At 34.0% G+C, this 57,671-nt stretch carries 38 protein-coding genes, 1 tRNA gene and 2 rRNA genes (1 of these 41 running past the window's edge); 18 read left to right on the top strand and 23 right to left on the bottom strand.

What is annotated here, in order from left to right; translation table 11 throughout:
* The 7 genes from GSY47_RS06130 to GSY47_RS06100 all read left to right on the top strand — a co-directional run.
* Window positions 1-1,774, top strand: partial view of a DNA polymerase III subunit alpha gene (locus GSY47_RS06130; RefSeq protein ID WP_219071179.1) — the 3' portion only. It extends 1,280 nt beyond the left edge of the window; only the last 1,774 of its 3,054 coding nucleotides appear in the window; the start codon falls outside the window, past its left edge; its stop codon occupies window positions 1,772-1,774.
* 292 nt (window positions 1,775-2,066) lie between these two features.
* A complete protein-coding gene (locus GSY47_RS06125; RefSeq protein WP_219071178.1) occupies window positions 2,067-2,693 on the top strand; it encodes an SOS response-associated peptidase in 627 nt (208 codons plus the stop codon).
* 9 nt (window positions 2,694-2,702) lie between these two features.
* Complete coding sequence (locus tag GSY47_RS06120; RefSeq protein WP_219071177.1) at window positions 2,703-3,128, top strand: hypothetical protein; 426 nt, start codon at window positions 2,703-2,705, stop codon at window positions 3,126-3,128.
* Between the two features lie 634 nt (window positions 3,129-3,762).
* Entirely contained in the window at window positions 3,763-5,142 is a 1,380-nt protein-coding gene (locus GSY47_RS06115; RefSeq protein ID WP_219071176.1) for a hypothetical protein, read from the top strand.
* A 205-nt stretch (window positions 5,143-5,347) separates the two neighbouring features.
* Complete coding sequence (locus GSY47_RS06110) at window positions 5,348-7,639, top strand: Piwi domain-containing protein (RefSeq protein ID WP_219071175.1); 2,292 nt, start codon at window positions 5,348-5,350, stop codon at window positions 7,637-7,639.
* On the top strand, window positions 7,627-8,514 hold the full coding sequence (locus GSY47_RS06105; protein WP_219071174.1) for a hypothetical protein: 888 nt from the start codon (window positions 7,627-7,629) through the stop codon (window positions 8,512-8,514). Before GSY47_RS06110 ends, GSY47_RS06105 begins: the two co-directional genes overlap by 13 nt.
* A 126-nt stretch (window positions 8,515-8,640) precedes the next feature.
* Window positions 8,641-9,495, top strand: coding sequence for a tetratricopeptide repeat protein (locus GSY47_RS06100; RefSeq protein WP_219071173.1), 855 nt, complete (start codon window positions 8,641-8,643; stop codon window positions 9,493-9,495).
* Between the two features lie 591 nt (window positions 9,496-10,086).
* Here the strand turns inward: GSY47_RS06100 and GSY47_RS06095 are convergent.
* Window positions 10,087-10,452, bottom strand: coding sequence for a hypothetical protein (locus GSY47_RS06095; protein WP_219071172.1), 366 nt, complete (start codon window positions 10,450-10,452; stop codon window positions 10,087-10,089).
* Between the two features lie 562 nt (window positions 10,453-11,014).
* On the bottom strand, window positions 11,015-14,668 hold the full coding sequence (locus GSY47_RS06090; RefSeq protein ID WP_219071171.1) for a hypothetical protein: 3,654 nt from the start codon (window positions 14,666-14,668) through the stop codon (window positions 11,015-11,017).
* 491 nt (window positions 14,669-15,159) lie between these two features.
* Between GSY47_RS06090 and GSY47_RS06085 the strand changes: the two genes are divergently transcribed.
* The 4 genes from GSY47_RS06085 (at window position 15,160) to GSY47_RS06070 (ending at window position 19,111) form a co-directional block, all read left to right on the top strand.
* A complete protein-coding gene (locus GSY47_RS06085) occupies window positions 15,160-16,440 on the top strand; it encodes a nucleotidyltransferase domain-containing protein (protein WP_219071170.1) in 1,281 nt (426 codons plus the stop codon).
* The gene (locus GSY47_RS06080; RefSeq protein WP_219071169.1) at window positions 16,433-16,864 is read left to right on the top strand and encodes a hypothetical protein; all 432 of its coding nucleotides are present in this window, start codon (window positions 16,433-16,435) and stop codon (window positions 16,862-16,864) included. Before GSY47_RS06085 ends, GSY47_RS06080 begins: the two co-directional genes overlap by 8 nt.
* A gap of 472 nt (window positions 16,865-17,336) precedes the next feature.
* On the top strand, window positions 17,337-18,362 hold the full coding sequence (locus GSY47_RS06075) for a CBASS cGAMP-activated phospholipase (protein ID WP_219071168.1): 1,026 nt from the start codon (window positions 17,337-17,339) through the stop codon (window positions 18,360-18,362).
* Window positions 18,359-19,111, top strand: a complete 753-nt coding sequence (locus GSY47_RS06070; protein ID WP_219071167.1) for a GGDEF domain-containing protein — start codon at window positions 18,359-18,361, stop codon at window positions 19,109-19,111. Before GSY47_RS06075 ends, GSY47_RS06070 begins: the two co-directional genes overlap by 4 nt.
* A 314-nt stretch (window positions 19,112-19,425) precedes the next feature.
* Here GSY47_RS06070 and GSY47_RS06065 read toward each other — a convergent pair whose 3' ends face one another.
* Genes GSY47_RS06065 through GSY47_RS06015 form a run of 11 tightly spaced genes read right to left on the bottom strand, consistent with a single transcriptional unit; the run spans window position 19,426 to window position 35,995 of the window.
* Window positions 19,426-19,974 carry a LacI family DNA-binding transcriptional regulator gene (locus GSY47_RS06065; protein WP_219071166.1) on the bottom strand — a complete coding sequence of 183 codons (549 nt, stop codon included), beginning with the start codon at window positions 19,972-19,974 and terminating at the stop codon, window positions 19,426-19,428.
* A gap of 48 nt (window positions 19,975-20,022) precedes the next feature.
* Window positions 20,023-21,294 carry a glycoside hydrolase 5 family protein gene (locus GSY47_RS06060; RefSeq protein WP_219071165.1) on the bottom strand — a complete coding sequence of 424 codons (1,272 nt, stop codon included), beginning with the start codon at window positions 21,292-21,294 and terminating at the stop codon, window positions 20,023-20,025.
* Between the two features lie 5 nt (window positions 21,295-21,299).
* The gene (gene bglX, locus GSY47_RS06055; protein ID WP_219071164.1) at window positions 21,300-23,534 is read right to left on the bottom strand and encodes a beta-glucosidase BglX; all 2,235 of its coding nucleotides are present in this window, start codon (window positions 23,532-23,534) and stop codon (window positions 21,300-21,302) included.
* Window positions 23,535-23,550: 16 nt separating this feature from the next.
* Window positions 23,551-25,188 (bottom strand): sodium:solute symporter, encoded by a 1,638-nt coding sequence (locus GSY47_RS06050; RefSeq protein ID WP_219071163.1) that lies wholly within the window; start codon window positions 25,186-25,188, stop codon window positions 23,551-23,553.
* Window positions 25,189-25,190: 2 nt separating this feature from the next.
* Window positions 25,191-26,720, bottom strand: coding sequence for a cellulase family glycosylhydrolase (locus GSY47_RS06045; protein ID WP_219071162.1), 1,530 nt, complete (start codon window positions 26,718-26,720; stop codon window positions 25,191-25,193).
* The gene (locus GSY47_RS06040; protein ID WP_219071161.1) at window positions 26,704-27,735 is read right to left on the bottom strand and encodes a glycoside hydrolase family 130 protein; all 1,032 of its coding nucleotides are present in this window, start codon (window positions 27,733-27,735) and stop codon (window positions 26,704-26,706) included. The genes GSY47_RS06045 and GSY47_RS06040 overlap by 17 nt, the downstream gene beginning before the upstream one ends.
* Before the next feature lie 22 nt (window positions 27,736-27,757).
* Window positions 27,758-28,948, bottom strand: a complete 1,191-nt coding sequence (locus GSY47_RS06035) for a glycoside hydrolase family 26 protein (RefSeq protein ID WP_219071160.1) — start codon at window positions 28,946-28,948, stop codon at window positions 27,758-27,760.
* 17 nt (window positions 28,949-28,965) lie between these two features.
* Entirely contained in the window at window positions 28,966-30,441 is a 1,476-nt protein-coding gene (locus tag GSY47_RS06030; protein WP_219071159.1) for a hypothetical protein, read from the bottom strand.
* A 25-nt stretch (window positions 30,442-30,466) separates the two neighbouring features.
* Complete coding sequence (locus GSY47_RS06025; protein ID WP_246611274.1) at window positions 30,467-31,408, bottom strand: hypothetical protein; 942 nt, start codon at window positions 31,406-31,408, stop codon at window positions 30,467-30,469.
* 17 nt (window positions 31,409-31,425) lie between these two features.
* Window positions 31,426-32,919, bottom strand: a complete 1,494-nt coding sequence (locus GSY47_RS06020; RefSeq protein ID WP_219071157.1) for a RagB/SusD family nutrient uptake outer membrane protein — start codon at window positions 32,917-32,919, stop codon at window positions 31,426-31,428.
* A gap of 13 nt (window positions 32,920-32,932) precedes the next feature.
* Window positions 32,933-35,995 (bottom strand): SusC/RagA family TonB-linked outer membrane protein, encoded by a 3,063-nt coding sequence (locus tag GSY47_RS06015; RefSeq protein ID WP_219071156.1) that lies wholly within the window; start codon window positions 35,993-35,995, stop codon window positions 32,933-32,935.
* Between the two features lie 226 nt (window positions 35,996-36,221).
* Between GSY47_RS06015 and GSY47_RS06010 the strand changes: the two genes are divergently transcribed.
* The 5 genes from GSY47_RS06010 to GSY47_RS05990 all read left to right on the top strand — a co-directional run bounded on the left by GSY47_RS06010 (window position 36,222) and on the right by GSY47_RS05990 (window position 41,532).
* Window positions 36,222-37,115, top strand: a complete 894-nt coding sequence (locus tag GSY47_RS06010; protein ID WP_246611273.1) for an AraC family transcriptional regulator — start codon at window positions 36,222-36,224, stop codon at window positions 37,113-37,115.
* A gap of 563 nt (window positions 37,116-37,678) precedes the next feature.
* Window positions 37,679-37,972: a hypothetical protein gene (locus tag GSY47_RS06005; protein WP_219071155.1), complete on the top strand. Its 294-nt coding sequence runs from the start codon at window positions 37,679-37,681 to the stop codon at window positions 37,970-37,972.
* Window positions 37,973-38,210: 238 nt separating this feature from the next.
* A tRNA-Ser gene (locus tag GSY47_RS06000) sits at window positions 38,211-38,295 on the top strand.
* A 94-nt stretch (window positions 38,296-38,389) separates the two neighbouring features.
* Complete coding sequence (locus GSY47_RS05995) at window positions 38,390-39,685, top strand: DUF262 domain-containing protein (protein WP_219071154.1); 1,296 nt, start codon at window positions 38,390-38,392, stop codon at window positions 39,683-39,685.
* Complete coding sequence (locus GSY47_RS05990; protein ID WP_219071153.1) at window positions 39,685-41,532, top strand: DUF262 domain-containing protein; 1,848 nt, start codon at window positions 39,685-39,687, stop codon at window positions 41,530-41,532. The genes GSY47_RS05995 and GSY47_RS05990 overlap by 1 nt, the downstream gene beginning before the upstream one ends.
* Before the next feature lie 837 nt (window positions 41,533-42,369).
* Here GSY47_RS05990 and GSY47_RS05985 read toward each other — a convergent pair.
* The 8 genes from GSY47_RS05985 to GSY47_RS05950 all read right to left on the bottom strand — a co-directional run bounded on the left by GSY47_RS05985 (window position 42,370) and on the right by GSY47_RS05950 (window position 53,320).
* On the bottom strand, window positions 42,370-45,387 hold the full coding sequence (locus GSY47_RS05985; protein ID WP_219071152.1) for a type I restriction endonuclease subunit R: 3,018 nt from the start codon (window positions 45,385-45,387) through the stop codon (window positions 42,370-42,372).
* A 467-nt stretch (window positions 45,388-45,854) separates the two neighbouring features.
* The gene (locus GSY47_RS05980; protein WP_219071151.1) at window positions 45,855-47,378 is read right to left on the bottom strand and encodes an RNA-binding domain-containing protein; all 1,524 of its coding nucleotides are present in this window, start codon (window positions 47,376-47,378) and stop codon (window positions 45,855-45,857) included.
* A 92-nt stretch (window positions 47,379-47,470) separates the two neighbouring features.
* Window positions 47,471-48,172 carry a class I SAM-dependent methyltransferase gene (locus GSY47_RS05975; protein ID WP_219071150.1) on the bottom strand — a complete coding sequence of 234 codons (702 nt, stop codon included), beginning with the start codon at window positions 48,170-48,172 and terminating at the stop codon, window positions 47,471-47,473.
* The gene (locus GSY47_RS05970; RefSeq protein WP_219071149.1) at window positions 48,172-48,771 is read right to left on the bottom strand and encodes a hypothetical protein; all 600 of its coding nucleotides are present in this window, start codon (window positions 48,769-48,771) and stop codon (window positions 48,172-48,174) included. The genes GSY47_RS05975 and GSY47_RS05970 overlap by 1 nt, the downstream gene beginning before the upstream one ends.
* A gap of 70 nt (window positions 48,772-48,841) precedes the next feature.
* Window positions 48,842-50,179 (bottom strand): restriction endonuclease subunit S, encoded by a 1,338-nt coding sequence (locus GSY47_RS05965; protein WP_219071148.1) that lies wholly within the window; start codon window positions 50,177-50,179, stop codon window positions 48,842-48,844.
* Window positions 50,180-50,182: 3 nt separating this feature from the next.
* Window positions 50,183-51,910 (bottom strand): type I restriction-modification system subunit M, encoded by a 1,728-nt coding sequence (locus tag GSY47_RS05960; RefSeq protein ID WP_219071147.1) that lies wholly within the window; start codon window positions 51,908-51,910, stop codon window positions 50,183-50,185.
* A 668-nt stretch (window positions 51,911-52,578) separates the two neighbouring features.
* Window positions 52,579-52,860: a helix-turn-helix domain-containing protein gene (locus GSY47_RS05955; RefSeq protein WP_219071146.1), complete on the bottom strand. Its 282-nt coding sequence runs from the start codon at window positions 52,858-52,860 to the stop codon at window positions 52,579-52,581.
* A 43-nt stretch (window positions 52,861-52,903) separates the two neighbouring features.
* Complete coding sequence (locus GSY47_RS05950; RefSeq protein WP_219071145.1) at window positions 52,904-53,320, bottom strand: hypothetical protein; 417 nt, start codon at window positions 53,318-53,320, stop codon at window positions 52,904-52,906.
* Window positions 53,321-54,702: 1,382 nt separating this feature from the next.
* On the opposite strand from GSY47_RS05950, the gene GSY47_RS05945 reads away from it, so the two are divergent.
* Entirely contained in the window at window positions 54,703-54,888 is a 186-nt protein-coding gene (locus GSY47_RS05945; RefSeq protein ID WP_179006628.1) for a hypothetical protein, read from the top strand.
* A gap of 261 nt (window positions 54,889-55,149) precedes the next feature.
* Window positions 55,150-55,323: a site-specific integrase gene (locus tag GSY47_RS05940; RefSeq protein ID WP_179006626.1), complete on the top strand. Its 174-nt coding sequence runs from the start codon at window positions 55,150-55,152 to the stop codon at window positions 55,321-55,323.
* A 681-nt stretch (window positions 55,324-56,004) separates the two neighbouring features.
* On the opposite strand, the gene rrf is transcribed toward GSY47_RS05940, so the two are convergent.
* A 5S ribosomal RNA gene (rrf, locus tag GSY47_RS05935) occupies window positions 56,005-56,114 on the bottom strand.
* 142 nt (window positions 56,115-56,256) lie between these two features.
* Window positions 56,257-57,671, bottom strand: a 23S ribosomal RNA gene (locus tag GSY47_RS05930); the annotation flags it as partial.

The raw sequence follows: 57,671 nt of genomic DNA, 5'->3' as shown, positions 1-57,671 counted from the left end.
GGAGAAATATCCCAACATGCGCAGCATGCATTCCTGCGGAATTCTGATCTCGGAAGAACCGCTGACCAATTACACGCCGCTGGAAATGCCGCCGAAAGGATTTCCGATAGTCTTATTTGATATGCATACCGCTGAAGATATCGGTTTTGACAAGTTTGACATCCTCAGCCAGAGAGGCATCGGACATATTGATGATACCGTGAAAATAATTGAACAAAACAGAGGCATTCGGATCAATATCCGCGACACGAGAATCTCAAAAAACGAACAGTCCGCAAACCTGTATCTGGCGGAAGGGAGAACCATCGGATGCTTTTATATCGAGAGCCCTGCGATGCGGGGACTATTGCGCCGTCTGAAATGCGACAATTATAAAACGCTTGTGGCGGCATCATCGATTATACGTCCGGGAGTGGCGCAGTCGGGAATGATGAAAGAGTATATCTTCCGCCATAACAACCCATCAAAATTTGAATATTTGCATCCAGTCTTTGAAAAGGAGCTCGGAGAAACCTACGGTATTATGGTATATCAGGAAGACGTGATCAAAATTGCCCTGCATTACGGCGGGCTCTCGGCCGCAGACGGAGATATCCTAAGGCGCGCCATGTCAGGCAAGGGACGCTCAAAAGCGGCGCTTCAGAAAGTTAAGGACGATTTCTTTATTTCTGCTGCCGCAAAAGGACATCCCGAACAGCTGAGCCAGGAAATCTACCGACAGATCGAATCCTTTGCAGGCTATTCCTTCTGCAAGGCGCATTCCGCTTCCTATGCGGTGGAGAGCTACCAAAGCCTTTATTTGAAGGTCCACTACCCTATTGAATTCATGGTGGCTGTGATCAATAATCAGGGAGGATTCTACCGCACTGAAATCTATGTGCACGAAGCGCGGATGGCCGGCGCTGTTATCCATACTCCCTGCGTGAATAAAAGCGGATATGAAACCGCTCTTTACGGCATCGATATTTATCTGGGCTTTATGCACCTGCACGGCCTGGATTCCAAACTCTCACAGTTCATCGCTACCGAGCGCGAGAGAAACGGCGTTTTTAAATCGCTCGAAGATTTTATAAACAGGGTTCCCATGGGCATCGAAAATGTAAAGACGCTTATATTTATCGGCGCTTTCCGCTTTACGGGAAAAACCAAAAATCAGCTGCTGGTGCAGGTCAGCCTTCTGATGAATAATTTCAAGCCTGAAAACCGCGGGCTTATGCTCATTGAGCAGCCTGCCAAAGAATTTAAGCTGCCTGTACTGGAGCGCTCTATATTTGAGGATGCCTTTGATGAAATAGAGCTTTTGAATTTCCCGGTTTCGTGCACCGTTTTTGATCTACTCAGGACCAGATTCCGAGGGGATGTCATGGTGCGCGATCTTTTGAAATACCATAAGAAAGAGGTGCGTATGCTGGCATACCTGATTTCCACCAAGCAGGTGCCGACCAAAAGGGGCAATATGTATTTCGGGACGTGGATCGATAATGAAGGAGCCTATTTTGATACGGCGCATTTCCCGGACAGTCTGGCAAATAACCCTTTTCAGGGAGGAGGCTGCTACCTGCTTTTGGGAACCGTGGAAATTGACTATCATTTCCCGACGATCACCATTTCCAGAATGGCGAAAATGCCCTTCATTCCTGACCCAAGATATTCGGATTCGGAAAAAAGGTATACCACACAGCACAATATCAAGCAGGATGTCAGCAGCACCCATCGCCAGCCTTATCCGCAGGATCACGAAATTAATCTGCCGCGTCACAGAATGAAATTTTGAATATTTAGCTATGTAATGTCCTAAGAATGAATTAATTTTGATAGAGAAGCAAAAACAGAAAGAGGAAAACAAGCATGCCATATATCAGTTTTCTGCTGTTTATTTTTCTAAGCATTTGTTTTCGCTTTTCATTTTCTTTTATAAGTCTTTCGATACATTTAATGTCTATTGGGTAAGATTCCATAAGATCGTTTATTCAAACTTAAGCCGTATGAAAAAGACAAAAGCCCTTAAAAGGGCAAATTAGTATCAGGATAAGACATTTTTAAAACAGCCTTTAAAACGGAATATTATGTGTTATTATACCCAGCAGAATGCCTCGATAGAAGATCTCAAAAGACGCTTTAATGCGGAACTCCACAATGAGGAAACCTATCTGCAATCGGATTTTATAAACGGGTTCTCCCATCCAAATATCCCTGTGATACTTAATTCCTCACCGCATCTCATCTCAACGGATTATACTTGGGGACTTCTGCCTTCCTGGGCAAAAGACATTGAGTTCAGGAAAAACACCCTTAATGCCCGCATTGAAACCATTGACGAGAAAGCATCATTCAAGAATATAACCCATAACCGCTGCCTGATAATCGCTTCGGCGTACTATGAATGGCACTGGAATGATGAGAAGGGAAAAAGCAAGGACAAGTACCAGATCAACTCGCAGGATGATGAAATCTTCACTTTTGCAGGTTTGTATTCATCCTGGACGGATCCCGTCACAGATGAAATTAAAAACACCTATACAATGGTAACCACAAAAGCCAACAGACTAATGGACTTCATACATAACCACAAGCACAGAATGCCCGTCATGCTCAAAAAGCAGGATGAAACAGCTTGGCTGGACCAGTCTATGGCTATTACCGAATTTGCCTATCCTTACGAAGGGAACTTAATCGCACTTCCGTCAAATTAATATCAGCTTATGAAACAGGAAATCGATTATTTCAACGGAATGAGCACTGAAGATCTGCATCAGAGATTTATGCAGAAGCTATATTCCAAAACAGAATTCATACAATACAATGACCCCGTTGACTTTTTCGATCCGGAGCAGGAATACGGAGATCATATAACACAGTGCATTGCCGAGGAAAGGGATTTTATAAGGGAATTAATTCGCACCGCATCAGCCGAAGCCGGAATAGTATTGACAAACGAGCGTGTGGAAGAATTGGTGCAGCAGAAAAGAGAAGAAATCAACCAGATTTCCGGATTGTCAATCGAAAACTATATTGAAAAGGTTTCAGTTACTTATATTGATCCTGTTCGGGAATGTGAACAAAAATTTCTTTTGCAGAGATGGCTATGCAGATTTTGGAAGTTTATAAAATTACTGTTTACTAAATAAAGTGTGAAACAAAAAATATTTTTTCAATGTACAGCGGCGATTAGAATCACTAAGCCTATATATATTTCATAATATTTAACGTTGCAAAATAAATATTGATTTAATTAGTAAATTAGAATGCTTATGAAATACTGAAGCAATAACTATTGATCCCTGCTTCCTTAACTCCCCTCCGCCCTTTAAAAAAATTGTTTTCAAAAGAAAAAAAAGAAAGCAAGAATCAAGAGGCAGTTAAAGGATGAGGAGTGCTATAAGATCCGAAAGGCGGACGAAAGGAAACTGGAGTACGTTATTCGCATGCAGTAGACGGCTGACGCTATCTTTGCTGCCTTTTTAAGCCGTTTCGAGTAAAAGCAGTAGTAAGAGTTTACCAATTATGGAAAACCGTAAAATCCTAATAGCATTTAGTCCTAAGTTTACCTTACGGATTGACGTAAAAATATATCAGCAATATGCAACATTCAATAGCGTTTCAGTTTTACACTAAAATAATACAGTTTAAGGATGGATCGCTTAGACCCGTATTTCTACTGATTCAAAAAAAAATCACAAATGCTGCTGTTGGAGTCTACTGCACTTTCAAAAAATTTCCTTTGATTTAGTTTCTTTTTAACTAGTAAAATTCAACCCAACTATGATGACGAGAATTCCAATAACAGAACTAATTTTTCCTGAATATGATGACAAAGATGTAATCGCTGCCTTTGACTATTTTATGACATTTATGACACCCGACCAATGGCACAAAAGAAAACAGGCAATTGAAGAATATCTCAGTAATTTCCACTCTGACTCTCCACCTCTTTCAAAACCCGTATCGGACGGACTGTTACTAGTAATTGAAAAAGACAGAATAGGCTGGTATCTTTATCTGGTACACTGCTTAATACATGAACCTCATAAGTATGAGTATTATCAAGGGGCGCGCATTGTGCCTATTTTTAAACGTATCGGAATGGACATTGATTTGCTTCCTTCCCTTGATGGGCTCAGAAAAAAAATCAGCGATCTCATAAAAAAAAGACCAATTGAAGCGGACCAGATCCTGTTTGAATTTCTAGCTGCACTTGCTTGGAAAAGGAATGGCTACCAAGTAGAATTCCTTCCAGAAGAGGCTGATAAAACCCCTGATCTTTTAGTCCGAAAAGAGGACAAATCTTATCAGGTGGAATGCAAGAGACAGCAGAAATCAGGCGGTTATTTTTATGAGGAAACTCTACTGCGTCAAAAAATGGTGCACCACATCATACCATTTGTTTTAGCGCACAACTACCTATTGGAAATTACTTTTCATGTAGAATTAAAAACACTGCCCGAAACTTATCTGATCGATTTGTTCAGACTCGAAAATTCAAAAATAAAAAAAAAAAACTGGAGGCTGTCTAACGAAAAAATTGATATAATCGCATCAACTTTTGATCTGAAAATGATTAATGCGCAGCTTTTAAAATATCACATAAAGTACAATTCACCACAATTATTAGAATTGCTGGCAAAAAAACCTATCGATTATGAAGGTTTTACGGTAGCACTCAATTCGACAGGATATCTTGTAGGAGAAGGTCTGGCGAATAACCGGTATATTCATCAGATTACTAATGGCGCAGGAATTAAATGTACATGTGATTCTCTTCAAGCGTATGTCGGAAAAGCCCGCGATCTTGATGGACTGCTTGCCAAAGCTTTAAGACAGTTGACGCTTCCCTATGAAGCTGTTATTCATATTGGAATGGAAACTTTTGACGGTCCGGCAGTTGAAAGGGAAAGATTAAAAAAAATAGTTAAGACAATTGAAAGCATAAATCCGGAAAAAACCAGATTAAGCTGGCTCTTTACTCATTTTTTTCAGTCTTATTCCAGAAGTAATCAAGAATGGATATTTGATGAGTCTGTTGATGTCGCCTCTTCCTATTTTGTACCAATAACCCCTTTGCCTAAAAATTTTCTTGTCATTCCGGAAGAAGCAGATATCATAAATAACAGCAGGCACTGGGACCGCCCATTGCCACAATAAACTCTTATATGAAACCTATTTATATATTACGGAAAAGATCAAATAAAACTTTGCAAAAACTAAAGCAGTTACAAATAAATTATATAAATTACTGACAAAATTTACTCATCTATATATAACCAAAATTAATCTTAATTTGCGTCAAGCAAAATGGCCGTTTTCCTCACTATTAAGCTGTTAGAAGATTAATAATTAACCACACCTTATGCAGCTAAATTACTTTCCAATAGAATTTGAATTCGAAAAATACCAGCTCAATACCGAACCCTACAGTCATGAGCGTCTTGGCGAATTACGGGCTTTACATAATAATACGCACTCTTTTTTTAGGAACGGCGATCTAATTTACATATCCAATAAAGACGACAATACCGGCACTTCAATTGGTAGTTTAGCTGAACGCAGTATATTTGGCAATTCCCAAATTACAGCATCGCTCATTAAACATTTGTTCTTCCGCACTTTCAAGGAGCGCTTCCAGCAGCATACGCCTGTTGATTTTTATCCGTTCCGTTTTTTCTCTGGACAGCAACGAGACGATATCATTTTTGATTTCCTCCCGGACAATCTGAAGAACCGTATAGGCTATAAAAAACTAATTGAAGTGCAGCTTCGTCTAACGGAAATAGAAAACAAAAAGCAATTTGGATTTTTAATCAACATTAAACGCAATTGGATTTTTGATAAAACCTGTGCAGAGCTGCATTCCGAAAATTATAACTTGATCGGTGCTGAGGTGTTGCACGCGGAAACTTTACCGGGACTTACTAATATCCTGGCACCCAACGAGGACTTCATAGGGGAGATTCTTTCTATAAGTGGAACAAAAGCAAAAATTAATACCAATGAGGGCGAAAAAGAATATGATTTGGGCGAACTTTTTATTCGTAAAACCAAACGTAGCATAGGAAATTATCTTGCATTTGCAATCTCTCAGGAAAAAAGTGATGAAATATTAAGCCTCATAGACAATAAAAGGTCTGATATTTATGATACAAAGAAGCTATATAGTGAAATTAACAGTATAGCAAAAGCGCTTTTTACTGAGAATGGCAACACGGTACTTTTTCAAAACAAGGATGGTTTCTGTTTTACAGTAAAATCGAGTCCATTAACAGTTTACAACAGCATTGAAATCAAGCCACCTACTTTCATTTTTGATCCTGCTGCAACAAAAACAACAAATTCCTTTCCTGATAACGGCCTTAACAATTTCGGCCCTTATGACAGTAACATCTTTGATATCAAATCTCCCAATGTTTTATGCGTATGCAACAAAACAATTAGAGGAAATTTCACGCAATTTCTATCTAACCTAAGGGATGGCTTGCCACAGTCAAGGTATTTCCAAAAAGGGTTACAAAAAAAGTACGACCTGCATAGTGTATCGTTTAATATTAAAGAAATCCAAAGCAATACCTTAGAACAGTACTTGAAAGCAATAACTGACGATGACGATAGCAAACCACATTTAGCCATCATTGAAATACCCGAAAATTTTAAACAATATAGTGATCAGACCAACCCTTACTATCAAATAAAAGCAAAACTTTTAGCTCTTGAGATACCAATTCAATTTATTACGACCAGGATTATCAATAATTACAATGAGTATATCCTTAACTCGATAGCTTTACAAATCTATGCCAAACTGGGAGGAACTCCGTGGGTCCTGCCGACGCAGCGTTCTGTGGATCGCGAACTGGTAATCGGTATCGGTCACAGCTGGCTTAGAAAAAATCAATATACTGGATCTGAATCCAACCGCGTAGTCGGAATTACAACATTTCTTTCCAGTGACGGACAATACCTCCTTGGAGATAAGGTTAAAGACGTATCATATGAAAATTATTTTGATGAACTCTTAAAAAGTCTTAAACAATCCATAAATAGGCTTTCATCTGAACAAGGCTGGAATGACGATGAGACTGTCCGCCTAATATTTCACATTTTCAAGCCAATTAAAAATACAGAATTTGATGTAATTACCCAGCTCATAAAAGACATTTCACAATACAGAATAAAATTTGCTTTTGTGACTATTGGTAATATACATCCGGCCACATTATTTGACATCAATCAGCCAGGAATTGGTTCCTATGGATCAACTGTTAAAAAAGGCGAATACATACCGGTGCGGGGAAGCAACGTTTTCCTTGATTCGGAAACCTGCATTGTTCAAATGTTGGGGGCAAGCGAATTAAAAACGTCTAAACACGGAATGAGCAAACCAATCCAGATTAAAATTCTCACGCCTCAGGGCAACTATAATAATACGGAAATAAATGATATGTTATTCTATGATTTGACCTACATAACACAGCAGATTTTTTCCTTTACTTATTTATCATGGAGAAGTTTTCTGCCTGGTGAAGAACCGGCTACAATGAAATATTCAAATCTGATTTCAAGGCTTTTGGGGAAAATGAGAAACGTTCAGGGCTGGGATCCTGATACACTAAAATATGGATTAAAACGAAAAAAATGGTTTCTATAGACAACAGAATTACCTACAAGGACAGGATAAAAAGCAGTGCAAAACTTGTCGCATTTGACCAATTTTTAAGCGGTACTGCCGTTGATTTGAATCTTAATTCAGAAGTTAGTGATTCCGACAAGCAGTTTGTGAATATGATTGCAGCAATCCAAACAAATAACAAAACCGCTTTTGAGCAGATTTACTCGTTAAAAAACAAGAGTAATCCCAGCAGGGATTCACCAGCTCCCTTTGTAAATGATGATTATTTGATTTTAATTTTAATTATTGGTATCCAAAAATTTGGTTTTAATAATAATTGGATAAAAAATATTCTCTCCATACGCAGCAGAAACATTATAACTATTACGCTTGAAAATATTCTAAATAAAAATTACTCCAGTACAAGCAATCAAATGGAAGTTGTCTTAGTTTATTTAAACCTGTATGATCAATCATTCATTAATAACCAGCTTCTTAACAATACCTTTAAAAGCATAATGCAAAATACGGTATTGTTTGAAAATAGAAATGATTTTCAAATCTTGTCTGCGCTAAGGGCATATGAACTAATTATTGAATTGAAAGAAGGGCCTGAAGGAAGTGAAATGCATCTGCTTAAAAAATTTAATGACAGTTTCATTCGCAGAACAAAAATCTTATCCTGGTTATTACAAGCAAGTCTTTTTTCATTTGCGGTTTATGGGTTACTAAAACTTCCTGTTTATTCTCCTGAATTTGTTAAAAAAATTAATGATTATGGCTATGTATTTACGTTAATAGGAGCATCCGGCATCACTATATTAAGTAATCAATTAAGTTTCATCAAACGTAAATCGCAAGAATTTACAATGAGGATGTTAGGTTATCCCAAAGAAATGCTTAAACAATCCTAATTATTGTAGGTACTTAATGCTAACAGTACTGGAAATATTTAAATTGTACCAGTTTAACAATAGCAGCTCTTCGGTCTTTTAAAGACAAAAAACAAGATAAAAAACAAGATAAAAAAACACATAACTATGAGCAATACATCTGAAAAACCAATAGTAAAGAAACAGTATGGCAATACATGGGAATTTGTATATCCCCTGTCCATTATTGATGAAAGAGTCAGTAATGAATTTTGGGAAGCTGTCGAATTTCTGGATGATAGTGACATGATTGCGGAAAAAATGCTGAAAAAACTGGTTTTAGAGCATCCCTATTATATCGATGCTTATGTTCATCTCAGCATTGCATATCGTAGTCAGGAAAAAACCTTTGAAAGTCTTCTAACTTCTGAGAAGGCATTTAATGTGGGGATCGGATGCCTGCCAAAAGCATTTAACCTGAAAAAGGACCAACTGATATGGCCTATATCTGATAACAGACCTTTTTTAAGGGCATGCCAAAATTGGGGAATTGAGCTACAGTATCATACAAAATATTCCGAAGCTGTTGAAATCTACAGATTAAATCTAGCTTTGAATCCCGAAGATCATCAGGGCATCAGATATCTCCTGCTGGAAACCTTATTTGCGTTAAAAGATTACAAACTGGCTGAAGATCTATTAAATCAATATCCAGACGATTTTACGATAGAATTTAAATTTGGCATAGTTGCAGTACATATCCTGAATGATAATTTGAAACTAGCAGATCAGCATTTAGAGGAAGCTGTCCAGACCAATACTTTCTTTATCGATGAAGTAACCAGAACCAAACATGTAAAGCCGCTTCCTTACAGGATTCCGAGTGAACACAACTTTGATGCCGGCATCCCGACACGGTCAGTTCAGGAAGCATATGAGTATTGGGAGAGAAATAAACAACTTTATAACAATAAGAAGATTATAAGCTATTTCAAAAATGTCCAAAAATCAGATCTTCGATAATGATCCTTTAATAACGTCCGACACATTAACAAATTACCTAAAACCTAACAGCTGATTCCTTTGAATGTAAAACAGAAGATTTATCTCAAATGAACATATTCTTATCTAAAGCAGCTTATCAAGTTTTGAAATGGAATGACAACCTCTCAAAACATTCCCTATAGACTCTGATTACAAAGTTATTACAACAGATTTATGCGATTTTTAATCAAAATGGTTTCTTGATATATAATTCTGCTGACACTCGAAAATTAGTTGTAAATATCGATGTAACACAGAAGTGATATTTAGGTTATCAGCGCAGACAAAACTAAATCAATGAGAATAAAAGAGCAAATCGTCTTATCCATAAAATAAACGATCCTTCTAAGTCTCTCATCCACCTCACTGGCCAAAACCACAATTAAAAAAATCTAAAAAAATCTAAAAAAAAGGTAAAAAAATGAACTAAGAGTAGAATAATTTTATTAAAAAAAGAGATGAGCAATCATCACTCATCTCTAATGTTTTTTTTTCTTCGATTATATATAATTCACTACATTAGAAATTAGAAATCTCATAGAACTTTAAAACACTATCTATTGCGTATATTTATTTGCTAATGCTAACTTTGTGTGACTGCCACTCATCAATATGCAAAAGCAATGCACAATCACCATCATTATTCCACACATTACTATCTAAACCCCAATAGAAAAAATGAGTAGTTGTCCCATCTTTATTTTCTGCACTACTAATTTTCCCTTTTTTTGTGTATAAAACTACCAAATCTCCTTTTTTTACAACTTTGTCCGGAAACCAATAGGGATGACGTACCTTATTAGAAACTTCTCCGGCACTGGTGTAAGTAGTGTCCAGAACCAGGAATTTCCCAATGTCAGTATCAGCCAAAATATCAATTAGAATTCTTTCATCATTGTGACCGTTGTCAATAATTTTTCTAATTTTTGCATTCATAATTTTGTTTTTAATGGTTTAAAAAAAGTTAAAATTTACTTTTTTCAAATATCAATCTTTGGAATGAATCTTTTTTACGGAAAACCATATTATGCTCCAAATAAATCAATTTAAGAAAATTAATCTTTTCTGTACATACATAGACCGGATCAGCTTCCAGTTCTGTACAAGGTCGATTTCCATTACGATTTTCCAGCTGCTTTCTTCATTTGCTTTCATGGCGTTTCAATTTTTAGGATTAATAGCGGCACCTGCACCGAACACAAGAAAGGGGCACAGAAAGAAAGTAATGCAATAAATCAGAACAGATGTCCTGCATTTATGGGGGATTTTTTTGCGACGAACCGAATTCTTAAGCCCGAACTTTGCGCTATAATTAAACTAAATAGGCTTCTTCTGCACTGCAGGGCATCGTCGGAAACTGCAGCGGAAATAGCGAAAGTGCCGAACTAAATGCAGGGCAGAGCGGCTTAAAAACAGCGGCAGTGCAATGGGCCGGATTCTAAAAAAACCTGTGACTAAAAGAGCCGGATTCCATATAAAAAGGAACTAATATTATTTTTTATTCTAATCCGTAATTTTCATCCTTACGTTTTTCTCTTTTAATCTTTTCTTCAAAATCAATTATATTTTCTTTAGCGAATTCTTGAATTTTAACTTGTGGATGATCTAAAAGCTGCTGCAATAAATTTATTCTAGATTCGAATAGAGGAACTACTGATCCTGACCAAAAATAGCTATGAAGCACACTGCTTAGGTTCTGCAAAAAATCATCATTTTCGGCAAATCTATTGAACATTTCCATTGCAAGTGCTGACCAAACTTCTTCAGCTTGATTTTTGACAGAAAATTGTATGAATTGGATAATTTTTTGCGGTGATTCAAATGGATATTGATCCATCCAATCAAGTAATTTGCTTTCCTCATAATTATGATATGCCTTCAATAACTTTTTAAGATTGTACCAACCATAAAAATCATTTCGCTGCATTTCAAGTGCAATAATAGGCCATGAAATATTCCAATAATCCTTTAGAATGATTTCTAAAATTTCTTCTATGCTATTTTCATGTTTTAAGGATAATTCTTTTGTTGTAATTACAACTTCATTAGATAGAAATTTAACTATCGAATCATCTAAACCTTTTTCTTCTAGTTTTCTTAGAAGCTGTACATACTGACGCATTGAAAATGAATTGTATGTTCCTTCTCCTTTTAAAATACCTTCCCTTTGCAGTAATTGTCTAAAAAGGTTTAAAATTTTATCAGTAAGATCCAATCCTTTTCTATAATTAGATTCACATAAATCAATAGCTACCCACCAACCATAAGGTTCGATAATTTTTAACCATTCAATGAAATTTATAATTTCATCTTCGGATAAAGTTTTTAAATCTAAATATTGAAGCGCTATTACATAATGTGGATTTTCCTCTATTATTGGATATAGAATTTCCAAGTCACTAATTTCCAATAGTAAATATCTTGTCAATTTAATACTATGATAATTTACTTTATCATTTTTTAAAAACCTACTAATTATATCTCTTATGAAATCTTGATTTGAAATGCCCGCTAAGTACCCTTCAATAAAACTAATATTCTGTTTTTCAAAAGGAATTTGCTCCAATTTCTGAATTACAATTTCAATTAATTCACTATAATCTGGATTATTAGCAGATATGTTTTTTGCAAAACCAAAAGTTAAACGCTGTTCGTCTTGAAGAAGAACATCTAGGTCATTCATCCAGCTTTTATCCTCTAAATTAGCTAATTCATTAGCTAATTCATTAGCCTTTATTAGCGACCGATTAATAATATTCCCATCCCTGTCTTTATAGGTAGAATAAGGTGCGATTGCTACCATAAATTCTAATTTTTCACGAACGGTATCTTTGGAGTACTTATTTAATAATTCTTGAATTTTATCAAAAATATGTTTAGGCAATTCTCTCCTTTCACTTAAAATATAATCAAATTGCTGACGAAGATTTTTATCAATTTCAGATTTTTTCTCTAACATTTTTTCAACAGCATCCACCATAGCTTTCTGGTTTCCACTAAAGATTTGTGAATTGAGTCTGTTCACTAATACATGATAATTTTCTAATTGAAGTAAATAATTAATTATATCTTGCCAATACTTAAATATTTCCTCACCAGTAGGGTTGTAATCATGCAGCTTTTCTCCAGCTTGTAAGTCAGCGCCTCCCATTCTGGTAAACCCATGTACCATTAAACCTCTATCTAATGCAGCATTAATGATTTCAAAATTACCCTTTTCACTTTGAATTAATTCATTTAAAAGTTCAATTCTATCATCCAAAGTTGCTTCCGTAGCTGGTAAAACACATTGAAACAATTGAATAAATTGAGATTTAGCATTGTTCCCTATGTTCTCATTTTCAGCGACTGCTAATCTATAAAGTAATTTTGCAGCACCATTAAAAGTTTGCTTTCTGAACACTAATCTTTCCAAAGCCCAAACCAGATAACGCCTACCTTCCCTTATTTCCTTAAGTTCTTCATTTGATTTTGTATTTAAAAATGATTCTAAAGCATTTAATATTTTATCAGGTTCCAATTCAGCAAGACCCATTATTATTCTTGCACCTTGATCGGAGTTAACAAATTCATATTTAGTCAATAAACCATCTTCTGCTGATAGGATTTCTATTAAATGATGCGTTCCTTTTAATTTATTTAGCTCAATCAATCTTTTACTGAATTGTTTTGACAAACCAATTTCTGTGATTTTTGTAAAAAACTGTTCTACATCTTCATTTGCCAATTTCTCAAGTCTGTTAAAAGCTAATTCTTCAACAAAAACCTCTAAAACAATAAAGTCTCCAGCAATTTTAACAATACCTATTTCTTCTAACTTACTGATAATAATTTCGAGATCTTGCATTGTGGGAATCCCCGTTTGAGATAATAAAAATTCAGACTGTGGCTGGAAGCTATCATAATATCCTACATGCGTAAAAAGAGAAAGCTCCTCCAGCAAATTTAATACTTCGGGCCCACTTAAATCTGTACCTAAAAGCTGATTCCATTTTTCGTTATAATCAGTTGAAAAACCCTCAGATCCTTCTGGTATTTTTCCAATCATAGCAAGAGCATTCCTTAAATTGCCTTTAGCATTCTCAATAATGAAGTTGGTATTTCTAGGATTCCCATTCTCATTTGATATTTTTTCAATTATTTCATTGGCAAAATCTTGATCAACGAAATGGCTTGCTCCATCACCGTCTTCATCATTACTGATTGTTAATAAACTTATATGCGTATCATAAAAATATTCATTAAAAACTTTTTTATGGATTTTTAAAGGACAATTATCTAGTATGACAATTTTTCGTTGATTGAGCGTTTGCAGATCCAATAATTTATTTTCTATCGATCTATAATCACTTCCATCAATATCATAATATAAAATCTTCTCTAAATTATCAACTTTAGGAAGTGTGCTGTCAATTTCTCTATATAGCTCATATGCTAGTCTTGTTTTACCAGAATTTTTAGGGCCGACAATTCTTTGAGGTCGATCTGTTCTTTCTAAATCAATTCTAAGCTGCTTAATTTTTTCTTTAATATTCAAAGTTGGTAAATAAACTGTTTGATAATCTTTTGGCGACCAATCTTTGTGTAATCTCAATGGCTTCCATTTATCTCTTTGATAGTCACTCTCTGAATGAATTGCTGCATTTATTGCTTCATAAAAATCTTTAGCTAATCTAAGTCTAATAGCTTTTCTGTCTTCATAATTTGATTCATTTAATTTATATGTAATTCCCCAACGAAACCCTTTTAAATCAACAGGCAAATCATGAGGGCTTCCATATGCCTCATTCATTACAGCTAAAGTTCTATAAGTTCCCTTTTTTGCCCAAGCATAGCCCGTTTCTAAAAGAACATTTGGGTTTGGAGAAAGTTTACGATCTCCTTTTGGAATTCTGATAGAAGTAGAGTCTGTATCTTCACCAATTATTTCAGCAGCTAAAAATTCTTTTGCAGACGTATATGTTAAATCGACAATAACCATATCTGATTCATTACTTTTCCTTAACATTTCATCAATTAACAATGGAGTACCAGGAGTTTTTCTAAATCCAAAATCTAGTGATACATTTGTTCCATCTGACTTGAAATTATTAATTGCAATCTCAATTGCAGATTGAATAAATCCTTTTCCGAATTTATCTTCTACATCCATTTGGAACGCAAAGAAAACCTTATAATTCATTTCTAATTATATATATAATTCATTATTAAGACCAACAATGGTTCTCTCGTATCTAACAGAGTCAAATATAAGAATTCATGCAATGTAAAATCATCTTACCAATTTAAATAACGATTTAAATATGGATTTCTAACAAAAAGTGGAGAAAAAAATAGCCTGAATTAATGTAACAACTTTATTGTCAAATTATTAAATAATTTTATAATTCAAAGCCGAAACTTCTTTTTTTTTGCAGCAAATCTCTATGTATTCAAAAATTCGCTTTTAAAATCAGGTATTTTCACTTACTACATTATCATATTTATCAACGATGTTTGTTTTAAAAATTCATTTTTACGGAAAACCTTTTTATTTTTATTTATTATATCTATATTTTTCCATCGATAAATATTTAGAACGGTTGCGTTGAAAAGATGATAATGCACTTTATAGCGAGGTTTAACATTAAAATATTAAAAAAAATGGCTTTAACAACACAACAAAAAACAGAATTAGAAGAAATATTAGATATTCTAGGAGAAAATTTAAGTATTACTGAAGCTCAACATGAAGCGGCAGTAAATAGTTATAAAGCAGTTGGAAATTGGCTGACAAACGCTGATTCAGAATTAGCAAACTATAATCCAGTGGTAAGTCCACAAGGTTCATTCATTATTGGCACAACTATTCAAACAATTGATCCTGATGGAGATATTGATTTAGATGTTGTATGTGAACTTAATGGGAAAAAGCAAAGCTGGACACAAAAAGATGTAAAAGAACTTGTTGGAGAACAACTCAGAAAACATAAAAAATATGAATCTATTCTCGATGAAGAAGGCAGAAGATGTTGGACTCTCAAATATAGAGAAAATGCTAATTTTAATGAGCGCTATCACATGGATATACTTCCAGCAATTAATACTTCAGGACATTCCATAATCAAAGAAAGAGCATATATAAATTTATCCGACCAGAAAATTGAAGAATTAGTTTTAAGTATTACAGATAAAGAAAAAGTTCCAGATTATTATTTATCTACAGACCCATTAAGTTGGTATTTAAGCAACCCATTTGGCTATGCAATATGGTTTATGAAAAGTGCTGAAAATGTCAAAGGTGTTAGAACTAAAACATTCTCATTAAATGAATCTGTAAAACCTACACCAAAATACCAAAAACAGCGATTGCCATTGCAAAGAGTGGTTCAGTTATTAAAAAGGCATCGTGATATTATGTTTAAAGATTATTCGGATGAAGATAAAAAAGAAAAACCAATTTCCTGTATTATAACTACATTAGCAACACATGCTTATAATGGGGAAGATAATATTATAGAGGCATTAATAAATGTTATCAATAATATGGAAAAATTCGTTGATGTTAGGTTAGACGAAAAAACCGGTCAGTATGTCAAATGGATTTCTAATCCTGTAAAAACATCTGAAAACTTTGCCGATAGATGGGCTTTACCACATTCAAAAAGAGAAAGATTTTTTAAAGATTGGATAGAAAAATTAAAATTAGATTTTGGAATTTTTAATGCTCCTTTCAACAGAATTAATTTATCAGAATCATTAAAAAAATCATTTGGTGATGCTCCTGTAACTAAAACATTCTCTGATATAGGTAATAACATGAGAATATTAACTGAAAACGGAAACAATAATGTTGATAGAAATCTTGGACTAGTTGGAACGGCTATAACAGGATTAAAAGAAGTGACTAAAGTTCAGCCACATAAATTCTTTGGTAATGAATAAACCACCAAAGCTAACTATTGCGCAACAGTTTGCAGGTTTAAAAAGAGATTATGGTTTTGGAGAAACCAAAATGAGTACATTCAGTCAAATAGTTTGGGAAGGTAAATTAAAATCTTCTCCATTGGGTGATGAATACTTGGTTAGGGTTACTTACAAAAAAGGAGACAGTCCTAAAATTTATATTTTAGAACCTAAGGAACTTAAACTACCAGAAGGGAAAAATAAATTAGAGCATGTATATGACCATAAAAAACAAAAACTATGTTTGTTTTATCCAAAAGCAAAAGAATGGAATGATACAAAAACCATCACTAGTACAATAATGCCTTGGGCTATAGAGTGGTTGTATCATTATGAACTGTGGCTAATTACTAGTGAGTGGTTAGGAGGTGGAATTCACCCAAGTGGTAATAATTTAAAATAAATCGATTTTATGTTAAAAGAACTTAATAATAAATATAAAGAAACAGATATTACTTTAATGTAAATTGATTGGAGAGTTGAAAGATTTTACAGTGTTTTTTTAAAACTATTTCAACAAATTCATATTCAAAATTTAATTTGGCTTATAAATATGATTTTGAATAAAATTCAAAATATTTATTATTGTGATATTCATTTTAAATCTAAGTGTGAAATATTAAAGTGTGAAATTGAAAAAATCCCTTAAATTAGAGATGAATTAATTCTAAATCAAAAAATTAATTTCTTAAAAGATGGAGATTTAATTTTAACCGATGCTTCTGAAGATTATGTAGGAGTTGGATAATTTAGTGAAGTCAAAATATAAAGTCAAAAAAAATACTTTCCGGGTTACATATCTTTTTAGCAAGAGACATTTCTAGTAGAAAAAGATGTTTAATGAAGCAATTATTAACAGGTAAAACAAGAATAATATGAGTGGTAAAAAATTCAGAGTGCTAAGTTTAGATGGAGGCGGCATTCGAGGTATTTTTCCAGCAGTTATTTTAAGCGAAATCGAAAAGGAGCTTAAATCAAAAGAATTTGAGAATTGGCAAATATATCAGAATGTAGATTTAATTTTTGGCACTTCTACAGGTGGTATTCTAGCATTAGCTTTATCAATTGGGATCCCAGCGGAAGAAATTAAAAATCTTTACTTTAAAAATGCTGAAAAAATATTTGGAAATAAAAAAGGATTCTTTAAATGCATTAACCATTCTTCACATGATAGAGCAAGTCTTAAAAACTTATTAGAAGACGTGTTTAAAAAATATCATCATAGTGCTACTCCAAAACTTAAAGACTGTAAGGTTCCTGTTGGGGTATCAATTTACGATTTAAGTATTGGAAAACCATCTGTTCTAAAAAGCCTTTACCATCATAGGTTTACTCGCGACCCTAATCTTCCATTATTAGATGCTTCCTTATCAACTTCATCTGCACCAACATATTTTGATCCGTATTCGGGTAATATGTATAAAGACGTGAAAGGAGATGTTTTACAATTTAAAAATAAAGTAGATGGTGGAGTTTGGGCTAATAATCCAAGTTTAATAGCTCTGATTGAAGCTCAGAAAGCTTTTAATAAAGAATTACTTGATATTAATTTACTATCTCTTGGTACAGGTGAAAGAATATTTCTAGAACCTAATAAAGAAAATAAGTTTGGAATTTGGTATTGGATAAATAATAAACGTAAAAGAATTATAGAGTTGTTTATGCAAGGTCAATCTCAACAAGTGGAAAATATTTTAAGCTTGTTAAAAAATGGTATTGATAGACAAGAACCGGATAATTTTGCATACTTAAGACTTAATACATTATTTAAAACTGAGGGAGAAAATATTGAAATGGATGAAACTGACGAAAATAGACTTAAAGAACTTGAGACTCGTGCATTAGAGGTTTACAATGAGAATAAATTAGAAATTTATGAACTACTCAACATAGAGTTATGAAACATATTAAAAAATCATTTGAAAAATTTAAATCTGAATTATTATCAAAAGGATTTTATGACATTTTCAAAGCAATTTTAATTTTTTCTGGAGGTTTGTTATCAACATATTTTGCGAGCTTAATTCCTTTGGTGAAGACTTATATAATTTCTGAGGTTAAAACACCATTATATCTGATAATCATTTTATCAATATTCATCTTTAGTTTGTTTTTTTTAATATTTAGATATAAATCAAAACTTGATAATTTAATAAGAGATAATAATATTGATGAATTAACGGGTTTAAAAAATCATAAAGGATTAAAAATTTCATTAGAATCCTTAATTGAAGATTTTAAAGATAATACCAGTATTATCTTAATTGATATTGATAATTTTAAAAGCTATAACACGAAGTATGGTTATGGAGAGGCTGATTTAATACTAAAAAAGTTAGGTGAACTACTTGGCAGTGATAAAAGAGCAACCGATGAAACTTTTCGTTTCTTTCAAAGAGGAGATGAATTTGCTGTAATTGCCAAGGAAACAAATCTTGGTCAAGCTTTACAAGCAGCTGAGCGTAAGAGAAGATTGATCAGTAATAATATTTTTTCAATTGGCGATAATGAACATCGTTTGACCATTTGCTGTGGTGTAACTAGTTTAAAAAAGGAAGATTCAATTGACACTTTAACTGATAGACTATCTAAAGCTTTAAAAGAAGCTAAGAATACAAAAGGCAAAAACAACACTAAATCAATTAGTTAATATGGCTCAATCCTACAAGGAAGTGCAATAATGATATAAAAATCTTCAATAAAGTGGTTAGATAAATGAATGCTTCCCGATACAAATTAGCGTTTGAAATATGTTGAAAACGCTCACTTCAAGTTTTGTGGCAGAATCGTGGCACAAAACTTCTTTTATAAAAACAAAATCAATAAAAGCAACCGCTTCAGTACTTAAGTTCGATTATATTAAACAATTATTGACTTCAACTCTGTCGCGAAAAATTGGTTTATTTATCTAAGAAGTCTTCATAAACTTTACCGCAAAAAACAGCATGATTTTTTATACTATTTTTAGCAATTAACAAGTTTTAATAGTGACTCAATTTGATCATTGGCTATTTTAAATAGGGAGGGGCCGTCAAAAGCTTGTTTAACCAAATCTTTATTTAATAAGACAATTGGTTTGCCGCTTTCTACTAATTCATCAATTTTATATTTAATAGCTGATGAAGGTACAATAACAAATCCATCTACTTGTAATAGACTGTAAAAATCAATTATCTCGAGAGATCTGGTTGCTTCATTTCCAATACTGCAAAAAATAACTTTATAGCCTTTTTGATAAGCTATATCTTCAAAAAATTTTACGAGTTTAGAAAATGAAACATCCGAAATATCTTCTACCATGAAAACCAAGATATTCGTTTTGCCACTACGCAAGCTTTGTGCAATTCGATTTGGTTTGTAGTTGATTGAATTCGCATAGTCTAAAACTCTCTTTGTCATTTCTTTTGAAATGTGTCTTTCCGCTGCCTTTCCATTTAAAACAAATGATACAGTGGTAACTGATACTTTCAATTCCTCTGCTATATCTTTTAACGAACTATTTTTCCTCTTCATTAACACATTAATTTATAATTGAAAGATTGATAATCAATGTTAGCGAATTCACTTATTTAACTTTGAAGCATAACTTCTTATAATCTCTTGTGTAGATTTATCATTCTCATACACAGAATACCATCCTTGATATTCATGAGGAGGGTCGCCAATCAAATCGTCACCGATTTTCCAGATGCTCATTGGATTGCTTGGTCTTCCCTCGCCTCCCCAAGCCCAGAAATTCACTCCCGAAACTTGTGCTATTGTTTGGCTTAAGCCGTATATTTTATTAAAAACGAAAGCGTAATATTCATCTCTGATTTGAACTGATGAAGCCGCGTCGTAACTATTTTCATCCCTAGAAATTCCGAATTCTTCCAGTACAATTGGTTTATTTAATTTCTGCGCAATTTTCGCATGTTCTTCAATATAATTATTGGCTTTTTCTAAAGCTGTAGAATAGGTTTCTTTTGCTTTTATCGGATCAAACCAACCCCAATTCTGCACCCAAAGGTGAAATGTACAATAATCAATGTACTCGCTCTGATGGTCTTTCTCAAAATTAGTTCCGTTTGAGGGCGATGGCGTATTCCCTTCTGATCCTATTGAAACCAAATGATTTGAATCTAGTTTCTTGATTAACTTAGCAGTTTCATGAATCCATTTTTGATAATCTTTAATGTTATTACTTCCCTCTGGTTCATTGGCTAACTGCCAAGCCATAATCGTTGTATCTTTCTTGTACGGAATTTTAGTAATTGAATTAACACGATTGATAACTTTCTTAATATGATTTCCAAACCATTTCTGAGCAGTTTTGTCACTGTAAAAACGAGCAGAATACTGCTGATACTTTCTCCAGTCACCATTTTCAGCAGGAGGTGGATACGGAATTGTTTCGTCTTTATTAGCCCACGAAACATACTGCGCAAAACCTCCAGACCAAGGCCAGAAATTATTCAAGCAAACAACCGCTGTCATTTCTCTTTTATTCATTTCGGATATTAAAAAATCAAGTCCTGTCCAAAGTTCATCATTATAAATCTCCGGTTCTTTTTGCATGGTGGGTTGTACGGACCAAGGTGTATCTAAACTTCCTTCTGAGCTTGCCATGATTCTAAGATTTTTGACTCCTAGATGATTTAATCGGTCCAATTCTCTAAGCAATCTATCTTTGTCAACGGCAGCTAAATTCATTCCGTACCAAAAATTGGTTCCCACAAAATGATACGGTTTTCCATCCTTTATTAGTTTTCCATTTTCTACTTTTACAAAACTTTGTGCGTTAGATAGAAGCTGAATAAATAATAAAACTAAAATGTATATTTTCTTTTTCATATTTTTTACTGTACTTCAAATGATACTTTTTCGCCCTTTACACTACTGGCTCCTATCCATAAATCAAATTTTCCGGACTCTACTTTTTTCTCCATATCGATTCCGTAAAAAGATAAATCTGCTATTGGGAGTTTAAACTTTACCTGTTTTTCTTCATTAGGTTTTAAGTCAATCTTTTGAAAATTTTTCAGTTCTTTTACAGGAAGCGCAATTGAAGCGGCAAGATCTCTAACATACAATTGAACGATTTCAGAACCTTCGTATTTTCCTGTATTTTTTAAAGTGAATGAAATCTCTAATACCTCATCCTTCTTCAAAACAGTTTTAGAAAGTAGTATTTTGCCAGATTCAAAAGTGGTATACGATAATCCGAAACCAAAGGGAAACAACGGATTATTTCCGCTATCTAGATAATAGGATTTATTCCCAAGTGAAGTCTGCGAAGCTTCAAGCGGAATGTCATTTAAACTCGATTCACTTCCATTTGCAGGACGTCCCGTATTCAAGTGATTGTAATACATTGGAATTTGTCCGACATTTTTAGGAAAAGTCACCGGCAGTTTTCCTGATGGATTGGCTTTTCCAAACAAAATATTGGCGATAGCAGAACCTCCCATTGTTCCAGGATGCCAAGCGTATAAAACTGCGTTTGACTGCTCGACTTCTTTTTGAATTGTTAACGGTCTTCCCGCTAAAACTATGGTTACTATCGGCGTTTTACTTTTTGCAAGCATTTCTAAAAGTTCAGACTGAACGCCTTGCAAATTTAAATCGGAAAGACTGTGTGCCTCTCCAGAAAGAATCGCTTCTTCTCCCAAAAACAATAAAACAACATCTGCTTCTTTGGCTAATTTTCGCGCTTTTGCAAAATCGGTAGAATCTATATCTCTTGAATATTTTAAAATTGGTTCATAAATAATCTTGCTGTCTTTTCCATATTGTTCCTTTAAAGCTTTAATCGGAGTCATAGTATGATTTTTTTCTCCATCAAAAACCCAAGTTCCCATTTGTTCGTGTGGCGCATCCGCTAGCGGACCAAAAACAGCTATTGTTTTAGGCTTTTGAAGAGGTAGAACGGCATCTTTATTTTTTAATAAAACGATAGATTCTTCAGCTATTTTTTCTGCCAATTTTAGATGCTCTTCATTATAAAAAACCTCTTTTAGATTTCCTTTTACATAAGGATTTTCAAAAAGTCCTAATTTGAATTTTACTCTTAAAATATTGCGAACTTCATCGTTAATCGTTTCTATACTAATTTTCTTTTCCTGCAATAAAGATTCAATATAAGACACGTAAGTTCCGCTGACCATTTCCATATCAACTCCTGCGTTAATAGCCTTTTGAGCAGCTTCTTTATTATCAGAACAAAAACCATGATCGACCATTTCAGTAATTGAAGCCCAATCTGACACTAAAAATCCTTTAAATTTCCATTCTTTTCGAAGAATCTGCTTCAATAAAAATTCATTTCCTGAAGAAGGAATTCCATCATTAGCATTAAAAGCGGTCATAATGGTGGCCAAATCTGCCTTTTTCACTGCATTTTCAAACGGAACTAAATACGTATTTCTAAATTGTCTTTCGGTAATATTGGTCGTATTGTAATCGCGTCCGCCTTCTGCAGCACCGTATCCAGCAAAATGTTTGGCGCAGGCGGCAATCGAAGTTGGGTTTGATAAATCTTTTCCTTGAAATCCTTTAATCATAGCAACACCAATTACAGAAGTTAAATACGGATCTTCACCACAACTTTCTGCAATTCTTCCCCAGCGTGGATCTCGGGCAATATCAATCATTGGAGCAAATGTCCAGCGAATTCCAGTTTCTGAAGCTTCTATTGCCGCAACTCGAGCCGCTTTTTCTACTAAGTCAGGATTAAAACTTGCCGCCTGTCCTAACGGAATAGGAAAAATGGTTTTGAAACCATGAATTACATCACGTCCAAAAATTAAAGGAATTCCCAATCTGGTTTGTTCAACAGCAATTTTCTGGGCTTTATTGGCAATTTCAGGATTAGTAATACTCAAAACCGATCCAGCCATGCCTTGCTGAATTACTTTATAATTGGTTTCCATATCATCGGCAGACAATTGGTTCATTTGTCCGATTTTCTCCTTTAAAGTCATTTTCTTCAAAAGAACGTCAATCTTTTTTTCGATTTGGGCATCAGAAACTTGAGCGCTTGTTTCTAATCCAGATACGATTAGAAACAGCGCTAAAAATAGCAGTCTTTTCATTATGTAATTTATTTCATTAGAAAAACAAAGCGTACATTCCGAAACAAGCCAGCACTAAAAGCAACGCCTGAACACGGAAGTTTTTATACCAAACCACATTTTTTAAAGCTGCAGTTTCTTCTATCCAAATCGCTTTTGTCCACGTATTTGCTTTCACTTTTTCTTCTGACGGAGATGCTGTAGCCAAACTCACTGCAACATTTACGATAATACTCAAAACCAAAATAATTGGAGCTAGTAATAGAAAGTGAAGTCCTATAGGTATTCCAAAAAGATATTTTGCAGACATAATGATCATGGCAATAAATAGTCCCGACATTAAACCACTGAACGCTCCGATGGCATTGGAACGTTTCCAGAATAATCCCAAGAAAAAAGTTGCCACAACCGGAGGTGCTAGGTAAGACATAATTTCTTGGTAGTAAGCAATTAGCGAATCGAATTTACCAATATAAGGCGCCCATAAAATGGCAATTATTAAAGTGATAACGGCTGTAATTTTTCCCACTTTTACCTTTTTTTCACTAGATGCATTTTTATCAAATTTGCTGTAAAAATCCATTGTAAATAAAGTTGAAACCGAATTTAAAGTAGCGCTCAAGGCGGATGTCAAAGCCGAAATCATAGCCGACAAAATAATTCCGATCAAACCTACTGGAAGCACTTTATTAATTAATCTCGGATAAACCTGGTCGGTATTAATGCCGTATTTTGATTTTAATTCGCTTCCGCTGATTATTTCATGAGGTAGATTTTCAACTCCAAAAAGATTAATTCCGCGTGCAATTACACCAGGGAAAATAAAGATAAAAAGGGTAAACAGATATAAAAATCCAACCAATAAAACACCTTTACGTCCGTGATCTATTGATTTTGCAGATAAAACCCTTTGCACCATAACCTGATTATTTCCCCAGAAATAAAACCCAAGAATCGGAATTCCGATCCACATTCCCAACCAAGGTACGGTTGGATCATCCATCGATCTCGTCAATTTTAACCAGACACCATCTTGAAACTGTGTATAAAAAGCGTCCCAGCCACCAATACTGTCCATGGCAAAAAAGGCCAATAAAGTAGATCCAATTATTAATATAAAAGCCTGAATCACTTCGGTATTAATAACAGACGATAAGCCGCCAATTATGGTGTAACTTCCGGCTACAACTGCCATTCCGATAATAATGAGCATCATATCTGCACCTGGGAAAATCATATTGATAATTAAAGCTCCTGCGTACAAAGTTGCTGAGGCATCTAAAAAGATATTTCCAACAATGGTAATAAATGAAAAATACGTTCGTGATCTTACATCAAATCTTCTTTCTAAAAATTCAGGCATTGTAAAAATTCCCGATTTGATGTAAAAAGGAAGAAAAAATATCGCAAAGAAAACCATTACCAAAATCGAAATCCAATTGTAATTGAAAACGGCAATTCCGTTAATAAATCCTTCTCCTGAATTCCCCATTAAAGTGGAACTTGAAATACTGGCCGCAAAAAGTGATAAACCAACCATTGGCCATTTTAAATCTCTTCCTGCCAGAAAATAAGCATCAGAATCGCTTGATTTACTGTTTTTTAATCCCCACCAAACAATAAAGATGATGTATAATACGAGAACAACTAAGTCTATTATATTTAAATTTATCATAATTAAGGCTGGTATGAAGTATAAAGAATTACGCTTTTTGCGGGAATAGCAACTTGAATGGCGTTGTTTTTCAAACTATTTTTTTCCAACGGAACTGGAAATCCTTTTTCATCGACTGGACGCTTATTTTCGCTGTACAAATATTTATTCAAACCAGACTTTAGTTTTAGTTTTTTGGTATCAATTGTAAAATTGGCTTCTGCATCACTATTGTTGGCAATAGCAATCGTAATATCTCCGTTTTTAGTTACTCCTGTAACTGAACGAACTTTTTCCAGATTTAGATTGTCGATTTTTACAATTTTCATATCACTGGTCAGATAACGTGTCATAATAGACCAAGTGTAAAACCACGGACGCAGATCTTCATCTGTTTTATCACCTGTCAATTCTTTACCTAAACTATTAAACATTCCCCAGCGCTTCAATTGATATTTATCTCCTTTGTCGTCTTTTGTATGCATTGCATCGTCCAGATCCCAAGCAATTACAGCATCAAAACCACTGTTAATAGATTGAATTAAAGCATCGGCCATATCTACTCCGTAATCATAATCGTAAACCGACAGCTGACTGTCGACACTGGTAAATTTATCCCCTAAATGCTTTTTGGACGAAGGTTCTCCTTTAAGTCCTAATTCTCCTAAAATAAATGGCTTTTTATGAACCGAATCAGTAAAACGTACCAATTCGCTGAAAGTTTTTTGAAATTCCCCAGAGCGAATACTTTCTTTTGAAGGATAATCGTGAACATCGTAAGCAGCCACTAAATCTGGAATCTGTAAAGCCGTTTGTCTCGCCCAATCTAAACCTTCGTATTTCGATTTTGGATTATTGAATGAAGTGGCATCTGGCCCTATGATCGAAATATATTTATCCAGTCCTTCTTTTTTAATGGTTTTATGCAGCAGTTCGATTCCTTCTTTCCACTGCTGAAAATCTCCATCTGTTGTTGCCCAATCTCCGTTAGGTTCATTTACCAAATTGTAAAATTTAATACAGCTGTATTTTTTTACTTTAAGTAAATGATTCAAATTTTTGACAATTAAATCAATCCATTTTGGGTCATTGGCACCTGTAAAACTGTTTTGAAGATTCAAATGTGTATCATGAACTTTATAAGGCTGTCCCCATTCTCCTAAAATTACAATAATTTTATTCTTTTCGCAGTAATCCAAAAGTTTGTACAAAGCTTTCATTTGATCGCTTTCGAAATCAATTATGGGTTTTCCGTTAGTGTCAAAACCTTTCAAATACCTCCAATTAGCCTGATCCATTACTCGGGCAATTTTAGGTTTAATGAATGAAACGCGATCAAACACCAATTGCCATTTTTCGTCTGTCATTAATTTTCCCCATTCTGAATCTTCAGTATCAGCATGCGGATAGGCCGAAAACTCGATACCGCTTCCAATAAACTCATTCGAAATAACTTCATTTGGATTAATAGAAACAATCGGAATTGAATTTTGGCTCTGTGCGGAAAAACCGAGTAATACGCACCAAAGCGCAATGCTATTTTGAATTTTCATTTTGGGAATCTTTTAAGGTTTTTAGTAAGTCATTGATGTCGCAGGTCGCTAAACCAACGTATTTGTCTGCTGCGCCGTAATAAACATATAAAATATTATCGACAATCATATTACCTGTAGGAAAAACACAGCCTTTATAAAACCCTTCAATTTCGTAATCGTGTTCGGGTTCCATAATCCAGTCTTCTAAACGTGCCGTAACTTTTGTCGGGTCTTCTAAATCTAATAAAGCAACGCCCACTCTGTAATAGCCATTTCCGCCATTTTCTACACCATGATAGATTAATAACCAACCGTCATCTGTACGCAAAGGCGGTGTGCTTCCGCCGATTTTTTCTTCCCAAGTTCCATTTCTACCACTTAAAAGCAGTGTGCTTTTTTCTTCCCAAACCATCAAATCATCCGAATAACGAATCCAGATTGCTGGATAATCACAGCCATATTCTGGTCCGATCCATTGTTTTGGACGGTGCAACATTGCATATTTTCCGTTGATTTTTTCTGGAAATAAAATCACGTCACGATCATCAAGATTTGAGGTCGTGATTCGGCCTAATCTTCTGAAACTCTTAAAATCGGTTGTAACAGCCAATCCAGAATTAGCAATATTTTGCTTGTAGACTGCTGGTGCATCTGGTCCTGTTACAGGAAGATTGATTACATCGTGTGGAAATGTCCAATAACGTCCCGGAGGAAATGGTCTGTAAGCATACGTTACGTAATATTCATTTCCGAATTTAATAATTCTGGGATCCTCAACTCCTCCCATATCGGGTCCGTTGCTGCTTGGTCCAAAAACAGGTTCGTCTGATTCTCTTTTAAAATTAATACCATCTGTACTCGTTGCCAAACCTACTCGGATTAAATGGTCTTCATCGTCTCCTGCCGCTCTGTAAAGCATATAAAAAGTTCCGTTCTCATACCATACGCCTGGATTACAAACCACAAGATTTTCCCAATAATTATTAGGGTTTGGACTTAAAACTGGATTTTGGGTGCACTTAATTAATTTCATTTTGATTATTGTATTTTGGTTTTTATTTTACTGTTATGTTTTCTGCCATGACGTACATATTTGGCAGTTTTTTGCTGAAGATCATATTTGGACTTGCATAAAGCAATTTGAAATTGGCTGCCGAACTATGTCCTTCAAAAGGTGCATAAAAATGAGTTCCTTCATGCAATGGATCGTATTTATTACGCCACATCACGACCATACTGACTTTTTTCCCCGTAAGCGGAACCGAAATTTCGTTTGTCCAATAGGTATCGTAAGGCACTCCGTTTTTTACAATTCCTTCTACTCCGGTTTCAGTAACACCGCACGGTTTTAATTTTTGCTGAGAAAGCGATGCAAGATTTCGAAGATTGGTGCTGAAAGCCGAAGTATTGGTTCCGTGATAACTATCCCAGCCAATAAAGTCTACATAATTGTCTCCAGGCCATCTAAATAAAAAACTGTCGACAGTTCCCTGACTGTCCAATTGAGGTGAAATCGCATATATAAAACTGTGAACCTGCTTTTTATTTTTCAGATAATCAACAGTATATTTCCAAAGATTTATAAACTCCTCTTGCGTTGTTGCACTCGAACCCCACCAAGACCAAGTTTGCGTGTGTTCGTGAAATGGACGAAAAATAATCGGGATTACTTTTCCGTTACTGTCTTTTAAATTATTAGCAAAAACCGCCAGTTTATCCAACCAAGAATTGAATTTAATATGTGTCGCACTTCCTTCTGTCAAAATTTCTTTTGCTACCGTGTTTTTTGAATTATCCCAACTGTCGCCACCTGTCAACGGATTATTCAAATGACAACAAGCTGTAATCACTTCTCCGCGTTCTCGTGCTTCTTTTATCACTCGTGCTCGGTCATTATTAAGAGTTGCTATGGTACTTCTGTCATCCATAATTTCAGCAAAATCGACACTAAAAACGCCTGGATAATCGCCACAAACCTCTTTAATGTCCGATCTTCCTGCTTGGGTCATCCAGTTTCTTCCATATAAAAGATCGTCGTGATGCCCGAACATGGTTCCTTTTTCCTGAATTCTCCATAAGTTGGAATACAGTGCTTTAGTTTCAGCAGTTGCATTTGGATCCGACAATTGAAGCGTTACGGGAGTTGTAACTTCTGGTTCTTTTTCGTCTGAATCTTTTTTGTCATCAGAAGAACATCCTACAAGTGATAAGCTTATAGCAACAAGAATGGTATATAATGATTTCATCTTTTTCTTTTTTAAGGTTAATAATCGAAATTGGTTAACACCAAAAGTCCTTCGGCAGGAATGGTTTCAGATGTATTTTTCTTTAAGTCCAATTTTAGATTGTTTTCATTTGGAAGAATAATATGATCGCCTTCAAGCTTTAATTTACCTTTGGCATAAACAAACTTTTTAACTTGATTTAAAACAGGAAGATCTTTAGAAGTCAGGTTTATTTTTAAATCTTGAGAAGAAACATTTACAATGGCAATCATATTTTTACCTTCTTTAGAAACTGAAATCGCTTTTAGGTTTTGATTTCCATCAACTGCAACTTTGTGGACTTGAGATTCAGAAGGCATATATTTTGTCAGCAACGACCACGAATAAAACCACGGACGAACTTCTTCTTCTTTTGCTCCAAAATATTCGTCTCCCAGAATATTCCAGAATCCCCAGACTTTGAGCTTGTTTTTCTCCTCTTTGCCGTGCATGGCATCATCCAACATCCAGGCAACTGAACCAGAATAACCAGCGTTTACAGTCTGAATTAAAGCATCGGCCATGTCTGAACCGTAGACATAATCGTAAACAAACATTTGCGAATCTTCTACAGAAGCGTAGGGTTTTGCTTTTGCCCTTGCGATATTTTCATTTAATAAAGCTTCATCTTCCTTCTCGACAAACTTGAATCCGATTTCGCCCATTACAATGGGTTTATTGGTTGGAACGGCATCTTTATACGCTTTTAGGATAGAAGTATATTCACCAGAGTTAACCGTAATTTTTGATGGATAGGTATGAATATCGTATACCCCAATTGCATGATCCAAGTCTTTAACAGAATTGGTAATCCAATCTACCTTATCAGTTTTCCAAATCGCAATATCTGGTCCTAATAAAGAAACTTTTTTATCAAGGTTTAAGGCTTTGACTTCTGACCAAAAATAAAAAGCTGCGTTTTTCCATAATTCATAATTTTCGTCTGTCGAAGACCAGAAACCATTTGGTTCATTAATCATGTTGTAATAATGAATACAGGAAAATCCTTTTTTGTTTACCAGAAAATCAAGGTATTTTGCTGCCGCTTTGAGATGTTGTTCAGAGATGGTGTTTGTTTTGCTATTTACCATTCGATCTCCCCAATCTCCCAAAACTACTTTTACACTTCGGGACTGGCAGTATTCCAGAATTGGGGCAATATTCTCGTAATTTTTTGTCTCGTTAAGCACGCCGTTTTCCATTACCGAGGTCGTGTTGATCATGACTCTTATGAATTGGGGTATCATAAAATCAAGACGAGAATACAATTTCTGCCAATCTTCCGAAGAAATTTTTAATTGCTTTGCGCCATAATCCAACTGGTAAGGATCCCACTGAACACCGTTACCAATATAATTGGCATTTATAATGGTTGTGTTATCAACAGCAACAGTTGCATCGGGCACTGCCGAGCAACTGATTACTGTTGTCACTAACCAAAATGATACGATAATTTTTGAAACTATTGGTCTCATAAAAAGGTTTTATGACATTTATATTTTAATTCACCTTGGTAACGTCTATCCAAAAACGTCTTGGTTTTTTAACGAATTTGTCGTAATCGGTATAAATTTTATCCCAATCGTCTGTTCCGTTCAAGTTGAAAGCAAAAGCATTATGTGCAATGGTTTTAGTACTTCCGTTTCCAAGATTTTCAGTTCCAGCATTTTCAAAAGTTCCCACTTTAGTAGTTCCGTCGGCAAAAGTGAAAGTGATCGTTCCTGTAGCATAATTTCTTAGCCATTTTCCTTCTCCTTGAGGAATAGTTCTGTAGAATTTTTTCACATCGGTTTGAGGCGTTCCGATATAGACAAAATCAGCATATTTACCATCAGCTCCAGCTGTATTGGTAATTGTTCCATAGGTATTTCCATCTTCTGTAATTCCGGTCATTTCAAAAATCAACTGATTGTCTAATTCTTTATCCGGACCTTCTGTAGTAGACCAAATCCAAGGTTTATCTGTCATGGCCAAAACTGCTCCTCCACCATACTCTGGTCCAGTTCCTCCAAAAACAATCAGGTTGTCAATATCATAAGTTCCTAGGAGAGATTCTCTAAATGAACTTGCTACAACCGTATAAGTTCTTGATTTTCCTGTTGGAGAAGTCACTGTAAGTTCTGCGCTGTTTTGAGCATTTTCAAAATTCAAAGCTTCACCTTCTTTTACAGATGATTTAGCGCCGTAAGACAAAACAATTTCTTTAATAATAATGTTACTGAGATTAGGAACTGCATCAACATTAATAGCCAAATTTATGGTTCCCTTTTGATCGTCTACTCGAACAATCTGAGCGTTACCAACCTGATTTTCAAATTTTATTTCCAGAACATTTCGTTCGTTGTTCCAGTTTCCTTCTTCAATATCTTCTAAAGGATCTTTTTGGCAACTTGTCTGCATCAAGGCAATAGCGGCAAACAAGACGTATAGTATTTTTTTCATAATCATATTTTTAAGAATTATAAACCTGTGTTTAAATCTATTTCTGTCTGCGGTATCGGATAAAATGCTGCTTGTTCTGCAGTAATTCCAGAAGCTTCCGGAACAACCTGAGAAACTCTATTGAATCTGCGAAGATCATACAGACGGTTTCCTTCAAAAGCCAATTCTAATGCGCGCTCATTCCAAACCGCTAATCTGAAATTTTCTAGACTTAAACCGGGAGCCAGATTTCCTAAACCTGCTCTGTTTCTAATTTGATTGATCAACGCATAGGCTTCTGTTGTTGGTCCTGCTGCTTCGGCATAAGTCAAAGCCACTTCACTAAAGCGAATTAAAAATGGTTTTGTACTTGTTTTATCTCCAATGAAATTTGGATCGATATATTTACGAGTAAACGGATACACAATTTTCCCTGGATATTGCGCAGAAACTACTCCTGATGCATCGTAAGTTGTAGTTACAAACAAGTCTGTTTTTCTTTTATCGGCATTATCAAAACTGTTGTAAAAACCTGTCAGCGTTTGAAAAACACTCCATCCGTCATGCGATTTTGTATAGGTATTATCAGGATTCTTCAAATAAATAGTGGCTCCATCGATATACGGAATAAACAGTTTTGAAATTTTAGAATAATCTCCTTCTGTCGCTCCTGTTCTGTCCATCGAAAGCAAAAAGATGTTTTCTTTTCCTAAAGGTTTTTCAACATCATAAATCGTCAACAGATTATTTTCGAAACCATAAACACTTTGTCCTGTAATTACATCATTGGAGTATTTTGCAGCTTGTTGGTACATTGCTGCGACATCTTTACTCATTTCTGCGTATTGCGGTACATTATGTTCTTTTGAAGAGGCGATATACAAATACACTTTTGCTAATAATGCCTGCGCCGCCACTTTATCTGCACGCCCTAAAGCTTGATTTACTTTTAATAATTCAATTGCTTTTTCTGAATCGGCAATAATAAAATCGTAAACCTCATCCAGGTTTTTAGCCATTGGCGCAGCAGTCTGATTTACAGTTTCTACCACAGAAGTATGCATTGGGATGCGACCAAAATTTTTAACCAGATTGAAGTAATTCCAAGCTCTTAAAAAGTACGCTTCTCCCAAAAATTTATCTTTTAAATCCTGCTCGAATTTTCCTTCAGGAACATTTTTAATTACGGCATTTGCTCTGTTTATGGCAATGTAAGCGTACTTAAAATAATTCCCCAGCATTCGGTTTGTGCTAAAAGTTCCAGCCTGCCATTTATCCAAATTCTGATTATCGGCAGTTTCATCGCCTTTTGGTCCACATTCTTCTGTTGGAAGATCTCCCACATAAAATATTGCTCTAGAATATTCTAAAAAGGTTAATGCATCGTACGCATAATCTACAGCCGACTCTGCATCAGAAGCCGTTTTATAGAAATTTTCTTCAGAGTAAAATCCGTAAGGTTCTTCGTTTAAGTCACACGCAAAGGCGCTCATAATAAGAGCCATTGTTAGTATTTTATATCTTGATTTCATTTTTGATACTGTATTAAAAAGTTAAGTCTAATCCGAAAGTCCATCTGCTCAATCTAGGGTAACCGCCCCAGTAAATTCCGTCTGTTCCCACTTCAGGATCGTAACCGTCAAATTTGGTAAACGTGTACAGATTGCTTGCATTTAGGTACAATCGAACACTTTGGAAAGCTGTATTAACAGGTTTTAAAGTATATCCTAAAGTGACATTCTGGATTCTCACGAAAGAACCATCTTTCACCCACCAGTCTGAGAATTTTAAAGTTCTTCCGTCTCTCAAACTCGGATATTCGTTTGTTGGATTATCCAATGTCCAGCGCAAAGGCTGATTACTCGGCTGGTTGAAAGCCTGCGTGTCTAAAACATCTTGCCCAAAAACACCATTTAAAAACACACTAAAATCTAACTGTTTGTATTTTACGCTTAAGTTTAAACTCGCCATAAAATCAGGATTTGGATTTCCGATAATGGTTTGGTCTTTTGTATCTACAACACCATCTCCATTGATATCCACATATTTAAACTCTCCTGCCTGCGCCAATTGTCCGTCTAAACCGGCATTGATTCCTTCTTGTAAATTCTGAACAATTCCGTTTGTTTTATATCCGTAGAAAACATTTACCGGTTGTCCAATCGCTAATAAATTTGGAAATTGTCTAAACTGCTCTAAACTGTTTCCAGAATATTCATACTGCATTCCTATGTTTGGATCTACATTTAAACCCGATTGCTCTACAGATCCCAGACTTACGATTTCATTCTTATTTTTAGAATAAACTGCCTGTGCACTGATTGTCCAATCTTGATTTTTATAAATTTCTCCGTCAAGCGTAAGTTCAAATCCTTTGTTGGTTAATTCTCCATCGTTTACCCAGATTCTGTCATATCCAGAGGAAGGCGTCAAGATTCTTTCTCTTAAAAGATCTTTTGTTTGTTTGTTGTAATAATCAAAAACAATATGAAGACGATTTTTTAGGATGGACATATCTACTCCAAAATCACTTTGAGCTGTTGTTTCCCATTTTAGATCTGGATTTGGAATTCCGCCCCAAAGTTTCTCAATCCCGTCTTGTCCTGTTGTTCCCACCACATAACCAGGTCCGATTGCAGAAACCCAGTTTCCGTTATCATAATATTGGCTTACTCCATAACGGCTCAAAGTCTGATACGGATTAATTCCTTGATTTCCAGAAATACCATAACTGGCACGGAATTTCAATTCGTCAAAAACTTTTAGATTTTTAATAAACCCTTCATTGTGCGCTTTCCAGCTTAAAGCTCCAGAAGGGAAATACGCCCATTGATTGTTCTTACCAAATTTTGAAGAACCATCGGCACGAACTGTAACCGTAGCCAGATATTTATCTGCAAAACCATAATTTAATCTGAAAATTCCGGATACTAGTTCCGTTTGTATTTTACCATTAGAAACAGTATTACGTTCTGGATTTCCCGCGCCCATATTTTCATTTCCTAGCGTTTCATTCACAAAATCAAAAGCTCCAAGTCCTGAACTTCTAGACACATAACTTTCGTAAGTATATCCGCCTGTTACGCCTAAATCATGCTGACCGAAAGTCTTGTTATAATTGGCAAAGGTCTCTGAAACAAAATTCTGTCCGTCCCAATTATTGATGTAACCTGCACCATTATTAAAATCTCCCGTTTCTGTATATTTACTTGGAAAATATTGATCGTTTACAGATGATCCGTATTTATAATTTGCTCTTGATGTTAATCGTAAAGAAGGAATAATCTGCCATTCCAAAGAGGCTGAACTAATTACATCTATCGTTTTAGTTTCATTCTGACGAAGATGTGTTATAGCAACAGGATGTGTATAATCGTTCTGACCAATCATATAATAATCGCCATTATTGTCATAAATTGGGAAAATAGGATTTCTCCAATACGCCAAACCTCCATTTGCATTTCTTTTTCCTTTGCTTACGATGTTGGAGAATCGAACTGTAAAATTGTCAAAAACATCGTGTTTGATTCTAAGGTTATAACCACCTTTGCTGTAACCATCTTTTACAAAAACACCTTCTTCGCTGTAATAATTTCCGCTTAAGTTGAAGCTTGTTTTATCCGTTCCGCTGTTAATACTTACAATAGTGTTGTTACCAAGAGGCATATTTCTAAAAGTCACATCATCCCATTTGGTAAAGTAAGGCCAAGATCCAGACTGCAATTCCTGAATAGACGGATAATACACACCATTAGAATTGTTTGCTCCAATATAAAGAGGAGTTTGTCCGCCATTAATTCTACCCTCGTTACTCAATTGTGCCATTAAAAGAGGATCTCGCCATAAATTAAGCTCAGAATTAAATGCAGAAACAGTAGATTGCTGTTGTACTAAAATCTGTGTTTTTCCTTTCTTAGCAGATTTAGTCGTAATAATGATCACGCCATTTGCACCTCGAGAACCGTATATTGCTGAAGCAGAAGCATCTTTTAAAACGTCTACTTTTTCAATATCGGCAACATTGACTTGTTTTAAATCTCCAGCATCTCCAAGCGGAAAACCATCTAGAACTACCAAAGGTGCGTTTGAACCTCTAAGAGAACTTCCTCCCCTGATTCTTACGGTCGACGTTGAACCTGGATCTTGTGAAGTGGTTACCTGCAAACCTGCTACACGTCCTTGCAATACTTGCTCGACAGAATTTGAAGGAATATCTTCTAGTACTTTGGTTTTTATCGTACTAACTGAACCTGTTAAATCTGCTTTTTTTACCGAGCCGTAGCCAATAACGACTACTTCTTTTAGATTCTGAGAACTTGCTTTCAAAACTACATTTAATGTATTTTTTCCCGCAATTGAAATTTTCTGTGTATCAAATCCCATAAAAGAGAAAGATAGAACTCCATTAGCTGGAGCGTTAATTTCGTATTTTCCATCAAAATCAGTAGATGCACTTTTAGAAGAGCCTTCTACAGTAATGTTTACTCCAGGAATTGTCAGACCGGTTTCGTCTGCTACTGTACCTTTAATGCTATTCTGACTATAGGCTGCAAATGTGCTAGCGAATAGAATACAAAAAAGTAAGCTTTTTGTCCATTTTTTTTTCATTTGTTGATTGGTTAAAAGATTAGTTATAAGTTTCAGGACAAATTAACTACTTCGTTTTCGTAACGGTTTTGTAAATACAATCAAATAATGATACTTTAATGAACAACAGATAATACTTTTATTAAAAAATATAGTCTTTATATGAATAAAATATTTTTATACCCTTAAATTATTACGTATAAAAGAAAAAATTTATTTATTTTTGACGAACTATATTTTTTATATAATGAAATACAGTAATACTATTATGAACGAAAAACGCAATATCCTAAGAGAATTAGTACCAATTTCAGATGATGACTTTTTTATTGTATTGAATCATATGCACGCGAAATTTGACTTTCCGCTGCATTTTCATCCTGAAATAGAATTGAACCTTGTTTTGAACTCATCAGGAAAAAGAATAATAGGAGATTCTGTCGTAGAATACACAGATTGCGATATGGCACTTATTGGTCCGAACACGCCTCATTTGTGGACAGGAATAAAAGACAACAATGATGCACATGTAGTTACAATTCAGTTTCACGAAGATTTATTCTCTCAAAAAACTTTGAATCGAAAACTAGCTTTACCTATAAGAGAATTACTGGAAAGATCAAAAAGAGGCATCTCTTTTTCTAAGGAAACTATAGAAGCTTTAAAACCCAAAATTCTTCAATTGTCAGATTCTCAAGATTTTGATTCGCTTTTAAATTTCCTATCTATTCTTTATGATTTAGCCATTGCTAAGAATACTAAAAATCTGGCCTCACATTCGTATGTAGATTATTACAGTTTTCCAGAAGGGCAGCGCATCGAAAAAGTAAATGATTTTATAAAGGACAATCTCCAAAACAAAATACAATTAAGAGAAGTGGCTGATTTAGTAAATATGTCAGAATCTGCTTTTAGTCATTATTTTAAAAAATGCACCAACAGTTCGTTTTCAGATTATGTAACCGATTTAAGACTTGGACTTGCGGCAAGACAATTATTTGAAACCGAACAATCTATTAAAGAAATATGTTATGACAGCGGTTTTAATAATATTTCGAACTTCAACAGGACCTTTAAACGTAAGATGGGATTTACACCGAGCGAATTTAGGGATCAAAGCAAACTGATTACAAAACATTAATCACTTTTACAAGTGAAGCTGCCTCGTAGTTGCCTCCAAAATTGCTACAAAAGGCAAGGCGGTAGTAAAAATATTAACCATTCTACGTTTTGTGGCAGAATCGTGGCACATTGAATTTGGACTTGATACCATTTTTGCCAAAAATAATTAAGGCAAATTCACAAATAATTTTGCCGAATCAAATTTTGTAGCGGAATCGTGGCACATAACATTTCATATGCTTCTTAAATCATTAAAATCATACTCTCCGCGACAGAGGTTCGAATGGCAGAGCGATCTGAACTACAAAGAAATTATCCTGCATAAATTAAATTGCGTCCGCATTGCGGACGTAATTCAAAAAAAAAAAAAAATGATAAGCTGTAGCACTAAAAAAAAAGATAACATTTTTGGCTGACTAATAATCACATTTTATAATATTCAGATTGTGTCCGCAATGTGGACACAATCTGAGAATATAATTATTGAAACAGCTTTTTGCTTTCTAATTTATAGCGTCGCTAGTAATAAATAGATTTTATAAAAAAAATACCGTACCTTTAAAGAGTATACATGAAAAACATATGACAGTAAAATTAACAAATCTTATTCTAAAGGTGCTAGCTGAAAATTTTAAAAGCAGTGTTTCACTTGAAGAATTAGCAGAAATTGCTGGACTTTATGAATTGCTTACCGATGAGCTGCCAGACCTTAAACCAAATCAACACTTAATCCAGTCAATCATTTTAGAAAATCTGATTATTCTGCATGATCAGGGTATGGTACATTTGGAAGAAATGACCGACCTCAGCACAATTACGCCAAAAGGCCTTCATGCAGCGGCCTTAATTGAAAACAGTTACAATAATCTAGACTAAACTGCATTAAATAAAACTAATAATTCCCTAAATATCGAAAGTTAAGCATTACAAGCTTTTTCGAAATAGGAATTACCATTTCAACAGCAGCCTATCCTAGGTCTATTTAAATAGTCTGTTCTTGTATGCTTTAGCCACTGAAGTATATTTTTATTGTCAAATATCATTAAAAAATTTTCCTCAATTAAAAAAACATTCTATATTTGCACCCGCAATCAGGCAATGATAGCAACATACTGGAGGAATGGCAGAGCGGTCGAATGCGGCAGTCTTGAAAACTGTTGACTGTAACAGGTCCGGGGGTTCGAATCCCTCTTCCTCCGCTGAAAGACTTAAAAACCCTGTAAATCAAACGACTTACAGGGTTTTTCTTTTATTTTTAATAGCAGATCAATAAAACAATTGATAACCTAAAAAATGAGCAATAAGAATGAAGACTCTGTTGTTTTAACTGATTTTTTATCAAAATTTCAGCTAAAAATATCGGATTACCAACGACCTTACATTTGGAATTTCACACAGTTTTTAAAGCTATATAAAGATCTTATTGATTATAAGACTAACCAAGAAGATTCAACTCCGCTATACTATTTAGGAAACATTATTCTGGTTAAAAATAATAACGGAGAATATGATATAATCGATGGGCAACAACGAATAACAAGTTTGTTAATCCTAGCGAATCTTTTGGACCAAAAGGAGGCATTCGGCTGCAATAAGGACCTTGAGATTACTTCAACAATTTCTAAGGATAATATTAAAGCAAATGCGTCATATTTCAGGCATTATATAACAGGAAATTTAGAGAAAATAAAGTTTGAAAACATCAATATTACCTACATTATTGCTGAAAATCAGGATCAGGCTTTCAAATTTTATACGACTCTTAATACTTCTGGGAAAAGGCTAAATGGATTAGATATAGTCAAACCTTTTCATCTACAAGCTGTAGATAAAGAAAAACAAGAAGAAAAGGCTAGACTATTTGAAGAGTATCAATTCTCAAATAACCTCTTGGATAACATAATAAAAAGAAGTTTAAGGATTCGATATTGGGTGGGTTTTCCTTTTCGTGATTTTCCAAGAAATCATGAAGACAGTTGGAAAGAAATTCTTCCTGAAGAATTTGCCAACATTGAAATGCAATCCGGACATGATTATAAATATGCGACAGTAGTAGAAGAAAAAGGCATTTCCACAACACCAGATTTTACATATCAAATAAATCAACCTTTATATAAAGGAGAGAATGCCATCCATTATCTTATCCATTGGGGACAATTGTGGATGAAGATTGAAAAGAAATTGAAATCTGAAATATTTGATAAACTGGATAAACTTAAAGGAGTTGAGTTTCACAAGGAATATTATGAAATGGCTTTGCTATGCTATGCGAGCAAGTATGGCGGAAAAGCTATTGAAGACGAGTGCTTTTCGGAGATCGCCAAAGTACTTTTTAAAGTGTGTTTTTATACGAGACTAACAAAGCCTTGTTCAAAAATTTCAATCCAGAAAAAAGAAGAGGAAAACCAATTATTGAAACGAATACTCTATTCTTTTGACAGAAATGAAATTATAAATTATTGTAGTGATTTTTTTGACGAATCAACTCTTAAGGATTCTGCAAAGATTACAACGGGAAGAATTCAAGCGTTTAAAGACAGCTTTGGGTACAAAAATAAGAATTATAAACAACCCTTTTTTAATCAGTAATGAGCTCCAAATTATTTACAATAAATAGAAAGACCCTTAGTGATTTTAATAATGAGTTATTTGTTATACCAGCATATCAAAGACCTTACAGCTGGGGATACAATGAAATCACGAAGCTCTTGAATGACCTGAAAGAAAATCAGCACGACAAAATATACTTCATCGGAAATGTAATAGCTCTTTCTAATAATGGAAAATTCGATTTGGTAGATGGGCAACAGCGTTTTACGACTTTATGGATGCTAGCACTTTATCTAAGTAAAAGTTTTACAGACACTGATCTTATTAATTTTTGTTGTCTGAATAGAAAGCCACGTTTAATTTTTGCCATACGCGATAAAACAAACGAATATTTGCAACAATTATTGATTGCTCAAAAGCAAGAAAACAAAAGTTTTTGGGAACTCCAGAATTTATTACCTGTGGTAGGTGTGCAAGACGCTTCTTTAGCACAAAATCAAATTATCGCAAATAATTTTAGGATTATTGATCAATGGATTGATGAGAATAATATAGAAAAAAGTTTCTTAGAGTTTATAAAAACAAAACTGACATTTGAATTCTTAATTGCTCCAAAAGGAACGGACGAAAACAAACTGTTTATCCAGATAAATACAAATGGAGCGCAGTTGCAGCATTATGACATTTTGAAATCGGAGTTAATAAATGCGGTTGAAGAAGAAGAAAGACATGGATATTCTACTAAGTGGGACAATTGTTCGGGAATGTTTGATCGAAAAGGTAATTATGAACAAAAAGTATCCCTCTCCATTTCGGAGAAATTAGTAGATATTTTAGATTCCGATGAAGAAAAATTATTTTATAAGGAGCAAAATAATAATGCAAATAAAAAACCTACAGATACATATCGGCAGATAATTAGTTTCAGTACACTATTAATTCATACTCTTTTTATATACATTAAAAATGAAAATGATAATTTAAAATTAAGTCTTCCTAAATTTTTCAATACGGATAAACTTTTAGAAGTCTTTAATGAATTTAGGTACAATGTGATCAATGCTAATACGGAGCCAAGAAACAAATACGCAAAGGATTTTATTGATTGCTTAGTGAAGATAAAAGAACAGCTTAGTAATTCTATTATTTTTTCAGATTTACAGGACAATGACTTTGCGTTACTCAGCAGTCTTCAAAATAAGCAAGAAGAGAAAGAGGAAAACGATAAAAATGTTGAACAGCTCCAAAGGATGTTATATCATAGTAATAATGATACAATGCATTATTGGTTGGGCATTTATCTGGATCAACTATTAAGTTCACAGGTGACTAATTCAATAAAGATATTAGAAAAAATTGACAACATTATTTCCATCAAAGGAAATACACAAGCAACATATCAAAGTTATTTTAAAAATCCAGAAGACTTTCTTAATCAACCACTTGAACCTGTTTTATTTGATCAACCTTTCATATTTAAAGGGTTTAACAGGTATTGGTTTTACAAGTTAGAATATCTTTTATGGAAAAAAGTCAATAATAATTCGTCAAAAATTATATCCAGAACATCGGTAGAACATGTTTTACCACAAAGTCAAAAAACACTTTATGAAGAAAAAGAAATTGACATTGATAAATTAGGTAATCTAATTTTAATAACGGTTTCTGAAAATTCCGGTTTTTCTGATAAAAATGTAATGGAAAAAAATGAGTACAGAAAAAAACTGTCAAACCCTCCATTAAAGATGACAAAGCTATTCGACGATCTGGAAAAAAATAATCTGATTAAAGAATCACATGATGACAATGACTACATTAAATTGATAGAAGTTTTAAAAAATCATGAGGATGAAATGCTAAAATTGTTGATTGATCATTATATTTAACGTTATCATGAAAAACTCATGACAACATCAATCATTTACATCAGAGTCAGCAATGAAGAACAAGCACAAAAAGAATACTCTCAGTGTAGCCAAGAAGAAAAATTAAATAAATACTCAATAAATACATGATTACAATTTCATTGGAAATAATAAAACAGATATAAAATACAGCAATAAAAGCTTTGGGTTACTCTTTGAGTAGCATGTTTTTTTACCTAGAATAATTTTTTGAAGTCTTATAAAATTAAATATTAACAATCGGTATCTTTTCTCATTCTTAACCTCTTCTACTATATCTTTACTATTTAAACATATTAGCTTAACCTTGTAATTAAAATTAAAATTACAATTTATTTTTAACTCATTTTTACAGCTTCAATACTGTCAAAATAGGGATTACGTGTTTGATAGCAAATCCTGAAAGCCCGCGGAAAGACACTAAATAAAAGATAACAACTTTTATTTAAAGCCAACGATACTAAACCGTGGTTCAAATCTGATTGAAATACGTTGTCTTTTTAGTTTTTTATCAAGAGGGTTCGAGTCTTGTTCCCGTACCGTACTTGACTTGTATCCAATAGCTGGCTAAGGCAGAGGAACCTGTATTTCTGCACATCCAAGGACGTAGGCTACATATATATGCCACATAATCGTGTGATCTGCTCCATGTTTTTTTTCCATACAAGATCGTATAATTCCTCGCTTGTAAATGTGATTGTTTTCATAGACACTTCATTAAAAACCTAATAACAACAAAAACAGAATTGTTATTTTAAGAAAACAAATACATTCAAGCTCTAATAGAACTAATACAGGACTGTAGAATCGCTTGAAAATCTACACTAATTGATTTAGTCTGTTATAAACCTTTTTCAGCATGTAACTCTTCACAATCCCACCAAATTCCTTGTCATCCATCATTTTCGCAAAAATGTCCTGATTTTGTTCCATTCGTGCAATTAGTTTATCCATAAACAAATCATCAAATCCGAATTTAAAATTCTCGATAGGATTGTTTTGAGCTTGTTCTTTCAAGCCGTCGTGAATAACTAATTCTTCTTCAATTTGGTCAAAAAATAATTTGTCGCCAGTGCTAAATTCAGTTCCAAATTTTTTATTCAGAACGTTAATGATTTCAGACAATGCAGTTTCTTCTTCATGACTCATTCGTATTCCAGCAGCCCCACCTCCCTCTAATTCATAAACTTCGTGGTCTTCCATTACAATATTTTGCTCCGAAATTTTCTGTAATCTGTAATATTCCAAAGAAACCTCATCACCTAATTTAAACTTTTCATTTTCACTGGTTCGAGGTAATTTCTTGATAAGAAATTTAGTGTAAGTAAAAAGTTTTTCCAAATCGACATCAGAAAATGGCATGATTTGAGTTAAAAACGAATAAGTTCTAGTAAATACTTGAAGTGTATTTTTTAAATCCTCTTGGGTTACTTCTGTACCAATTACAATTTCTTTCGAAGCCTCTTTCGGAAGTGCTTTAAATCTTTCTATGGCTGGGTCAATATAAGAATTTAACTTTCCTTGTTCTGAAACGGATAATGATTTTGCCGATTTAAAATATACATTGCAGAAATTATCTACTTCAGACTCCCAGATGATTTTTGAATTTTCAATCTGTGATTTTAAATCATATAAATGATTTGGATCTGAGTTTTCTTTGATCGATGTTAATTCATAATAAGGTTGGAAAGATTCTAAAATTGATTCTGTATCATTGGCAAAATCCAGTACAAAAGTATCTTCCTTTCCAGCATACATTCGGTTCAATCTAGATAACGTTTGCACGGCTTTTACTCCTGAGAGTTTTTTATCCACGTACATAGTATGTAAAAGAGGTTGATCAAAACCTGTTTGGTATTTATCGGCTACTAATAGCAATTGATAGCTGTCGGTAGCAAATTTTTTAGGTAGTTGTTTTTCTGCAAAACCATTTAATTCCACTTCGGTTATACCTTCAAGTGCGTTGGAATAAATAACTTTTCCAGAAAAAGCGACAACTGTTTTGATATCAGTATATCCCTTTTCTTTAATGTATTTATCAAATTCCTCTTTGTATCGTACGGCATGTAATCTAGAACTACTAACCACCATTGCTTTGGCTTTTCCTCCAATTTTTTTTGAAGCTACCTGACGAAAATGCTCTACCATAACTTCTGTTTTTTGAGCTAAATTATGCGGATGCAATGACATGAAACGGCCAATAGCTCGAGATGCTTTTTTCTTGTTTACTTTTGGGTCATCTTCAATTTCTTTCGATAATTTGAAGTACGTTTTGTAAGTAGTATAATTTTTTAATACATCCAAAATAAAACCTTCTTCTATGGCTTGTTTCATTGAATACAAATGAAAAGGTTCAGGCTTTCCATTAACTCCTTTGGTTCCAAATACTTCAACTGTTTTTGGTTTTGGAGTTGCTGTAAAGCCGAAGAAGCTTAAATTGTCCTGTTTGCCACGAGCTAACATCGATTTTCTGATTTCATCCTCAGCATCTTCTTCCAAACCTGAATATGCTTCGTCTTTTTCTGCATCTTCTAATGATTTTGCAGAAAGAACCTCTTTCATTTTTTTCGTTGCTTCACCTCCTTGTGATGAATGAGCTTCATCAATAATAACAGCATATTTTCTGGACGGAATTTCACCAATTTTTTCTAGTATAAACGGGAACTTCTGTAAAGTAGTAATGATAATATTAGAGCCTGTTGTAATTGCATCAGCTAATTGTTGAGAGTTTTTATCGATTTTCTGAACGACACCTTCTTTGTGTTCAAACTGATATATAGTGTTTTGTAATTGAGAATCTAAGACTTTTCGGTCTGTAATTACAATGACTGAATCAAAAATTCTATTATCATTATTATCATGTAAACTTGATAAACGATAGCTTAACCAAGCGATAGAATTGGATTTTCCAGAACCGGCAGAATGTTGAATCAAATAATTTTTTCCAGCTCCATTTAATCTTGCATCTTCAGTAGCTTTGCGAACTACTTGCATTTGATGAAAACGAGGAAAAATAACTGTTTCTTTTTTCTTTTTAACACCATTCAATTCAAACTCTTCCACGCTTAAATGCAAGAATTTACCAATAATATCCATAAAGCTATCTTTAGTCCAGACATGTTCCCATAAATAAGAAGTTCTGTAGCCATTTTTATTTGGAGGGTTTCCAGCACCATTATTAAAACCTAGGTTAAAAGGTAAATATCGTGTATGCTTACCGTCTAATTTAGTGGTCATAAAAGCTTCATCTGCATCAACAGCGAAATGAACTAAACTTCTTTTTTTGAATAAAAATATAGGTTCGTTTGGTTCACGGTCATATACATATTGCTTTTTTGCATTGTCTACAGATTGGCCAGAAAATTGGTTCTTAAGTTCGATTGTTGCAATTGGCAGGCCGTTTATAGATAGAACCATGTCAATAGAATTTCTTCCATTGCGCTCATAAAATAGCTGTCTGGTAACTGATAAATGATTAGATTGATATAATTCTTCAGCTTCAGGATTTAAAGAGCTTTCAGGTTTGAAATACGCCATCTGGAACTTTACGCCAAAATCAGTAAAACCTTTTCTAATTACATCCAGAATGCCACGTAAATCAATTTCTTTGATTAGTCTTTGAATTACTTTTTGTTCCACATCATCTTTGTGAATATTGACCAGTTTAGTCCAGGCTTTCGGCTGAGAATTTTTCAAAAAATCAGTTATGTAGCTTGGAAACAAACCTGATTGGACATCAAAATCTATAGATTGACCTTTAGTATATCCTCCAAATTCTAATAATGATTCTTCTATTGCTCTTTCAAAGGTTAGTTCTGTATGTATTCCTTTTGCCATAGTTTTATTATGCTAAACGTGCTTATTTTCTTCTTGGTTACTTTCTTAGTTACCTTCGTTAGTTTCTTTATGTTTATCTTCTCGTGTATGCCTTGCTTTTCGTTGTTCTGTTTCTTCTTAATTATCTTTCTTAGTTACTTTCTTAGTTACCTTCATTAGCTTCCGTATGTTTATCTTCTTGAGTATGTCTTGCTTTTCGTTGTTCTGTTTCTTCTTAGCTATCTTTCTTGTTTACCTTCGTTAGCTTCTGTATGTTTATCTTCTCGAGTATGTCTTGCTTTTCGTTGTTCTGTTTCTTCTTAACTATCTTTCTTAGTTACTTTCTTAGTTACTTTCTTAGTTACTTTCTTAGTTACTTTCTTAATTACTTTCTTGGTTACCTTCGTTGGTTACTTTATGTTTATCTTCTCGAGTATACTTTGCTTTTCGTTGTTCTGTTTCTTCCTAACTATCTTTCTTAACTACTTCTATTGATTGTCTTTTTCTAATGAAGATAGTAATAAGTTACCTTTCTCTGTAATGATATATTTTTGATTTCTATCTTTTGGACTTTCTTTAATAGTATATTCAATCAAGTCTTGTTCCAGTAAAGGCAATACATTGGTATTGAAGTTTTTTGTCTGATTAGTAATACCAATATAATCTAATATCTCCGCTCTAGATTTAGGTTCTTTACAATACTCTAATATTTTAATTGCTTGTGGAGTTACTTTTTCTTCTAAGGTGTCAGAGTCTATTGTAAATGCAGGATGTATTGGTATTTCAATTATAAAATATCGTCTATCTGGTTCATCAGTATCGAATTTTGGTTTTGGTGACCCATTTTCACGTAAAGCTCTGTTAATAGTAGGAATACCTGTAGCTCTTCCTTCTGTTAATCTTAATTCCTTTAGAAACTCACCAATCCTTCTGTTTCTGTATCTTCGGGCTCTTACGATTCCTCTTGTAAAGTCTCTTTGCTTTAATGCTGGGTCAGCACCACTATAGCTAATTATTTCAATTGCATCAGGTAATATACGTACTTCTATCGGGTCTTGTAATTCGTAATTTCTATGATAAACAGCATTAGATAAAGCTTCTTCTATTGCTTCGTAAGGATAATTATAAACTCTGTCAGATTGTTCTCTATCACTGAATTTTATGATTTTTTCCTTTATGATATTCGATTTAAAATATGATAACACATCAATTAATTGTTGTTGAATTGTCCCTTCAAATGTTACTTCATTAAAGTTTTTACCATCAACTCCTTCAGGAAATTCCACCAAATCAATTTTTGCTCCTTTAAAGTATTTTTGAGGAGTAGAACTAAACATCAATAACCCTATATTTTTTGGGAATAAATGTTCATTAGCACCTTGACTTAAGTTCATTTGTTGCGCCAGTTCTTCAACACTCATTCTGGTACTTTCATCAAAAAGTTTGCTTTTGGTTTTTTCTAAATGCTCACGCATCAAAGCAAAACTTAAATCACTGATTTTAGCTTGTTGGTTTACTCTGTCATCAAAAGGGATTTTTGCTGTAAGTTGTATTAATTCTAATTCTTGTTCTTGATTTGGAATTATAGTGCTGGAATATTGACGTATGCGGTAATGGTATGTTTTCGTTTTTGATGTAACTTCATCAGGTACTTTGTAAGGACGATTTGTCCCTGCTGAAACCCATATTACCAAAACATGTTTACTGTCAATTTCCTCCAAAGAAAGTACAGGGAAATAAGTAGGTTGAATTTGATTACAATAATTTATCATTTCCTTCTGAACTGTCTCAAATTTATCAGGGTCAAACCCTAATACCGGCCGGATAGGTTTGCCATCTTTTTCCTCGACTCCAACGATAATATAACCACTTCCTTCATTTTCGAAGTCATTTGCAAAAGCACAAATAGTTCGCATTATTGGAGTTGGATTCCAGCCTTGTTTAAACTCCATGCGAGAACCTTCGACAATAGTTCCCGAAAGTAAATCCTCTATATTGATTAGTAAACTCATATTTTTAATTTAATGAAATAAAAGTTCGGTATTTGTACTATTTGTCATGTCTATTATGAACTTAATATTTGAGATTTTTATATTCTCTAAATTTATTTCTCGAGTTCTAAATACAGAAATCTTGGATACCATAAATTGTCCTCAGGGTGACCCAATTCTTCTGTGGCAACAACTTTAAAGCCAGTTTCTATAAATGAATTTAAATAATAACTCACAGGACGATGAAAGTGGCTTGTTTTATATCCCTCAAAAATTTTATTTTGAGTTTTGAAGGTTCTGGTTATTCTAGATTCTTTATTATAATTAAAATCATTGTCATTGAAATAATCCCAATAGATTGGCCAAAATGAAGGATGTGTTATTGTTACTAATAATTTACCATCAATTTTTAATGCTTTATGAATTAATTTTAAATTTCCAATCAAATCTTTTGTGTCCATTAAAGACATATTAGCAATTACACATTCAAAATTAATTTTGAAATCTGTTTCAAAAAGAGATTTATTTAAAAATGATAAATTTTCATTTCGAAAATATTCATTCGCAAGCTCTATTGAGTAGTTACTAATATCCAAACCCAGAATGTTGTAACTAAGTTTAGAAACTTCAAATGTTAATTCACCAGTTCCACAACCAAAATCCAAGATGCTACAGCTTGAACTATTTGAGTAATATTTGTTGATATTACTTAACATTTTTGGTAAGAGAATTTCACTATAACTCCTATCATTACCATTTAGTCTATCAATAAGCCTTTCTTTAGCAATGTGGTTCCACTCATCAATAATTTTCATTACGTGTTAGATTTTAGTGACTTAATTATATTAACAAGGTCTTCAGCTAGGAAATATTCAACAGTATTCTCAATTGAATATTCTTCAATGTAATGGATATGATTTTTATCTTTTTTTCCAATAGCAACTTTCGAATAAGGTGTCCCATAATTTATAAAAGTAAATCTCGATTTGGGTGTGAAATTTAGATTTTCGTATGTGTAAATTTCCGCACCTAAATCCTTTAGCTCAGAAGTGAAATTGGTATTTTTGGGTAAACAAACAATTAATTCCTTATTTGTGGCTTTGGTTTTTAAAGTAGTCTTTATATCATCATAATTTACCCAACTTAAATCTCTAGTCAAAATTACTGTCCTTCCTGATTTATTTACCCAATTTTTCATGTAAATATTAATATCAGTTACGCTTTTATATTTTTTAGGTCTATTAAAGAACCACTCATATACGATATAAGCAATTAAAAGGAGTATTGCTACTGAAATTAAGATAATTTGTAAAATTGTAAATTTAATATTTTGATTTGCACAAAATGGATATAAAAATCCTATAATGGTGAGTAAAGTGGCGATATTACCACTTATTTTAATAGTTCGGGTCATTTTATTATTTATGAATTTGATATTAGCTAATTTTTGCCTTGTTTTTTATTTTTTGCGATTTTATATCTTATTAATTTAAAACGACATCTCTTACATCTACCTTACCAGTAACTACTTCGCTTATCAAAGCAGTTTTGTATTCTTTTAATAACTCTATTTCTTGTTGGGTTTTGGAAATAATTGTGTCAATTTCGATTGTTTTAACATCTAAAAAACCTACAATTTTGTTTTGCTCAACAATATCTGGACAGCCTAATCTTATATCTTTTAAAATCTGTTGACTTACATTTGGTTGTCCTCCACCTATAGATAAATTTATTATATGCTCTTTTTTTGCTTTGAACCAATATTGTAAAAATTTTAAATCAATAATTTCGCTATTACAAAAGACACAGCATGCTTGATTTGTAGTTGTTTCAAAATTAATTATGGCTGTTTTCCCAATTGTAGCTCCATACATGGCCATAACAAGAGAACCAGAAGGAAACAACTTTAAAGAAGAATAATCAGTAAGTGCCTTTAGAGTAACTTTTTTATTGCATTCGTTTAAAGTGCTATCATTCAAATCACCGGTATTCAGCCAATTAATTGTGCCATTTTCATGATAAATTGGATTTCCAGATTCTGGTGTTGTACCACTGCCAATTTTTTTAAAAGCATGACCTATTTTCCATGATTCCCAATGCTCAGGAATTTCTCCTAGCCACTCAATACCCGAATCTTTCATTTTTACCGTTGGGTCTAAACCTTTGGTAACAGCTTGATTAATTATTGCGGTTCGTTCTTCTTGTAATAAAGTAATAAATTGTTCTTTTTTAGCAATTAGATTGTCTATTTGGGTGGTTTTATGGTCTAAGTAGTTGGCAATTTGTATTTGTTCTTTTTCAGAAGGTAAAATAATAAGATACTGACCACAAGCTTCTTGTGAAATTCCAAAAAATGTTGTGCCTGTTTTAGTTAATTCAACGTGTTCAAAAAAATACTCAGTTTGAAGCTGATAATATAGAAAACGTGTATTATATTCATTTTTCAATGGCCTAAATACAAGAAGGTGACTGTTTAAGGATGCTTTTCCTGGTAATTCATCGATATACAAAAGCTTCCCAATAGTTCCATCTTTTGTCATTAAAACGTCTCCATTTTTTAATTGAATTTCCGGCGCTTCCTCATATCTATTTTCTGTGATATGATATACTTCATTCCACTTAATCACCCCTCCTTTAAAATTCATTCCTGTGATCAAAAATGGAAGTGTTTTATCTTCAAGGAATTCGGATTGTTTTAATCCTTGCCATCCAATTCTCCCTTTCATATAGGAAACACGTTTGAATTTATTGAAAGACCAATGTTTGGGAATGGAGTTGAGACTTTTGGAGTTGAAAGTTTTATATTCTGAATATTTTTTCATAGCTTATCCTATAACTTTTTTAAGTAGACCATCAGTTTCTTGCTCAATAGCCATAATATCTCTACGGATTTCTTCCAGAGAACGTAAAGGTTTGTATTGGTAAAAATATTTGGTAAAATTGACTTCGTAACCAATGTTTGTTTTGCTTTCGTCTATCCATGCATCTGGAACATGTGGTAAAACTTCTTTTGCCATATAGTCATTAAAATCAATTTTTAACGGGATATTTTCTGTGTCTCGTAATGATGAATCTGCTTTTGGCTTTCCTTTTTTGTCTATCACCACTTCGCCTTTTGCATTACGCTCAGGGCGTTCGACAGTCACTTTTGCGTAACCAAAATCTTTGTTGTCAAAAATCTTCGAAAATTCATTTGGTTCAAAATCGCCATATATTTTGGTGATGTCAGCTATTTGTTTTTTGGTAATTTCATTACGTTTGTTTCCAAGTGATTTGCTCATTTTCTTGAAGAAATCTATCGCATTAATCAATTGTACTTTTCCTTTTCTTTCTTTTGGTTTATGGTTAGAAATAACCCAAATGTAGGTGGATATTCCTGTATTGTAAAATAATTGGTTTGGCAATGCAATTACCGCTTCTAATAAATCATTCTCAATAACCCATTGGCGAATACTGCTTTCGTTCTTAGTTTTACTTGGTGAGCCAGAAAACAATGGTGAGCCATTAAACACGATTGCTAATCGGGAACCGCCATCTTCAGGACGTTTCATTTTAGACATCAAATGCATCAAAAATAAAAACGAACCATCACTTACAGACGGCAATCCTGCACCAAATCGTCCACCATGACCTAGTTCATCATGTTCTTTTTTGACTGGTTTGGCAAATTTTTCCCATTTAACACCAAATGGCGGATTAGTAATCAGATAATCAAATTTTTCTGTTGAGAGCTGGTCTTCAGAAATACTGTTTCCTTTTTTGATGTTAGCAGGATTCTGTCCTTTAATCAATAAATCAGATTTACAGATAGCATAAGATTCCGCATTTAATTCTTGTCCAAATACTTCTAAACGGGCATCAGGATTTAGTTCGTTAAGATATTCTTCGGCAACAGATAACATTCCACCTGTACCGGCACAACAATCGTAAATCGTTTTGGTAATTCCTTTTTTGGTCAGGATTTCTCTATCATCCAAAAACAAGATATTAACCATCAATTTAATTACTTCACGAGGTGTAAAATGCTCTCCGGCAGTTTCGTTAGAAATCTCAGCAAATTTTCGGATTAATTCTTCAAACATATAACCCATTTCCATGCTCGAGATTCGGTCAGGATGTAAGTCTACTTCCTGAAAACGTTTTACCACCATAAACAATAAATTGTTGTCGTCCATTTTATTGATTTGATTATCAAACTCAAACTGTTCAATAATTTCTCTAGCATCTTCAGAGAATCCGTTGATGTAATTTCTAAGATTTGATGCTATATTATTTGGGTCAGCAATCAACTTGCTAAAATCAAATTTACTATGATTGTGAAATTTAAAACCCGACGCTTTATTTAAAATAGGGTCTAAATTGGTAACATTGGATGTTTTGAACTGCTCAAATTTCTTTAGAACGTCTGCTTTGGTTGGTTCAAGAACACAATCTAAGCGTCTTAAAACAGTTAGTGGTAAAATGACTTTACCATAGTCACTTTGTCTGTAGTCACCTCGCAAAAGGTCGGCAATTGACCATATAAAATTAGCAGATTCTTTAACGTTTTTCATTTTTTTTTTGAATTGATATAGATTGTTGTCACTCAAAATATACATTAATCAATATATTTAGTGAGGAAAAGTTCATTAATTAATGTAACTTTTGGCTAAAAGTAGTCAAAATTAATTGTTTGAAAACGGTATTTATACCTGAAAAGCTAGAATAAAACTAGAAAATTGTCGAAGACTGCAGATTGAATAACATGATTAGATTTAAACAAATGTAAATGCGACGATTTATAGGTGTGTAAACATTCTTATTAGGAGTTATTTAAGAAAAACATCTTAACAATCAATGAAAAATCAACGAGAAATTAATTTACCGTTTGATTGAATATTTATTTTTTTTAAATCATCTTTAAAAAGGTTCGAAAATTGGATTTTAGAGTTAAAAGCAAAAATTTCTAATTTCTCCAAGAAAAAAAATTGAAATTGTTTACATGAGGTCAAAAAATTGATTTATTTCATGAGCGCAAAAAGTAAAATATGAAGAGGCTGAATAAGATATCTCCGCTTGGAATTAAAGGATTATATTTCATAAATTCTTTGTTTTAATAAACTCCAGATGCAGATCTGAAGCATCTTAATTCTGTTTATCTCCATATTATTATTTCTTGTAGAATCAAGACTCTCAAAAGAAAGCCAGCTAATCTATATCGTTGTTAAAAAAAGTGATAAATTCAGATCTTATTCTCGCGAAGAATTTCCTCTATCTTTAAACTGTCATACAGGAATATATCTCCCAATTTGGTATACGGAAGAATCCCAGTCTGCCTGTATTTTATAATAGTGTTATTAGAAAGCCCAAATATCTTTTTTAAATCCTCATTTCTATAATAAGCAGGCCTCAAGCTTTTTCCTTTACTGATTTTTGAATCAATCGCTTCCAGTTTTACTATTAAAGGATCTATAATATTTTTAATCTCCATTATAAAAGCCTGTCTCTTTTCTTTCTTTGTCATAATTGAATTGTTTGTTAATGTTATATTTTTTTTCTTCCCGAACTCACCAGTTCTCAAGTTTTCTTTTTCGTTCCATCAATATCCCAATCAAGTCATTTAAAAATTTCATCTGTTTCTCTTTATAAGTATAACCTTTACACTCTGAAAACTGTCTGCTTATTCTAGTTATTTTTTTCTGAACCCCTTCATTATTTTTATATGTAAAATTTTCACTTACAAATTCCTGAATACTGATCCGATTTTTTTTTACGTCAGATGGATCAAAAAATAAAAGACCTTCATCCATTAGGATATAAAAAAGAATTGCAAGCTCACTTTTACTATAAGAGCTCTTACATCTTTCAGACGATGATTGATTACTCTGAAAATCATTTAAGAGCAATAAGTTTTCAATCTTTTTTACCCTCTTATCGAGCTTAAAGAAATTATCTAAAATTTTAGAGGTCTTGGCTTTCGTCATTTAAATAAATTATTATTTCTGATTTTTCCCAACAGAAGTTTCTGTCGAACAATTAGCCATAATGTTTTTGAGCTATTTAAGCTGTAAAACAAATCTGACTATAAACAATGCTAAAATAATTGTCGAAAATGGGATTATCTGTATCATTTGTCACACTCGACCTTTTTATTCACTTAACTTTTAAGTTTTTACATTAGATTTAAAGCATATAAGCTCCAGCAGAAAAGAAGTATTGGAATACAATTATGTATTTTAAGAAAGTTATGATTCGGGTAAAAATCTCCAAATTTTGAAGTATTAATAATTTTACTGCTTTAGCAGTAAAAAATGTAATTTGAAAATTCAGAGGATCCAAAATGAATATAAAAAAGGCTCTTTTACTGCTAAAGCAGTAAATATTGCAGTTTTATATATGACTTTAAGAAAGTGTGCCTCTTTATATGCAAAAGCATATATTCTTAAAAGTATACGCTTTTTTATATTCAAAAGCATATAATTTGCTTTACAATTAAAAAATCGGTAGCAGCATTAAATTATGAATTTACATTAATCATAATACAAATAACAGCATCAGAAATTGATTATGTTATAAAAAAATGTATTTTTGTCATATTAAAAAAAACTGAATTATAACACATTAAAAAACAAGACATTACACACCAAAGTAGCACATTTTAAAGTTCGTGGCAGAATCGTGGCGCGGCAGGTAAAAAATATCGGAAAATGCAGTATAAGAGCGGGATGCAGAATTTAGGTTCTGATCCCTCTTTTTCCGCCAGTAGAAGTTTAATAAGAAAATTTAAAAGTAAAAAGCCTTTAAACATTAGTATTTAAAGGCTTTTCATTTTTATACACTTTTCAAAAAGCACATGTTTTATCAAAGAATGGTTACCCTATTAGTTACCCAGTCTTTTTTTAAATCTTTTTTCTCAAAAATAGGTAACTAAAATAAGCGAATTCTCTGGGAATTCCTTGCTGTCAATGGACTCTCTTAAAATTTTTAATTCAATTTGATTATTAATTTTTAAATTAGATAACATGTTAAAAGTATGTTTTTTACCATAAATCCGACAGAGTAAACAAGAATTACAAATCTCCAATCTATGCTTGTCTGAACCACAATGACAAACAAATTTCAATGTCAATTGGACAAGTAATTTCAAAAGTAAGATAGGCCAGCGCTAATAACATTAGAAACCAGCTTAAAATTGAAAAGGAAATAGTAATCAAAAATCTGCTTGATCTTTCCCAGCTTAATGCAACCAAAAAATTTACTGAACTCTTCAGAATTAATCTTGAGATCAACCTTCAATTATTAAAAACTGAACTCACATAAAAGGTCAAAAATTGACCAGCCTAAAGGTACAACCATAATTGAGATTATGAACGCTCACAACTTCTTTTTTACCAAAAGAGTTAACACAGGAGAGCGTGCGCTGGCTTCACTGCAGAAGTACAAAAGAGCAAAAGACATTCTTATAAGCTTCGTCAGCGACAACTATAAAAAGAAAGATTTGCCAGCATCTGAAATATCAATCTCATTTATCTTTAAACTGAAGCAGTTTTAAAGATCAGACAGGCATAAAAAAGAATTAGGAAATAAAATAAAAAATGCATAAAAGTGCCTGCAATTAAACCATTAAAATGGCTTTAATCATAAAAAAACATTCAATATCTATGACGGCAGACTCAGCATAAAAGATACCGTTTTCCTGACACAGCAGGAACTGAACACAATCGAGAATAAAATATTTCAAAAGCCTCGTCTGGAAAAAGTCAAGAACATATTTCATTTTAACTGCTACACAGGATATACACCTGTCGATACGTTGGAACTGATTGAAAAAAACTTATCCGAAGATTCTGCTGGAAATTTATGGATTATGACCATTAGAGCCAAAACAGCCATTCAAGCCAATGTTCAGGTACTACCTACAGTAGAGAAAATTATTTCTAAATATAAAAACCAGCAGAAAGGCATAATTCCCAAAATTTCTAACTAGAAAATGAATGATTGCCAATGTCTGCGGCATAAATAAACACCTTACTGGGTATGTGCTAGACATACTTTCACTACCATCGTAACCTTAGGAAACGGAGTAAGACTGGAAAATGTATCTGTAATTATGGAGCATACCAACACTAAACAGATCCAGGATTATACAAAGGCTTTAGATGTTAACATAATGTAAGACACGGAGAAACTGAAATCTAAGTTTAACTAGCAACTTTAACTTCAAAATCAATTATAGATACCTTAAATCTTATTAAGCAATTAAGACTAAAAGCTCTAAAAACAGTCAATACAGAGTTAATAGACCTCTATTGGAACATTGGGGAATATATTTTTAGTCAAAGATTAGAATCTGAAGATAGGGTTTTTCTTTGGTGGATGAATTATTAAATTATCTGCTTCTAAATAAACCTACCTTAAAAGAATTTTCAAATAAAAATATTTAGCGGATGAAACAATTCTATTAGCAATATAAAATAATCATATCGTCTCCCTCCGGGCCGGGCTGTCCGCTTTATCTTTTGTTTTTTAAAGGAAAAAACAAAAGGATGCCGCTTCCATCCCTGACGCATCCAGTTTAAAAAGAGCTTTAGGGGATTTCAGCATTAAAATAAAAAAAGTGATATAAAACAAAAAATCCTCATCAAATACATGATGAGGATTCTTAAAAGAAAGGCGACGACATACTCTCCCACAATAATGCAGTACCATCTGCGCAGGCGGGCTTAACTTCTCTGTTCGGGATGGGAAGAGGTGAGCCCCGCCGCAATAACCACCTTAAGGTCATTCGCTGCAAGCAGCTTTGCAGTTAATTAAAAATCAAATAACTGCAGCAATATCTTAACATACTGGGATAAAGAAACATAAGTTTTTAAGAAAGTTCCTTCCTCCTCCCGTCTGGGACGGGAGAAGGAAAAGTTTTGTACATAAGCTTACGGATTATTAGTACTACTCGACTATGACATTACTGCCTTTACATCTGTAGCCTATCAACGTGGTCATCTTCCACGATCCTTAAAAGAAATCTCATCTTGTGGTGGGTTTCGCGCTTATATGCTTTCAGCGCTTATCCCTTCCAAACGTAGCTACTCTGCGGTGCCCCTGGCGGGACAACAGATACACCAGCGGTTTGTCCAATTCGGTCCTCTCGTACTAGAATCAGATCCACTCAAATTTCTAACGCCCGCAGTAGATAGAGACCGAACTGTCTCACGACGTTCTGAACCCAGCTCGCGTGCCACTTTAATGGGCGAACAGCCCAACCCTTGGGACCTTCTCCAGCCCCAGGATGTGACGAGCCGACATCGAGGTGCCAAACCCCCCCGTCGATATGAGCTCTTGGGGGAGATCAGCCTGTTATCCCCGGCGTACCTTTTATCCTTTGAGCGATGGCCCTTCCATGCGGAACCACCGGATCACTATGCTCTACTTTCGTACCTGATCGACCTGTATGTCTCTCAGTCAAGCTCCCTTATGCCATTGCACTCTACGCACGGTTACCAAGCGTACTGAGGGAACCTTTAGAAGCCTCCGTTACTCTTTTGGAGGCGACCACCCCAGTCAAACTACCCACCAAGCAATGTCCCCCGATACTCGGGGTTAGGCCTCAGATAAACAAAGGGTTGTATTTCAACAATGACTCCAAAGCGCCTGGCGACGCCCCTTCAAAGTCTCCAACCTATCCTACACATCATTTATCCAAGGTCAATACTAAGCTATAGTAAAGGTGCACAGGGTCTTTTCGTCCCACTGCGGGTAAACGGCATCTTCACCGTTACTACAATTTCACCGAGCTCATGGCTGAGACAGTGTCCAGATCGTTACACCATTCGTGCAGGTCGGAACTTACCCGACAAGGAATTTCGCTACCTTAGGACCGTTATAGTTACGGCCGCCGTTTACTGGGGCTTCAATTCAATGCTTCTCCGAAGATAACATCTCCTCTTAACCTTCCAGCACCGGGCAGGTGTCAGGCCCTATACTTCATCTTGCGATTTTGCAGAGCCCTGTGTTTTTGATAAACAGTCGCCTGGACCTCTTCACTGCGGCCCCCATTGCTGGGGGCGACCTTTCTCCCGAAGTTACAGGTCTATTTTGCCTAATTCCTTAGCCATGAATCTCTCGAGCACCTTAGGATTCTCTCCTCAACTACCTGTGTCGGTTTACGGTACTGGTTCTCATTGCCTGAAGTTTAGAGGTTTTTCTTGGAAGCCCTTAGGCGCACTATCTCTTTGTCCGAAGACTCCGAGTACTATCGTATTTCACCATGTTTTACGGATTTGCCTATAAAACATATAGCTAGGTACTTCAACGAACTATTCCGTCAGTTCGCGGCGC

This window comes from Flavobacterium quisquiliarum (assembly GCF_019308285.1).
Lineage (GTDB): Bacteria > Bacteroidota > Bacteroidia > Flavobacteriales > Flavobacteriaceae > Flavobacterium > Flavobacterium quisquiliarum.
This window is presented reverse-complemented; position numbering and strand designations above follow the sequence as displayed.

Excerpts from the sequence above, each read along its gene's own strand:
- GSY47_RS06020 (WP_219071157.1), bottom strand. The coding sequence starts at position 32,919 with ATGAAATCAAGATATAAAATACTAACAATGGCTCTTATTATGAGCGCC.
- GSY47_RS05960 (WP_219071147.1), bottom strand. The coding sequence starts at position 51,910 with ATGAAAAACGTTAAAGAATCTGCTAATTTTATATGGTCAATTGCCGAC.
- GSY47_RS06045 (WP_219071162.1), bottom strand. The coding sequence starts at position 26,720 with ATGAAAATTCAAAATAGCATTGCGCTTTGGTGCGTATTACTCGGTTTT.
- bglX (WP_219071164.1), bottom strand. The coding sequence starts at position 23,534 with ATGAAAAGACTGCTATTTTTAGCGCTGTTTCTAATCGTATCTGGATTA.
- GSY47_RS05985 (WP_219071152.1), bottom strand. The coding sequence starts at position 45,387 with ATGGCAAAAGGAATACATACAGAACTAACCTTTGAAAGAGCAATAGAA.
- GSY47_RS06095 (WP_219071172.1), bottom strand. The coding sequence starts at position 10,452 with ATGAATGCAAAAATTAGAAAAATTATTGACAACGGTCACAATGATGAA.
- GSY47_RS06025 (WP_246611274.1), bottom strand. The coding sequence starts at position 31,408 with ATGAAAAAAATACTATACGTCTTGTTTGCCGCTATTGCCTTGATGCAG.
- GSY47_RS06005 (WP_219071155.1), top strand. The coding sequence starts at position 37,679 with ATGACAGTAAAATTAACAAATCTTATTCTAAAGGTGCTAGCTGAAAAT.
- GSY47_RS06060 (WP_219071165.1), bottom strand. The coding sequence starts at position 21,294 with ATGAAAAAGAAAATATACATTTTAGTTTTATTATTTATTCAGCTTCTA.
- GSY47_RS06100 (WP_219071173.1), top strand. The coding sequence starts at position 8,641 with ATGAGCAATACATCTGAAAAACCAATAGTAAAGAAACAGTATGGCAAT.
- GSY47_RS06035 (WP_219071160.1), bottom strand. The coding sequence starts at position 28,948 with ATGAAATCATTATATACCATTCTTGTTGCTATAAGCTTATCACTTGTA.
- GSY47_RS06075 (WP_219071168.1), top strand. The coding sequence starts at position 17,337 with ATGAGTGGTAAAAAATTCAGAGTGCTAAGTTTAGATGGAGGCGGCATT.
- GSY47_RS05950 (WP_219071145.1), bottom strand. The coding sequence starts at position 53,320 with ATGACGAAAGCCAAGACCTCTAAAATTTTAGATAATTTCTTTAAGCTC.
- GSY47_RS06085 (WP_219071170.1), top strand. The coding sequence starts at position 15,160 with ATGGCTTTAACAACACAACAAAAAACAGAATTAGAAGAAATATTAGAT.
- GSY47_RS06115 (WP_219071176.1), top strand. The coding sequence starts at position 3,763 with ATGATGACGAGAATTCCAATAACAGAACTAATTTTTCCTGAATATGAT.
- GSY47_RS06010 (WP_246611273.1), top strand. The coding sequence starts at position 36,222 with ATGAAATACAGTAATACTATTATGAACGAAAAACGCAATATCCTAAGA.
- GSY47_RS05975 (WP_219071150.1), bottom strand. The coding sequence starts at position 48,172 with ATGAAAATTATTGATGAGTGGAACCACATTGCTAAAGAAAGGCTTATT.
- GSY47_RS06030 (WP_219071159.1), bottom strand. The coding sequence starts at position 30,441 with ATGAGACCAATAGTTTCAAAAATTATCGTATCATTTTGGTTAGTGACA.
- GSY47_RS05955 (WP_219071146.1), bottom strand. The coding sequence starts at position 52,860 with ATGACAAAGAAAGAAAAGAGACAGGCTTTTATAATGGAGATTAAAAAT.
- GSY47_RS05970 (WP_219071149.1), bottom strand. The coding sequence starts at position 48,771 with ATGACCCGAACTATTAAAATAAGTGGTAATATCGCCACTTTACTCACC.
- GSY47_RS05945 (WP_179006628.1), top strand. The coding sequence starts at position 54,703 with ATGAACGCTCACAACTTCTTTTTTACCAAAAGAGTTAACACAGGAGAG.
- GSY47_RS06120 (WP_219071177.1), top strand. The coding sequence starts at position 2,703 with ATGAAACAGGAAATCGATTATTTCAACGGAATGAGCACTGAAGATCTG.
- GSY47_RS06050 (WP_219071163.1), bottom strand. The coding sequence starts at position 25,188 with ATGATAAATTTAAATATAATAGACTTAGTTGTTCTCGTATTATACATC.
- GSY47_RS06070 (WP_219071167.1), top strand. The coding sequence starts at position 18,359 with ATGAAACATATTAAAAAATCATTTGAAAAATTTAAATCTGAATTATTA.
- GSY47_RS05965 (WP_219071148.1), bottom strand. The coding sequence starts at position 50,179 with ATGAAAAAATATTCAGAATATAAAACTTTCAACTCCAAAAGTCTCAAC.
- GSY47_RS06040 (WP_219071161.1), bottom strand. The coding sequence starts at position 27,735 with ATGAAATTAATTAAGTGCACCCAAAATCCAGTTTTAAGTCCAAACCCT.
- GSY47_RS06125 (WP_219071178.1), top strand. The coding sequence starts at position 2,067 with ATGTGTTATTATACCCAGCAGAATGCCTCGATAGAAGATCTCAAAAGA.
- GSY47_RS05990 (WP_219071153.1), top strand. The coding sequence starts at position 39,685 with ATGAGCTCCAAATTATTTACAATAAATAGAAAGACCCTTAGTGATTTT.
- GSY47_RS05980 (WP_219071151.1), bottom strand. The coding sequence starts at position 47,378 with ATGAGTTTACTAATCAATATAGAGGATTTACTTTCGGGAACTATTGTC.
- GSY47_RS05995 (WP_219071154.1), top strand. The coding sequence starts at position 38,390 with ATGAGCAATAAGAATGAAGACTCTGTTGTTTTAACTGATTTTTTATCA.
- GSY47_RS06065 (WP_219071166.1), bottom strand. The coding sequence starts at position 19,974 with ATGAAGAGGAAAAATAGTTCGTTAAAAGATATAGCAGAGGAATTGAAA.
- GSY47_RS06110 (WP_219071175.1), top strand. The coding sequence starts at position 5,348 with ATGCAGCTAAATTACTTTCCAATAGAATTTGAATTCGAAAAATACCAG.
- GSY47_RS06105 (WP_219071174.1), top strand. The coding sequence starts at position 7,627 with ATGGTTTCTATAGACAACAGAATTACCTACAAGGACAGGATAAAAAGC.
- GSY47_RS06090 (WP_219071171.1), bottom strand. The coding sequence starts at position 14,668 with ATGGATGTAGAAGATAAATTCGGAAAAGGATTTATTCAATCTGCAATT.
- GSY47_RS06080 (WP_219071169.1), top strand. The coding sequence starts at position 16,433 with ATGAATAAACCACCAAAGCTAACTATTGCGCAACAGTTTGCAGGTTTA.
- GSY47_RS06015 (WP_219071156.1), bottom strand. The coding sequence starts at position 35,995 with ATGAAAAAAAAATGGACAAAAAGCTTACTTTTTTGTATTCTATTCGCT.